At 50.0% G+C, this 56,094-nt stretch carries 57 protein-coding genes, 1 other RNA gene and 1 pseudogene (1 of these 59 only partly in view); 28 read left to right on the top strand and 31 right to left on the bottom strand.

Features of this window, described 5'->3' with window-relative positions:
• From O3661_RS00295 to O3661_RS00285, 3 genes are all read right to left on the bottom strand, one after another.
• Positions 1–734: the 5' portion of an EtfB protein gene (locus O3661_RS00295; RefSeq protein WP_371491884.1), read on the bottom strand. Its footprint begins 16 nt before the window's first position; 734 of the gene's 750 nt are visible here — the first part of the coding sequence; it begins with the start codon at positions 732–734; its stop codon lies beyond the left edge, outside the window.
• 184 nt (positions 735–918) lie between these two features.
• Positions 919–1,887: a lipopolysaccharide heptosyltransferase I gene (waaC, locus tag O3661_RS00290; protein WP_371491882.1), complete on the bottom strand. Its 969-nt coding sequence runs from the start codon at positions 1,885–1,887 to the stop codon at positions 919–921.
• A 46-nt stretch (positions 1,888–1,933) separates the two neighbouring features.
• The gene (locus O3661_RS00285; protein ID WP_371491880.1) at positions 1,934–2,569 is read right to left on the bottom strand and encodes a nicotinamidase; all 636 of its coding nucleotides are present in this window, start codon (positions 2,567–2,569) and stop codon (positions 1,934–1,936) included.
• Between the two features lie 170 nt (positions 2,570–2,739).
• Between O3661_RS00285 and tsaA the strand changes: the two genes are divergently transcribed.
• On the top strand, positions 2,740–3,414 hold the full coding sequence (gene tsaA, locus O3661_RS00280) for a tRNA (N6-threonylcarbamoyladenosine(37)-N6)-methyltransferase TrmO (protein ID WP_371491879.1): 675 nt from the start codon (positions 2,740–2,742) through the stop codon (positions 3,412–3,414).
• A 95-nt stretch (positions 3,415–3,509) separates the two neighbouring features.
• Here tsaA and gap read toward each other — a convergent pair whose 3' ends face one another.
• Entirely contained in the window at positions 3,510–4,514 is a 1,005-nt protein-coding gene (gap, locus tag O3661_RS00275) for a type I glyceraldehyde-3-phosphate dehydrogenase (RefSeq protein WP_049335677.1), read from the bottom strand.
• A 650-nt stretch (positions 4,515–5,164) separates the two neighbouring features.
• Between gap and lpxC the strand changes: the two genes are divergently transcribed.
• Complete coding sequence (gene lpxC, locus O3661_RS00270; RefSeq protein ID WP_308538587.1) at positions 5,165–6,079, top strand: UDP-3-O-acyl-N-acetylglucosamine deacetylase; 915 nt, start codon at positions 5,165–5,167, stop codon at positions 6,077–6,079.
• Between the two features lie 236 nt (positions 6,080–6,315).
• On the opposite strand, the gene ggt is transcribed toward lpxC, so the two are convergent.
• A complete protein-coding gene (gene ggt / locus O3661_RS00265) occupies positions 6,316–8,085 on the bottom strand; it encodes a gamma-glutamyltransferase (RefSeq protein ID WP_371491878.1) in 1,770 nt (589 codons plus the stop codon).
• 482 nt (positions 8,086–8,567) lie between these two features.
• Between ggt and gnd the strand changes: the two genes are divergently transcribed.
• Entirely contained in the window at positions 8,568–10,016 is a 1,449-nt protein-coding gene (gene gnd / locus O3661_RS00260; RefSeq protein WP_371491876.1) for a decarboxylating NADP(+)-dependent phosphogluconate dehydrogenase, read from the top strand.
• 195 nt (positions 10,017–10,211) lie between these two features.
• Here the strand turns inward: gnd and O3661_RS00255 are convergent, their stop codons facing one another.
• Positions 10,212–11,162 carry a D-2-hydroxyacid dehydrogenase gene (locus O3661_RS00255; RefSeq protein ID WP_371491874.1) on the bottom strand — a complete coding sequence of 317 codons (951 nt, stop codon included), beginning with the start codon at positions 11,160–11,162 and terminating at the stop codon, positions 10,212–10,214.
• A gap of 128 nt (positions 11,163–11,290) precedes the next feature.
• Here O3661_RS00255 and O3661_RS00250 point away from each other — a divergent pair, with 128 nt between their 5' ends.
• Positions 11,291–11,509, top strand: coding sequence for a DUF2061 domain-containing protein (locus tag O3661_RS00250; RefSeq protein ID WP_101755657.1), 219 nt, complete (start codon positions 11,291–11,293; stop codon positions 11,507–11,509).
• A gap of 164 nt (positions 11,510–11,673) precedes the next feature.
• Entirely contained in the window at positions 11,674–13,824 is a 2,151-nt protein-coding gene (gene dinG / locus O3661_RS00245) for an ATP-dependent DNA helicase DinG (protein WP_371491873.1), read from the top strand.
• Between the two features lie 69 nt (positions 13,825–13,893).
• Here dinG and O3661_RS00240 read toward each other — a convergent pair whose 3' ends face one another.
• Positions 13,894–14,349 (bottom strand): GNAT family N-acetyltransferase, encoded by a 456-nt coding sequence (locus tag O3661_RS00240; RefSeq protein ID WP_371491872.1) that lies wholly within the window; start codon positions 14,347–14,349, stop codon positions 13,894–13,896.
• Positions 14,350–14,515: 166 nt separating this feature from the next.
• On the opposite strand from O3661_RS00240, the gene O3661_RS00235 reads away from it, so the two are divergent.
• Positions 14,516–14,782, top strand: coding sequence for a DUF3079 domain-containing protein (locus tag O3661_RS00235; protein ID WP_003686685.1), 267 nt, complete (start codon positions 14,516–14,518; stop codon positions 14,780–14,782).
• 82 nt (positions 14,783–14,864) lie between these two features.
• On the opposite strand, the gene O3661_RS00230 is transcribed toward O3661_RS00235, so the two are convergent.
• Positions 14,865–15,347 carry a dihydrofolate reductase gene (locus O3661_RS00230; RefSeq protein ID WP_371491870.1) on the bottom strand — a complete coding sequence of 161 codons (483 nt, stop codon included), beginning with the start codon at positions 15,345–15,347 and terminating at the stop codon, positions 14,865–14,867.
• A 197-nt stretch (positions 15,348–15,544) separates the two neighbouring features.
• On the opposite strand from O3661_RS00230, the gene O3661_RS00225 reads away from it, so the two are divergent.
• Positions 15,545–16,342 (top strand): factor H-binding protein, encoded by a 798-nt coding sequence (locus O3661_RS00225; protein ID WP_371492059.1) that lies wholly within the window; start codon positions 15,545–15,547, stop codon positions 16,340–16,342.
• An 89-nt stretch (positions 16,343–16,431) separates the two neighbouring features.
• On the opposite strand, the gene asd is transcribed toward O3661_RS00225, so the two are convergent.
• Positions 16,432–17,547, bottom strand: coding sequence for an aspartate-semialdehyde dehydrogenase (asd, locus tag O3661_RS00220; RefSeq protein WP_371491868.1), 1,116 nt, complete (start codon positions 17,545–17,547; stop codon positions 16,432–16,434).
• 242 nt (positions 17,548–17,789) lie between these two features.
• Between asd and O3661_RS00215 the strand changes: the two genes are divergently transcribed.
• Entirely contained in the window at positions 17,790–18,377 is a 588-nt protein-coding gene (locus O3661_RS00215; protein WP_107857722.1) for an RDD family protein, read from the top strand.
• 89 nt (positions 18,378–18,466) lie between these two features.
• Positions 18,467–19,789 (top strand): murein transglycosylase A, encoded by a 1,323-nt coding sequence (locus O3661_RS00210; protein ID WP_371492058.1) that lies wholly within the window; start codon positions 18,467–18,469, stop codon positions 19,787–19,789.
• Between the two features lie 107 nt (positions 19,790–19,896).
• On the opposite strand, the gene rnpB is transcribed toward O3661_RS00210, so the two are convergent.
• The 7 genes from rnpB to O3661_RS00175 all read right to left on the bottom strand — a co-directional run bounded on the left by rnpB (position 19,897) and on the right by O3661_RS00175 (position 24,019).
• Positions 19,897–20,258: RNase P RNA component class A (gene rnpB / locus O3661_RS00205), an RNA gene on the bottom strand.
• Positions 20,259–20,311: 53 nt separating this feature from the next.
• Entirely contained in the window at positions 20,312–21,019 is a 708-nt protein-coding gene (locus O3661_RS00200; RefSeq protein WP_371491867.1) for a hypothetical protein, read from the bottom strand.
• 54 nt (positions 21,020–21,073) lie between these two features.
• The gene (locus tag O3661_RS00195) at positions 21,074–21,307 is read right to left on the bottom strand and encodes a methionine-binding protein (RefSeq protein WP_371491866.1); all 234 of its coding nucleotides are present in this window, start codon (positions 21,305–21,307) and stop codon (positions 21,074–21,076) included.
• Positions 21,308–21,322: 15 nt separating this feature from the next.
• Positions 21,323–21,907 carry a Holliday junction branch migration protein RuvA gene (gene ruvA / locus O3661_RS00190; RefSeq protein WP_070749706.1) on the bottom strand — a complete coding sequence of 195 codons (585 nt, stop codon included), beginning with the start codon at positions 21,905–21,907 and terminating at the stop codon, positions 21,323–21,325.
• A 98-nt stretch (positions 21,908–22,005) separates the two neighbouring features.
• Positions 22,006–22,725, bottom strand: a complete 720-nt coding sequence (locus O3661_RS00185) for a septal ring lytic transglycosylase RlpA family protein (protein WP_371491865.1) — start codon at positions 22,723–22,725, stop codon at positions 22,006–22,008.
• Positions 22,726–22,773: 48 nt separating this feature from the next.
• Complete coding sequence (gene trmL / locus O3661_RS00180; RefSeq protein ID WP_049335654.1) at positions 22,774–23,238, bottom strand: tRNA (uridine(34)/cytosine(34)/5-carboxymethylaminomethyluridine(34)-2'-O)-methyltransferase TrmL; 465 nt, start codon at positions 23,236–23,238, stop codon at positions 22,774–22,776.
• 64 nt (positions 23,239–23,302) lie between these two features.
• Positions 23,303–24,019, bottom strand: coding sequence for a ComF family protein (locus O3661_RS00175; protein WP_371491863.1), 717 nt, complete (start codon positions 24,017–24,019; stop codon positions 23,303–23,305).
• On the opposite strand from O3661_RS00175, the gene bioH reads away from it, so the two are divergent.
• The 4 genes from bioH (at position 24,018) to O3661_RS00155 (ending at position 26,476) form a co-directional block, all read left to right on the top strand.
• Positions 24,018–24,764, top strand: coding sequence for a pimeloyl-ACP methyl ester esterase BioH (gene bioH, locus O3661_RS00170; protein ID WP_070624861.1), 747 nt, complete (start codon positions 24,018–24,020; stop codon positions 24,762–24,764). The two genes, O3661_RS00175 and bioH, sit on opposite strands and share 2 nt — an antisense overlap.
• A gap of 60 nt (positions 24,765–24,824) precedes the next feature.
• Positions 24,825–25,619 carry a methyltransferase gene (locus O3661_RS00165; protein WP_371491862.1) on the top strand — a complete coding sequence of 265 codons (795 nt, stop codon included), beginning with the start codon at positions 24,825–24,827 and terminating at the stop codon, positions 25,617–25,619.
• A gap of 115 nt (positions 25,620–25,734) precedes the next feature.
• Entirely contained in the window at positions 25,735–26,061 is a 327-nt protein-coding gene (locus tag O3661_RS00160) for a deaminase (protein WP_150540550.1), read from the top strand.
• A complete protein-coding gene (locus tag O3661_RS00155; protein ID WP_197049997.1) occupies positions 26,051–26,476 on the top strand; it encodes a hypothetical protein in 426 nt (141 codons plus the stop codon). Before O3661_RS00160 ends, O3661_RS00155 begins: the two co-directional genes overlap by 11 nt.
• Before the next feature lie 101 nt (positions 26,477–26,577).
• On the opposite strand, the gene O3661_RS00150 is transcribed toward O3661_RS00155, so the two are convergent.
• From O3661_RS00150 to O3661_RS00135, 4 genes are all read right to left on the bottom strand, one after another.
• Complete coding sequence (locus tag O3661_RS00150; RefSeq protein WP_083324959.1) at positions 26,578–26,757, bottom strand: IS3 family transposase; 180 nt, start codon at positions 26,755–26,757, stop codon at positions 26,578–26,580.
• Entirely contained in the window at positions 26,736–26,984 is a 249-nt protein-coding gene (locus O3661_RS00145) for a BolA family protein (protein WP_003686612.1), read from the bottom strand. The genes O3661_RS00150 and O3661_RS00145 overlap by 22 nt, the downstream gene beginning before the upstream one ends.
• A gap of 126 nt (positions 26,985–27,110) precedes the next feature.
• Complete coding sequence (locus tag O3661_RS00140) at positions 27,111–27,440, bottom strand: FKBP-type peptidyl-prolyl cis-trans isomerase (protein ID WP_371492057.1); 330 nt, start codon at positions 27,438–27,440, stop codon at positions 27,111–27,113.
• 139 nt (positions 27,441–27,579) lie between these two features.
• On the bottom strand, positions 27,580–28,755 hold the full coding sequence (locus O3661_RS00135) for a cytochrome-c peroxidase (RefSeq protein WP_371491859.1): 1,176 nt from the start codon (positions 28,753–28,755) through the stop codon (positions 27,580–27,582).
• Between the two features lie 382 nt (positions 28,756–29,137).
• On the opposite strand from O3661_RS00135, the gene efeU reads away from it, so the two are divergent.
• From efeU to efeB, 3 genes are all read left to right on the top strand, one after another.
• Positions 29,138–29,962 carry an iron uptake transporter permease EfeU gene (gene efeU / locus O3661_RS00130; protein WP_036492490.1) on the top strand — a complete coding sequence of 275 codons (825 nt, stop codon included), beginning with the start codon at positions 29,138–29,140 and terminating at the stop codon, positions 29,960–29,962.
• A gap of 12 nt (positions 29,963–29,974) precedes the next feature.
• Entirely contained in the window at positions 29,975–31,141 is a 1,167-nt protein-coding gene (gene efeO / locus O3661_RS00125) for an iron uptake system protein EfeO (protein ID WP_049333129.1), read from the top strand.
• A 135-nt stretch (positions 31,142–31,276) separates the two neighbouring features.
• Complete coding sequence (gene efeB, locus O3661_RS00120; RefSeq protein WP_371491857.1) at positions 31,277–32,542, top strand: iron uptake transporter deferrochelatase/peroxidase subunit; 1,266 nt, start codon at positions 31,277–31,279, stop codon at positions 32,540–32,542.
• Between the two features lie 72 nt (positions 32,543–32,614).
• Here efeB and O3661_RS00115 read toward each other — a convergent pair whose 3' ends face one another.
• From O3661_RS00115 to O3661_RS00095, 5 genes are all read right to left on the bottom strand, one after another.
• The gene (locus tag O3661_RS00115) at positions 32,615–33,697 is read right to left on the bottom strand and encodes a hypothetical protein (RefSeq protein ID WP_199903868.1); all 1,083 of its coding nucleotides are present in this window, start codon (positions 33,695–33,697) and stop codon (positions 32,615–32,617) included.
• Between the two features lie 33 nt (positions 33,698–33,730).
• Positions 33,731–34,408 (bottom strand): hypothetical protein, encoded by a 678-nt coding sequence (locus tag O3661_RS00110; protein ID WP_107723939.1) that lies wholly within the window; start codon positions 34,406–34,408, stop codon positions 33,731–33,733.
• A gap of 135 nt (positions 34,409–34,543) precedes the next feature.
• Positions 34,544–35,011, bottom strand: a complete 468-nt coding sequence (locus O3661_RS00105) for a CinA family protein (protein WP_003686660.1) — start codon at positions 35,009–35,011, stop codon at positions 34,544–34,546.
• A 76-nt stretch (positions 35,012–35,087) separates the two neighbouring features.
• Positions 35,088–35,933, bottom strand: a complete 846-nt coding sequence (locus tag O3661_RS00100; protein ID WP_371491855.1) for a mechanosensitive ion channel family protein — start codon at positions 35,931–35,933, stop codon at positions 35,088–35,090.
• A 113-nt stretch (positions 35,934–36,046) separates the two neighbouring features.
• The gene (locus tag O3661_RS00095; RefSeq protein ID WP_371491853.1) at positions 36,047–37,048 is read right to left on the bottom strand and encodes a thiamine ABC transporter substrate-binding protein; all 1,002 of its coding nucleotides are present in this window, start codon (positions 37,046–37,048) and stop codon (positions 36,047–36,049) included.
• Positions 37,049–37,112: 64 nt separating this feature from the next.
• Between O3661_RS00095 and O3661_RS00090 the strand changes: the two genes are divergently transcribed.
• The 6 genes from O3661_RS00090 (at position 37,113) to O3661_RS00065 (ending at position 43,896) form a co-directional block, all read left to right on the top strand.
• On the top strand, positions 37,113–37,760 hold the full coding sequence (locus O3661_RS00090; RefSeq protein WP_049333140.1) for a pyrimidine 5'-nucleotidase: 648 nt from the start codon (positions 37,113–37,115) through the stop codon (positions 37,758–37,760).
• 61 nt (positions 37,761–37,821) lie between these two features.
• Entirely contained in the window at positions 37,822–38,106 is a 285-nt protein-coding gene (locus tag O3661_RS00085; protein WP_003686634.1) for a membrane lipoprotein lipid attachment site-containing protein, read from the top strand.
• 98 nt (positions 38,107–38,204) lie between these two features.
• The gene (gene glmU, locus O3661_RS00080; protein WP_371491851.1) at positions 38,205–39,578 is read left to right on the top strand and encodes a bifunctional UDP-N-acetylglucosamine diphosphorylase/glucosamine-1-phosphate N-acetyltransferase GlmU; all 1,374 of its coding nucleotides are present in this window, start codon (positions 38,205–38,207) and stop codon (positions 39,576–39,578) included.
• 161 nt (positions 39,579–39,739) lie between these two features.
• A complete protein-coding gene (gene glmS, locus O3661_RS00075) occupies positions 39,740–41,578 on the top strand; it encodes a glutamine--fructose-6-phosphate transaminase (isomerizing) (protein WP_371491850.1) in 1,839 nt (612 codons plus the stop codon).
• A 73-nt stretch (positions 41,579–41,651) separates the two neighbouring features.
• Complete coding sequence (locus O3661_RS00070; protein WP_371491849.1) at positions 41,652–42,497, top strand: hypothetical protein; 846 nt, start codon at positions 41,652–41,654, stop codon at positions 42,495–42,497.
• A gap of 19 nt (positions 42,498–42,516) precedes the next feature.
• Positions 42,517–43,896, top strand: coding sequence for a calcium-binding protein (locus O3661_RS00065; RefSeq protein ID WP_371491848.1), 1,380 nt, complete (start codon positions 42,517–42,519; stop codon positions 43,894–43,896).
• Between the two features lie 129 nt (positions 43,897–44,025).
• On the opposite strand, the gene O3661_RS00060 is transcribed toward O3661_RS00065, so the two are convergent.
• Both O3661_RS00060 and O3661_RS00055 read right to left on the bottom strand, forming a co-directional pair.
• A complete protein-coding gene (locus tag O3661_RS00060) occupies positions 44,026–45,324 on the bottom strand; it encodes a M16 family metallopeptidase (protein WP_371491847.1) in 1,299 nt (432 codons plus the stop codon).
• Positions 45,325–45,382: 58 nt separating this feature from the next.
• Entirely contained in the window at positions 45,383–46,732 is a 1,350-nt protein-coding gene (locus O3661_RS00055) for a M16 family metallopeptidase (protein WP_371491846.1), read from the bottom strand.
• 15 nt (positions 46,733–46,747) lie between these two features.
• Between O3661_RS00055 and O3661_RS00050 the strand changes: the two genes are divergently transcribed.
• Entirely contained in the window at positions 46,748–46,885 is a 138-nt protein-coding gene (locus O3661_RS00050; RefSeq protein ID WP_159068255.1) for a hypothetical protein, read from the top strand.
• A 41-nt stretch (positions 46,886–46,926) separates the two neighbouring features.
• Complete coding sequence (locus tag O3661_RS00045; protein WP_004519232.1) at positions 46,927–48,105, top strand: phosphoglycerate kinase; 1,179 nt, start codon at positions 46,927–46,929, stop codon at positions 48,103–48,105.
• Between the two features lie 167 nt (positions 48,106–48,272).
• Here the strand turns inward: O3661_RS00045 and yccS are convergent, their stop codons facing one another.
• The 3 genes from yccS to O3661_RS00030 form a co-directional block, all read right to left on the bottom strand.
• Positions 48,273–50,408 (bottom strand): YccS family putative transporter, encoded by a 2,136-nt coding sequence (gene yccS / locus O3661_RS00040; RefSeq protein ID WP_371491845.1) that lies wholly within the window; start codon positions 50,406–50,408, stop codon positions 48,273–48,275.
• 166 nt (positions 50,409–50,574) lie between these two features.
• Complete coding sequence (locus O3661_RS00035) at positions 50,575–51,804, bottom strand: PilT/PilU family type 4a pilus ATPase (protein ID WP_371491843.1); 1,230 nt, start codon at positions 51,802–51,804, stop codon at positions 50,575–50,577.
• 86 nt (positions 51,805–51,890) lie between these two features.
• Positions 51,891–52,937: a type IV pilus twitching motility protein PilT gene (locus tag O3661_RS00030; RefSeq protein ID WP_004519239.1), complete on the bottom strand. Its 1,047-nt coding sequence runs from the start codon at positions 52,935–52,937 to the stop codon at positions 51,891–51,893.
• 117 nt (positions 52,938–53,054) lie between these two features.
• Between O3661_RS00030 and O3661_RS00025 the strand changes: the two genes are divergently transcribed.
• The 4 genes from O3661_RS00025 to dksA all read left to right on the top strand — a co-directional run bounded on the left by O3661_RS00025 (position 53,055) and on the right by dksA (position 55,834).
• On the top strand, positions 53,055–53,750 hold the full coding sequence (locus O3661_RS00025; RefSeq protein ID WP_371491841.1) for a YggS family pyridoxal phosphate-dependent enzyme: 696 nt from the start codon (positions 53,055–53,057) through the stop codon (positions 53,748–53,750).
• 76 nt (positions 53,751–53,826) lie between these two features.
• Entirely contained in the window at positions 53,827–54,624 is a 798-nt protein-coding gene (proC, locus tag O3661_RS00020; RefSeq protein WP_371491839.1) for a pyrroline-5-carboxylate reductase, read from the top strand.
• Positions 54,625–54,626: 2 nt separating this feature from the next.
• Positions 54,627–55,184 carry a YggT family protein gene (locus O3661_RS00015; RefSeq protein WP_070461561.1) on the top strand — a complete coding sequence of 186 codons (558 nt, stop codon included), beginning with the start codon at positions 54,627–54,629 and terminating at the stop codon, positions 55,182–55,184.
• Positions 55,185–55,417: 233 nt separating this feature from the next.
• Positions 55,418–55,834, top strand: coding sequence for an RNA polymerase-binding protein DksA (dksA, locus tag O3661_RS00010; RefSeq protein ID WP_004519243.1), 417 nt, complete (start codon positions 55,418–55,420; stop codon positions 55,832–55,834).
• A 55-nt stretch (positions 55,835–55,889) separates the two neighbouring features.
• Here the strand turns inward: dksA and O3661_RS00005 are convergent.
• Positions 55,890–56,094, bottom strand: a pseudogene (locus O3661_RS00005) (hypothetical protein); the annotation flags it as partial.

Raw genomic sequence — 56,094 nt, 5'->3', positions numbered from 1 at the left:
TCGTTTTTCAGCTTTTCAACCAACTCGGCAACATCAGCCACTTTCACACCGGCTTGACGTGCTTTAGGTTCGGCAAATTTCACGGTATTCAAACGCGGAGAAATATCCACAGCCAAATCGGCAGGACTTAATTTTTCCAAAGGCTTTTTCTTTGCCGCCATGATATTAGGAAGTTTGACAAAGCGTGGTTCGTTCAAACGCAAATCTGCACTGATGACCGCAGGCAGCTTCAATGCAACAGTTTCTTCGCCGCCGTCAATTTCACGGGTTACCAATGCTTCTTCGCCTTCAATTTGCACTTTTGATGCAAAAGTACCTTGAGCCGCATTCAACAACGCAGCCAGCATTTGGGCAACTTGGTTGGCGTCATCGTCAATTGCCTGTTTGCCCAGCAGTAAAATTTGCGGATTTTCTTTATCCGCAACAGCTTTCAGCAATTTCGCAACGGCCAAAGGCTCCAACTTTGCATCAGTCTCAACATGAACTGCACGGTCGGCACCCATCGCCAAAGCAGTACGCAACGTCTCTTCGCATTTTTTCTCGCCAAGAGAAACAGCAATAATCTCGCTTACTTTTCCGGCTTCTTTCAAACGGACAGCTTCTTCTACCGCAATTTCATCAAACGGGTTCATCGACATTTTGACATTACCGATATCCACATCGGAACCATCGGCTTTCACACGAACTTTGACGTTGTAGTCCACTACGCGCTTTACTGCGACCAGTGCTTTCATTCAATTCTCCTAAAAAGAATGTCCATCAAATCAAGCATACTGCTTTTGATACATTCTTTATATAAAATCCAATTCGGTTTTCACCAACATGACAAAACCAAATTTATATAAATCTTGGCAAATAGAGCGGAATTATATCATTTCTAAAGCATTTACTCAGAAAATAAATCCAACTCCCCAGCAATTATTTACTATATGCTGCAACACAATCCATCAAGGTTTGATAAACCTCGTCAACATTGGGAATTTGAGCAATACCACCTAAATTTTTTGCATAAGCCGAAACTTGAACGCCGGTCTCGGCCGGATCTGTATCTGTATAAATTCCTACAACAGGCTTTTCCAACGCATTGGCAAGATGCAGTAGTCCGGTATCTACGCCAATAATACCCTCTGCGTTTTTCAATAAAAATGCAGCCTGTAATAAATTCATTTTGTCGCAAACCGAAGCAAACGGTAAATCGCTTGCAATCTGTTCGGCACGCATTTTTTCGGTTTCATTTCCCCATGGCAGATATACATTGCAGTGTTGTTCTTCATTCAACTTTTTCAATAATGCACGCCAGTGTTCTACCGGCCATAATTTACTGTCGCGACTAGTTGCATGCAAAGCAACGTAATAAGGGAATTGCAAATTTTTCAGACGGCCTGATTCAGGAACCGACAAACCAAATACCTGCGTCTCAGGCATTGTATAACCAAATGCTTGGGCGAATAATTCACGGTTTCGCCAAACCGCATTTTTGCCTTTCGGTACGGCAAATGTTTTACTGTATGCAAGGGCAGCCAAACTTTCACGCGCGCTGTGTTTATCCAAACCGTAAATAGGGGATTTCGCCATTTTGGCAAAGCATGCGCTTTTAATCAGTCCTTGACTATCTAAAACAAAATCAAAAGATTCAGCCTGCAAATCCGTTTTCAGACGGCCTATTTCACGCCACGTTTCAGCCTGAAAAAGGTGTTTGCGCCACTGCCGCCATTTCATTACATGAACTTTTTTGACAAAAGGATGCAAGCAGGCAATATCTGCAAACCCTGCCTCACACAGCCAATGGAGTTCTACCTCAGGACATTGTCGCGCCAAATCTTCAACTGCGGGCAACGTATGAATTAAATCGCCCATACTGGACAAGCGGACAAGTAAAATCTTCATATTTTGGAAAATGTTTCACGTGAAACAATAGAATTTTAAATATAATTTATTGATTATTAATGTATTTTTTTATTTCTTCGGTGTTTTCTAAAATAACTGCCCCCGCAGAATGCATTTCCTGCCATGCTGATTCAACCGTTTCAGGAGCAATGCCGCGGCAAGCAGCCTGATTGACGATGACTTTCCAAGCCCCGCCTTTAAGCAACTGTAAAACCGTTGTCTTCACACAATAATCCGTTGCCAAACCGCCGACAATGACCATATCTGCATTTTGACAGCGCAACCATTCGATCAAACCTGTACTGAGCTTTTCTTCAATATCGTGAAAACATGCGCCGTAAGGATGTAATTCAGGATCAACGCCTTTCCAAACGCAATAATCGTATTCTTTGGCTGAAGGCAGGCCATCCAACAACTCATAGCCATATGTTCCAACCATTGCATGCGACACCCAAGTCAAATCCGCATCGGACAAACCCGTCGGTTTCAACATATCAACAGGATTATCCACAAGCCATTTTGCCGCGGCATGATGCGCATCTTTCGTCATCACGCGTAAATCCGCCAATGCAGCTTGGGCATTGAGTTCATCCGCAATCAGATGACCTTCGGTAACAGGCAATTCTTTCGGACACAAAGGCGTAAACGTTTTTTGTGCATCTACATCGATAGAAACAATCATGGATTAATTTAACCTATTGATTTTATTTTATATTATTCAAATTGAGCATTTATTGCCCATGTACGGGCATTTGGAATAAATACTTTGTATTATAACAAATTACTACTGCAAAATGTGGGAAAACATCTATGATATGATGACAGTTTACACAGAATATTTATCCACAAATTATGTCCTATTCGATTACGCCTATTGCAACCGTTCATTCCCCCTACAAACAAAAATTCGGCATTGCCCGCCAACCCGGTTTGGTTCCTGCGGCAGAAATTTGCATTGAACTCACTCCTGAATTTACCGCAGACAGCGTTCGGGGCTTGGAAGATTTCGACTATGTGTGGATAAGTTTTATTTTCCACGGTGTATTAGATGAAGGTTGGGCACAAATGGTGCGTCCGCCACGGCTCGGAGGCAAACAAAAAATGGGCGTATTTGCCACGCGTAGTCCGCACCGCCCCAATCATCTCGGTTTATCCCTGCTGAAACTCGAACGCATCGAAACAGGCAAACCTGTCCGCATCTATTGCAGCGGTGCAGACCTATTGGACGGTACTCCGGTAGTGGATATCAAACCCTACATCCCGTTTGTCGAATCCAAACCTGACGCATCATCAGGCTTTGTCAGCGGCAAACCTGAAGAATTGAACGTTGTCTGGGCAGAAAGTACGCTTGCAGAACATTTATCCACAGAAGAAAAACATCTCATTGAGCAAAGCATCGCCCAAGATCCTCGCCCTGCCTATCAAGATATTCCCGAACGGATTTATATAATGAATATTGCGGATTATGAAGTGCAATTTAGGATAGAAAACAAATGTGCCACAGTGATTAAACTATCCACAATCTGATTGCAAATTGAATCTATCTACAAACAAAAGGCCGTCTGAAATGTTCAGACGGCCTTTTAATTATCCACAGACTGATTGATTCAGCCCGTTATTTTTTAGATTTTGCTGGCAAAAAATTCCAAGGTACGAACCAATTGGCAAGTATAAGACATTTCATTGTCGTACCAAGCAACGGTTTTCACCAATTGTTTATCGCCAACTGTCATCACGCGGGTTTGAGTCGCATCGAAGAGTGAGCCGTACTCGATACCGATAACGTCGGAAGAAACGATTTGATCTTCAGTGTAGCCTAAAGCATCGTTGGCGGCAGCTTTCATGGCTGCATTGATTTCTTCTTTGGTAACAGGACGTTCGAGAACAGAAACCAGTTCGGTCAAAGAGCCTGTAGCAACAGGAACGCGTTGGGCAGAACCATCAAGTTTGCCGTTTAATTCAGGGATAACCAAGCCGATGGCTTTAGCGGCACCGGTGCTGTTCGGTACGATATTCAAGGCAGCGGCACGGGCGCGGCGGAAGTCGCCTTTGCGGTGTGGCGCGTCAAGGGTGTTTTGGTCGCCGGTATAAGCGTGGATAGTGGTCATCAGGCCTTCAACAATACCGAATTCTTTTTGCAATACCGCAGCCATAGGAGCCAGACAGTTAGTCGTACAAGAAGCGGCCGAGATAACAGTTTCGCTGCCATCCAAAATATCTTGGTTTACGCCGTATACAACGGTTTTCACATCATTGCCGCCAGGTGCAGAAATCACAACTTTGCGCGCACCGGCACGGATATGGGCCTCCGCTTTGGTTTTATTGGTAAAGAAACCGGTACATTCGAGGACGACGTCCACACCCAGTTCGCCCCAAGGCAATTCTTCAGGATTAGGATTGGCAAATACTTTGATTTCTTTGCCGTTCACAACAATCGCATCATCTTTCAATTCGGCAGAGCCTTCAAAGCGGCCTTGAGTACTGTCGTATTTAAAGAGGTGCAACAGCATGTCTGCAGGAGTCAAGTCGTTAACAGCAACGACTTCGATACCTTGGGCTTTTTCAATTTGACGCAATGCCAGACGACCGATACGGCCAAAACCATTAATCGCTACTTTAATACTCATTTTGCTACTCCTAATTAGATGGAATGGGAAAAATTTCTCAGTGAGGCCATTGTATCCTGAAATAAAATTACTTTCTAGGATTTCAGATGATTACTTTTAAGTTGTTTGATTTAAATAAAGAAAACATGAAATTCTTGTTTGTAGGAAAATATCAGGTAAATCGAATCAGACTTAGCTTTTGATATTTTATTTCATAAAAACCATTTTCCAATCTTAAAAATTTCATAAGTTTATGATTTTCATAAATTTAGTTCTATTTCTCCATATTTTGCCATTTTTGTGTTGATCATTCAGTGTTTTCTTCAAATCATAGTATTTTAATTCTTAAAATGATGATTTTGATGAAGAACCAAACTATCTGTGGATAACGGAATAACTTTCTTTAAAACCAATTTGATAGTTACTTTTTATCTTTGAGACAAACCCCAACTGAATACCGGAATAAAAAAGGATAGAATCTTAGTTCTTCTATTTTTCTGTGGATAAAACCCAAATTACCCACTTCAATTTCACATACTATTGTGGATAATTTAAATCTAGAGGTTTCTCTCGCAAAACATCCATATTGGCAAATACTATTAAAAATGATGGCTTGTTTTTTCCTTTTTAACGTATCATTTGCCCATCAGACTTTTTAAAAGGAAGCAATTATGTTGCAACGGACTTTAGCCAAATCAGTAAGCGTTACCGGCGTCGGCCTGCATTCGGGCGAAAGGGTCGCTCTGACTTTGCATCCTGCCGAAGAAAACAGCGGTATTTCGTTCCGCCGTACTGATTTAAGTGGGGAAATGGGCGAAGTAATCAAATTGAATCCTTATTTGATTAACGATACCCGCCTCTCTTCAACCATCGTTACCGATAAAGGCGTGCGCATCGGCACGATTGAACACATTATGTCGGCTCTGTCTGCCTATGGCATCGATAATGCCTTGATTGAATTGAACGCGCCTGAAATTCCGATTATGGACGGCTCCAGCCTACCGTTTATTTATCTTTTGCAAGATGCGGGCGTTGTCGATCAAAAAGCCCAAAAACGTTTTTTAAAAATCCTCAAACCCGTTGAAATCAAAGAAACCGGAAAATGGGTGCGCTTTACGCCTTATGACGGCTTTAAAGTTACTTTAACCATCGAATTTGATCATCCCGTATTCAACCGTAGCGCACCTACTTTCGAGATTGATTTTGCAGGAAAATCCTATATCGATGAGATTGCCCGCGCCCGTACCTTCGGCTTTATGCACGAAGTGGAAATGATGCGCGCCCATAATCTCGGACTGGGCGGCAATTTGAACAACGCCATCGTGATTGACGACATGGATGTTTTGAATCCGGAAGGTTTGCGTTATCCCGATGAATTTGTTCGCCACAAAATCCTGGATGCGATTGGCGATTTGTACATTGTCGGCCATCCGATTATCGGTGCATTTGAAGGTTACAAATCAGGTCATGCCATCAATAATGCACTGTTGCGTGCCGTTTTGGCAGATGAAAGCGCTTACGAATGGGTTGAGTTTGCCAATGACGAAGACTTGCCCAGCGCTTTTCACGAGCTGCCGGCAGCCTGATAGAAAATAGATAAAGCAGTCCAATGAAAAGGCCATCTGAACCTTTCAGACGGCCTAAATCATGTTGTTTTCCACAAGTAATTATCCACATATTCATCCCTTTTATCTTATTGAAAAATAGAAATATTAAATTTTAACGTTATTCTTATACACATCTTATCCATATATTTTCCCAAACTAAAAAGGCCGTCTGACAACTAGGTTTCAGATGGCCTTTTTCATGTCAACCGACAAAATCAATCGCCCATGACTTTGCCTTCGCGGCGCGGGTCGGCGCCTCCGAGCAAACCGTCTTTGCCGATCACAATGCCTTGTACGCCGGAATTCAAATCACGGATTTGGACTTTGTAGCCTAGTTTTTCTAACGCATCCGCTTTATCCACTGCAGCGGTTTTTTCCTCGATCTCATACTGGCTGCCGCGATTAAGCATATTCGGCAGTGAAATTGCCGTCTGAATGTCCATACCCCAGTCGATATGTGCCACCAACGTTTTAGCAACGAAACCGATAATGCGGCTGCCGCCCGGCGAACCGACCGCCATATAAGGTTTTCCGTCTTTCATCACAATGGTCGGCGCCATTGAAGAACGCGGACGTTTTCCACCGGCAACGCTGTTGGCCACCATTTTACCGCCCTCTCCGACAGGGTTGAAGGCGAAATCGGTCAATTCGTTGTTAAGCAGATAGCCGTTTGCCATCAGCCCCGAACCGAACGCATTTTCAATCGAAGTCGTCATCGACACGACGTTTCCGTCTTTATCCACAACCACCAAATGGCTGGTGGACGGCAGCTCGACCGCCATGCCCTGCGCGTATTCCTTGCCAAACTTGCCTGCCTGAATAGTTTCCAAAGCCTTATCGGATTGACGGATTTCTTCGGCACGCGGTTTCAAATAAGCTTGAGAAATCATGGCTCGGGTCGGAACATTCACAAACGCAGGATCGCCGACATAATAATCACGGTCGGCAAACGCAATCCGCGACGCATCGCCTATCCAGCGCCAACTGTGGATATTTTCCGCGCCCAACGCCTTCATATCCTGATTTTGCAATACGCCCAAAATCTGCCCCAAAGCGATTGCGCCAGAACTTGGCGCGCCCATGCCGCAAACTTCATATTCACGATACGGCGCGCAAACTGGTTGACGCTCGATAACTTGATAGTTTTTCAAATCCGCCATGCTGATTTTGCCAGGATTATCCACAGCACCGGTAACGGCACGGACAATATTTTGCGCCTGCATTCCCTGATAAAACGGCGCACTGCCTTTTTCCGCCAACAGGCGCACAGAACGCGCAAATTCAGGATTTTTCAAAACCGTTCCTGCAGCCAAAGGTTTGCCGTCAGGCAGGAAGTAAGCGGCGGTTTGCGGATAACGTTGCAAGGGTTCCAAATTTTGCTCGATGGATTTCGCCATACGCGGAGAAACGGCAAAACCTTGTTCCGCCAAAGTAATCGGTTTCTCAAACAAACTTGCCCACGGTAATTTGCCGTAACGCTTGTGGACATCTTCCAGCAGCTTCGGAATCCCCGGCACACCGACCGAACGGCCGCCGACCACCGCTTTCATAAAGCCCATCGGTTTGCCGTTTTCATCCAAGAAAAGTTCTGGCGTTGCCGCTTTCGGCGCCGTTTCGCGGGCATCAAACGTCGTCAGCTTTTTCGCCTTATTGTCCCAATACACCAAAAACGCACCGCCGCCCAATCCGGAAGACTGTGGCTCAACCAGTCCCAAAGTTGTCTGCATGGCAATCATCGCATCTATCGCACTGCCGCCGCGCTTCAAAATTTCATAACCAGCTTCAGTTGCCAGCGGATTGGCAGACGCCGCCATATAATGTTTGGCGCGGATTAATTTCTGCTCCGTCAGCCCTGTTCCTTGCTCCGGCGCATGGTTATCCACAGATACAGAAGGCAGGGAAACCTGAGGTTTTTGAACCGGCTGTTGCGCACAAGCGGCCAAAATCAAAACGGATAACAGGTTAATACTAAAGGAAAACTTCATATACACACCCTTATTGAAATATTTTCAGACGGCCTTTTTCCAACTTAAACAAAAGGAAATATGAAAATAGATTGAAATAAAAAACCATTTGACTATTTCTCCAGTCAATCAGTTCCAATTGAAGAAGTATAAAACAAGCTAAGATTGTGCACAGGCAAAAAGTTACCCACAGAATGGAGCAGCAGGAAAATTTTATCCACATCTGCAAACAAGGCCGACCTTACTTTATCCTCATCAAAAAATATCAGCTAAGTATTTGAAAATTTTTTGTAATCAAAGTTATCAACAATCTGTAGCAGCACTCAATATCATCTTCTATTTATTATTTAAAATCTAATTTATAGTTTATTTTCCCAAAGGCAAAGGCCATCTGAAACGTAAAGGCATCTTTTCAAAAAATTAAAAAGTTAAGGATTGTTAAAAAGTTGTAAATCAGCTAGAGTTACGTTTGATAAATTTAATCAATAATGGAGTTTCACCAAATGAAAGGCGACATTGGCGTTATCGGCCTTGCCGTGATGGGGCAAAACCTGATTCTCAACATGAACGACAATGGTTTTAAAGTTGTTGCATTCAACCGTACGACCAGCAAAGTAGATGATTTTTTAAACGGCGCAGCAAAAAATACCAATATTATCGGCGCATATTCACTGCAAGATCTGGTTGATAAATTAGAGAAACCACGCAAAATCATGATGATGGTTCGCGCTGGTTCTGTTGTTGACGATTTTATCGAGCAACTCGTTCCGCTTTTGGACGAAGGCGACATCATTATTGACGGCGGCAATGCCAATTATCCTGATTCCACCCGCCGTACACACGAGCTGGCCGCAAAAGGCATCCGTTTTATCGGTGCCGGCGTATCCGGCGGCGAAGAAGGCGCACGTCACGGCCCGTCTATCATGCCTGGCGGCGATGAAGCCGCATGGCCTGCTGTTAAACCGATTTTCCAAGCTATCTCCGCCAAAACGCTTCAAGGCGAGCCTTGCTGCGACTGGGTCGGCCGCGACGGTGCGGGCCACTTCGTCAAAATGGTGCACAACGGCATCGAATACGGCGATATGCAGTTGATTTGCGAAGCCTACCAATTCATGAAAGACGGTTTGGGCCTGTCTTATGACGAAATGCACCAAATCTTCAACGAGTGGAACAAAACCGAACTGGATTCTTATCTGGTCGAAATTACCGCCGCGATTTTGGGCTACAGAGATGAAAACGGCGAACCTTTGGTCGAAAAAATCCTCGATACCGCAGGTCAAAAAGGTACAGGTAAATGGACCGGCATCAATGCCCTCGATTTGGGTATCCCGTTGACCCTGATTTCCGAAGCCGTATTTGCACGTTGCGTGTCCGCGTTTAAAGACCAACGCACCCAAGCAAACAGCCTGTTTGGCAAAACCATTACCCCGATTGAAGGCGACAAAGCCGCATGGGTGGATGCTTTGCGCCAAGCCTTGTTGGCATCCAAAATCATTTCTTATGCACAAGGCTTTATGCTGATCCGCGAAGCCAGCGAAAACAACGATTGGGCATTGAATTACGGCAATACTGCCCTCTTGTGGCGCGAAGGCTGCATCATCCGCAGCGCCTTCTTGGGCAATATCCGCGACGCATACGAAGCCAATCCTGATTTGGTATTCTTGGGTTCCGATCCTTATTTCAAAGGCGTATTGGAAACCTGTCTGCCTGCATGGCGCAAAGTGGTGGCCAAAGCGATTGAGTGCGGTATTCCGATGCCTTGCATGGCTTCCGCCATTACCTTCCTTGACGGCTACACTTCCGAGCGCCTGCCCGCCAACCTGCTGCAAGCCCAACGCGACTACTTCGGCGCGCACACTTACGAGCGTACCGACAAACCGCGCGGCGAGTTCTTCCATACCAACTGGACAGGCAAGGGCGGCGATACCGCTTCAACCACATACGATATTTAATTTGCCTGAGCAAACAAAAGGCCGTCTGAGTATTTCAGACGGCCTTTTTATAGGGTTATCCACAATGAAGAATGAAACGATTTAGCCTATTTGATAGATAACCTTATGAAATAAATAAAGATTAATAAAGGCCGTCTGAATATTTCAGACGGCCTTTAAAATTGTTCACAACCTTATCAACAGGTTTTCCATAGATTAAACCAGATTTTGCGGATTGCCGGCCACAAAGCAGTTGATGTTGTCCAAAAGGATGTCAAACAGGCGGTTGGCAGCCTCTTGGCTTGCCCATGCAATATGTGGTGTGACGATGAGGTTGGGCAGTCGAGCTTTCAGCAGAGGGTTGCCGTCGCGTGGCGGCTCTTGTGTCAACACGTCAAAACCTGCCCCGCCGATTTGGCCGTATTTCAACGCCGCAACCAAAGCGGCTTCATCGACCAAGCCGCCGCGCCCGCAGTTGATGAGGATGGCGCCGGATTTCATTTGCTGCAATTCGGCTTCGCCTATCATGTTTGCCGTTTGCGGCGTAAGCGGGCAATTAAGCGACACGACATCGGCGGAGCGGATGGCTTCGTCAAAGGAAACATAACCGTCGCGGACGCTTTGAGCATTTTTATGTTCGGCGAACACGACATTCATTTTGAAAGCCTGAGCATAAGTTGCCAGCGTTTTACCGATATTGCCGCGACCGAAAATCGCCAGCGTTTTACCGTTTAAATCGCGCATCGGGGCGCCGAGATGGCAGAAAAACGGCGAGTTTTCCCATAAGCCTGCCGCAACGTCGCGCTGGTAGGCAGGCAGGTTGCGCATCAGGGTAATCATCATCATAAACGCGTGTTCCGCCACAGATTCATTGCCGTAAGCGCGGATATTGCACACTGCCGTGCCGTTTTGTTTGGCGGCCTCAACGTCCACATTGTTGACGCCTGTCGCGGTAACGGCAACCAGCTTGAGTTGTGGATTTTCGGCAAATGCTTGGGCGGAAATCACGACTTTGTTGGTAATCACAATGTCCGCTCCGCAGATGCGCTTTAAGGTTTCGTGCGCTTCGGTTGTGCCGTAGCTGCTCAATGTATGTGGAAAATCAAAATCAAACGGGCGGTTGACGAGGGTATCGCGGTCGAGGACGACAATATGGAGCGGGTTCATAAAATTCCTATCAAAAATAAAATATCGATTTATAAAATCTAAATTAGGATAAAGGATTTAAAATATACGCGTTAGTTGATAATAATTATTATGTAGCAATTAAAATATCAATGTATCAGGAAAACAGTATGATTAAAACCATTACATTTGCTATTTTGCATTTCAGCGTCGCATTTAGTGTCGCCTATATTCTGACCGGCAGTATCGGCGTTTCCAGCGTGGTCGCTTTGGTCGAACCCATCGTCAATACCGTCGTCTTTTATTTTCATGAAAAAGCGTGGAACCGCTACGAGAAAAACAAATCCGAAAAGCAAAAATTGTGGGTACCTCTGCATCAGTGCGGCTAAAGTTTCAGACGGCCTTTTGCTTGATTAAAACCGGTTATGCCTTTGTGGTTCTCCCATAGCTATAAAAATGCCAAACCCTAAAATAGAGTAAGACTTTACGAAGGCTTCATGAAGGTAAAAATGCTAAAATACGCTATTCTTGCAAACCCATTCAGACGGCCTCAATGCTCACCGATTTAGAAAAAAACGCCATCCGCGACCATTACCAAAACATCGGCAAAAACCTGCCCGGTTTCCGTCCGCGTGCTTCGCAGCGGGAAATGATTGCAGCGATTGCCAACGCTTTTTCGCGGACGTTGACGCGTGAAGAAGGCGAAGAAGCGCCCAAACGTGAGGGCGAGAGCATTGCCGTGATCGAAGGGCCGACCGGCGTGGGTAAATCGTTGGCCTATCTTTTGGCCGGCGGCATCATGGCGCAAACGCGCGGCAAACGACTGATTGTCAGCAGCGCGACGGTGGCCTTGCAGGAGCAGTTGGTTGACCGCGATTTACCGTTTCTGGTCGAAAAAAGCGGTTTGGAGCTGACCTTTGCGCTTGCCAAGGGGCGCGGCCGTTATCTTTGCCCTTACAAACTCTATCAACTGACGCAAAACAACGCCCAGCAAAACCTGCTTGGCTTTGAAGCGCCGGAAGTGTTGTGGGACAGCAAACCCAAGCTGGAAGAACTGGACCTGCTGCGCGACATTGCCGATGAATTTTCCGCCCGCCGCTTTAATGGCGACCGCGACACTTGGCCGGAAAAAATCGATGACGCGATTTGGCTTAAAGTGACCAACGACCGCCACGGCTGCCTGAAATCCGCCTGTCCCAACCGTCCGGAATGCCCGTTTTACCTGGCACGCGATGTCTTGGAAACCGTCGATGTCGTCGTTGCCAACCACGATCTTCTGCTTGCCGACATCAGCATGGGCGGTGGCGTGATTCTGCCTGCGCCCGAAAACAGTTTCTATTGCATAGACGAAGCGCACCACCTGCCCAAAAAAGCCCTCAGCCGCTTTGCCGCCGAACATTCATGGAATATTGCCGTTTGGACGCTGGAAAAACTGCCGCAGCTGACCGGCAAAATTGCCGCGCTTACCGATAAAGCCGAACTTGCCAACCTTGCCGACGAAGCTGCCACATCCTTACTCGACAGCCTGCATGAATGGCAGTTTCACTTAGCGGAAGAGCCGTCTTTAAGTCTGGGGTCGTCTGAAAACGACAGGCGGAAACACAACGAACCGACTTGGCTGTGGGAAGACGGCAAAATCCCCGAAGGCCTGGAAACCACAGTTTCCAATACGGCCATTGCTGCGCGCAGCCTGCTCAAACACGTTATCGGCCTGAACGATGCGCTTTCCGCCGCGCGCCGCGAAAAAGAGCAGGACGGCGCGCTCCTCGACCGTCTGACCAGCGAGTTCGGCCTTTTTATCGCCCGTATCGAACAAATCAGCGCGGTTTGGGATTTGCTTTCCACCGTTCCCATTGAAGGCGAAGAGCCGTTGGCGAAATGGATAACCCGCCGTGCCGACGACAAAAACGACTACATTTTCAACGCCAGCCCCATCAGCAGCGCATCCCACCTTGCCAACAGCCTGTGGCGGCGCGCAGCAGGCGCGGTGCTGACTTCGGCCACCCTGCAATCGCTCGGCAGCTTCAACCTGATTTTGCGCCAAACCGGCCTGCTGTGGCTGCCTGAAACCACCACGCTTGCATTGGAAAGCCCGTTTAATTTCGATACGCAAGGCGAGCTGTATATTCCGCCGGTTCATGCCAGCCCCAAAGACCCTGATGCACACACGGCCGCCATTGTCGAATGGTTGCCGAAGCTGGTTTCGCCGGTTGAAGCCATCGGCACGCTGGTGTTATTTTCCTCGCGCAAGCAAATGCAGGATGTCGCCTTACGACTGCCTGACGAATACTTGCCGCTTCTGCTTGTACAGGGCGAGTTGCCCAAGGCCGTTCTTTTACAAAGGCATCATCAAGCCATTGCCGAAGGTAAAGCCAGCATCATTTTCGGCCTCGACAGTTTTGCCGAAGGCCTCGACCTGCCCGGCACGGCCTGCGTGCAAGTCATTATTGCCAAGCTGCCGTTTGCGATGCCGGACAACCCCATCGAGAAAACCCAAAACCGTTGGATTGAACAACGCGGCGGCAATCCTTTTATCGAAATTACGGTACCTGAAGCCAGCATCAAACTGATCCAAGCTGTTGGCCGCCTTATCCGTACCGAACAGGATTACGGCCGCGTGACCATCCTCGACAACCGCGTCAAAACGCAACGCTACGGCCAACAATTATTGTCCTGTTTGCCGCCGTTTAAGCGGATAGGGTAGTTGTGGATTGTTCAAAAGGTAAAGGCCGTCTGAAACCAAATGTTCAGACGGCCTTTTATTCTTTTCAAACTATAAATCCAATTTCATGACGGATACGGTTTCCCCGTTGTGCCAAGTCTGCGTGATTTCTTTCCAGCCGAACTTTTCATACACAGCCTGCACATCCGGCGTATAGAGAAACAGATGCGGCAAACCCAGTTCGCGTGCTTTATCCAGACAAAACGAAACCAGCTGCCTGCTCACGCCCAAACCGCGAAATTGCGGCAAAACGAACACATCGCCCAGCCAATATTCGTGTTCGGGAAAACACGCCATATCAAACCGTTTTAATGCCGCCGAACCCATCAGCCGCCCTTCGTTATCGACAGCCGCAAACGCCAGCGGCAAGTCATCCCCATTAAGGCACTGTGCGTAATACGCACGGATTTTGTCCAGAGACGACCACGGCGCAAAATCGTGCCATTCCTCAAACAGCGCTAGGGCTAAAGGCTCGACAAACTCAGGCTTCAGACGGCATATGTTCATATTTGGTCCTCTTGTTGTACCGCATAGGGATAGTTTTACAGTATAGGCCGTCTGAAAGGTTAACACATCTTAAAAAATCAGCGTAAAACACGATAAACCCGCCGCCAGCCTCATTCAAATCACTTATAATTCTGTCCATACCGCACACAAACAAAAGAAGAACATCATGGCCAAGAAATTTCCCATTTTCCCGAAAAATCCCGAGCGTATCTGCTGGGGTTGCGACAAATACTGCAAAGAAGATGATCTGCAATGCGGCAACGGTTGCGAGCGCATCCAACACCCCATCGAGTTGGACGGCCGCGACTGGTATAAAAAAGGCGACTGGAGCAATTTGTTGAGCGAAGAGCAGCAAATCGAACTTGGATTGAAAGAAGCGCCCAAGCCGGCCAAACCGCATATCAAGCTGCCTTTGAAAAACAAAACGGCTTAAACGGTATGCCGTAAACAAACGAAATAAAAAGGCCGTCTGAAACCCTGTTTTTCAGGTTTCAGACGGCCTTTGCATTGTCGGATTATGCCTTCACATAATGCACAAACGCGTATTCGATGCCTTTGGCGGAAACATGGTTTTCCCGAGAGGCTTCTTGCCATGTTTCTGTGGAAAACTTAGGAAAAAACGCATCGCCGTCCACATCCAAACCAACTTCGGTCAAACGCAAATCGGTGGCAATCGGCAGGGCTTGTGCATAAATTTGCGCGCCGCCCATGATGATGACTTCTTCAACCTCCTGACACAAAGCCAGCGCATCTTCCAAAGAGGCTGCCGTTTGCGCACCTTCGGCCTGATAATCTTGGCGGGTGATGACAATATTTTGACGGCCGGGCAGCGGCTTGCGCGGCAGTGATTCCCATGTTTTGCGGCCCATAATGACGGGTTTGCCGGTGGTGTAGGATTTGAAAAAGGCAAAATCCTCGGGCAAATGCCAAGGCATGGTGTTGTTGATGCCGATACAGCGGCGGGCGGCGTAGGCAGCGATAAGGGTGATTTTCGGCATGATGAAATCCGTTTGCAAAATAAAATGATTATAGCGGAAGGGAGGCGGGAAGGACTGAATGCCCGATATTCTAAAAATGTTTCAATATTTATAAAATCAATATTCAAAATACTTAATTTTGACAAAAATCATTTATTGTTCATTTTTTTAGGTATATGATAAATATCATATCAAATAAAAAAGGAAAGGAAAAAATGATGAGAACCCTCCGCATTTCTGCTTTGACTGCTTCCCTGTCTTTGATGCTGGCTGCCTGCGGCGGCGCAACAAGCGGCTTGTCGAATGCCGTGACCGAGCCGCTCAATCCGCATCCGAAAGGCGTGTTGTCCGTTGAATTGAACGAATCCGTCCCTGAAAACGGTACGTTGGAGCTGACGGCTAACGATAAAACGCAAACCCTGCAAAAAGGCGGCAAACTCGATACCGGCTTTTTGAAAACCGATAAAGTATCCTCTTACGACTACGCCCAAAAAATCAAGGTAAACGGTCAAGTCATCACTTTGGAAACGGGCGATTTCCAAGTGTATAAACAAAATTATTCCACTGTTGCCGCGCGTTACGCCAAACAAAAAGCCGATGACGCAGGCAAGCTGCAAAACCTCGATACATACACATTCACCGTCGGCGAAGTCCAAGGCGATGAAACAGCGTATCGCAATTTGCCCAAACAAGGCAGCTATCAGTATTCGGGTATCGCGTTTAACGGCGACGACCGCAGCGGCCGTCTGAAATACACCGTCGATTTCGATAAAAAACAAGGTTACGGCAAAATCAGCAGCATGGCTTCTCACAATAATGTCGACCTGCTTGCCGCAGGTATTGCCAATAACAATGGCAAAGCCGCCATCAGCGGGAAAACCAGTTTGAATGGCGTGGAAAACGGCCGTTATGATTTGAAACTCTTCGGTCCGCAGGCTGAAGAAATTGCCGGTAAGGCGCAAATCAAAGTTGGCGATTCCACCAAAGAAATCGGTTTGGCCGGTAAGAAAGAATAGGAAAAAGGCCGTCTGAAAGGTTCAGACGGCCTTGTTGTTATCCAAAAAAGCAACGGCTCAAACCGTTGCTTTTTTCATGCCAACCTAAATTACAGGCTGCCCAAGATAATGCGCAATACGCGGCGCAACGGCTCGGCCGCGCCCCACAAGAGTTGGTCGCCGACAGTGAATGCGCTGATGTATTCGCCGCCCATCTCCAGTTTGCGGATACGGCCGACAGGAACAGACAGCGTGCCGGTAACTTTGGCAGGAGTCAGCTCGTGCATGCTGGCTTCTTTTTCATTAGGGATAACTTTCACCCAGTCGTTCGCGCCTGCCAAAATCGCTTCGATTTCGGAAACGGGCAGGTCTTTTTTCAGCTTCAGGGTAATGGCTTGGCTGTGGCAGCGCATAGAGCCGATGCGTACACACAAGCCGTCGATTACGGTCGGATTGTCGCTGCGGCCGAGGATTTTGTTGGTTTCCACGCCGCCCTTCCATTCTTCTTTAGACTGGCCGTTGCCCAAATCCACGTCAATCCACGGAATCAGGCTGCCGGCGAGCGGTACGCCGAAGTTGGCTTTCGGATAGTCTTCGCTGCGCAAGAAATCGGATACTTTGCGGTCGATGTCGAGAATTGCGCTGGAAGGATCGGCAAGCTCGTCTGCCACTTTGGCGTAAATCGCGCCCATGCCGCTGATGAGTTCGCGCATGTTTTTCGCACCTGCGCCGGAAGCGGCTTGGTAGGTCATGCTGGTTGCCCATTCGACCAAATCATTTTGGAACAAACCACCCAAAGCCATCAACATCAGGGAAACAGTACAGTTGCCGCCGATGTAGTTTTTCACGCCGTTTTTGAGGCCGTTGTCGATGACGTTGCGGTTGACAGGGTCGAGGACGATAATCGCGTCGTCTTTCATGCGCAGGGAAGAAGCCGCATCAACCCAGTAACCGTTCCAGCCGCTGTCGCGCAGGGGTTGGAAGACGGATTTGGTGTAATCGCCACCCTGACAGGTAACGATGATGTCCATTTTTGCCAATTCGGCAACATCGTTGGCATCCAACAATGTTTTGGCTGCCTGACCGAAATCAGGGGCAGCGCCGCCGACGTTGGAAGTGGTAAAGAAAAACGCTTCGGGAATGTGGGCGAAGTCGTTTTCTTCTTTCATACGCTGCATCAAAACAGAGCCGACCATACCGCGCCAGCCGACGAAACCTACTTTCATGTGTTACTCCTTACAAAGAAAATCCGGATAAGTTTTATAGTGCATTAACAAAAATCGGAACGGCATCGCCTGCCACTTTGTTCAGACTTTTGTTAACCCACTATAAAAAAGGGGAGAACAAACGTTTTAACGCCGTCTGCGGAAAATGTAAAGGTTTTTATCGAAATTTTTTAGAATGATGGAAAAATAGGTTAAGATGGCAATGAAATTGCATCTCATTAAATAGCACAGAGGAAGATTAAATGAGCGAAATCAATTTGTCGGATTTGCCTAAAACAGAAATAGTAGATGTCCATATTGCTTCAGTATGGTCACGGGTCGCGGCATATTTGTTGAATTATTTATTTAATGTAATTATTTTTTTACCCTATTATTATATTTTATATACAGAGACAGCAGCAATTGCCAAGCAGAAAAATATTGCTTTTACACAAGAGCTTATAATAAGTGTCAGCGAGCGAGCCGATATGACACAGATGCTAGGATTGACCTCTATCGTATATTTAATTGTCGGTATTGTTCAGCTTTATTACATGAGCCGCTATGGTCAATCCTTGGGTAAAAAGATCATGCGTATTCGAGTATTGAAAAGCAATGGCAGCAATCCGGGTTTTCTTGGTACGGTATTGGTACGAGAAGTTGCATGGGGCTTAATTGTACTTGCCATTGTGTTTGCTGCATACTTTGTATTAAAAGGAAACATTTTAATTTATTCACTACTGATTACACTGATCAACTTCATCATGCTCTTCTCCGTCAAACGCGACCGCCGTACGCTCTACGATATGCTGGCTGATACGGTTGTCGTCAAATTGCCGCCGCGCCGATAAATGGCTTTTTTGTGTTAAAATCAGCACTTTCCAACATAGGCCGTCTGAAAAGTCGCTTTCAGACGGCCTATCGACACGTTATTGATTCCATGAAAAAACATTTGTACCGCATCACGCTGGTCAGTATTGCCGCAGCCATTCTTGCCGCCTGTCCGAGCAAAAGCATTAAAAACCTTCCCGAAACCGACACCAGCATTATCAAAGGCCCTGACCGTCCCACAGGTACGCCCGATCCCGTCGGTACGACAGTGAGCGGAGGAAGAGCAAACTACACCGTAGTTTCCTACAACGAATTGCCGCACTGGGACCTCCAACACTTTACCAAAAGCCTGCAGTCTTTCCGGTTAGGCTGTGAAAAACTTAAAAACCGCCAAGGCTGGCAGGACGTTTGTATCCAAGCCATGCAAACACCGGTGCACCATTCCCAAGCCAAACACTTCTTTGAACGCTATTTCACCGCATGGCGCGTCGATAACGGCGGCAATCCTGCCGGCACCATTACCGGCTATTACGAACCGGTCCTGCACGGCGACGACAAATCTACAAGCCAATCCCGTTTCCCTATTTACGGCATTCCGAACGATTTCGTTTCCGTTCCGTTGGCTGCAAACTTGAGGGGCAGCAAAGCCACCGTCCGCATCCGCCAAACCGGCCCAAACAGCGGCGTCATCGACAACAGCGGCACATACACGGCCGACTTGTCCAGATTCCCGATTACAGCACGCAGCACTGCGCTGAAAGGCCGTTTTGAAGGCAGCCGTTTTGTTCCTTACCACACCCGCAGCCAAATCAACGGCGGCGCGCTTAACGGCAAAGCGCCGATTTTGGGTTATGCAGATGATCCGGTCGAACTTTTCTTTATGCACATTCAAGGTTCAGGCCGTCTGAAAACACCGTCCGGAAAATACATCCGCGTCGGATTTGCCGATAAAAACGAACATCCGTATGTTTCCATCGGCCGCTATATGGCGGACAAAGGCTATCTGCCGCTGGGTCAGACCAGCATGCAGGGCATCAAGGCTTATATGAAGCAAAACCCTGGCCGCCTTGCCGAAGTTTTGGGACAAAACCCAAGCTACGTCTTCTTCCGCGAGCTGACCGGTGGCAGTGATTCCGGCCCGGTGGGTGCATTGGGTACGCCGTTGATGGGCGAATATGCCGGTGCCATTGACCGCCACTACATCACGCTTGGCGCACCATTATTTGTCGCCACTGCTCATCCGATTACCAAAAAAGCCCTCAACCGCCTGATTATGGCGCAAGACACCGGCAGCGCGATCAAAGGTGCGGTCCGTGTGGATTATTTCTGGGGTTATGGTGATGAAGCAGGCGAAGTGGCCGGTAAAATGAAAACCACCGGCTATGTATGGCAGCTCCTGCCCAACGGCATGAAACCGGAATACCGTCCATAAACAGCGGTTTAAAAAAAGGCCGTCTGAAACCAAGATTCAGGTTTCAGACGGCCTTTTTATTTCGATAAAAATGCGGCAGGTTTTTAAAACCTGCCGCGGTATGGGGACATACAGCTCGGACGGTAAGCCGGGTTCTGTCGCGGACAGTCATTCCTCTAGGCACATCATTGCTGGTGTGCTCAAGCAACCTACCCGAACGCTCGGCGAGCAGCGTCATCGCGTTCTGTTTGGTCTTGCTCCGAATGGGGTTTAGCCTGCTGCGCTTTGTTACCAAATGCACGGTGCGCTCTTACCGCACCTTTTCACCCTTACCTGTTTTGCCCGAAGGCAATCATCGGCGGTATTGCTTTCTGTTCCACTTTCCGTCGCGTTGCCGCGCCCGGCCGTTAGCCGGCATTCTGCTCTGTGGAGCCCGGACTTTCCTCCCCGTATGCCTTACGCGATACGCGGCGACTGTCTGTCCGACCTGTATGAGGTGCGGATTATAACACAGCCGCCATAGGGTTCAGACGGCCTAAATATTTATTTTTTCTTTTTAAATGCTATTTCGGTCAAACCCAATTCCTGTGCTTTTTTGCGGACTGCGGATTCGGGCATTTCGCGTGCCAGGCGGCTGGTGCAGTATTCGGTCATGGTGGTGGCACAGGCTTTGAAGTTGCCGGTAAAGTCGCTGGCGGCACTTAAAAACGGGATGAGGCGGCCGGCCATGATTTCTTCGGCCGGTGCGTCTGTTTGGGCGGATACGCGTCCGGACTCGACCGCCGAGAAGATTTGTTCGGTAAAGCGTCGGGCGAAGTTTTCTTCTGTTTGGCAGTCTTGGAATGCGGTGTTTTCGTGTTGGCAGACAAGGGTAACTTCGCCTTGAGCTTCTTGCAGCGGTTCGGCCAAATCGAGTTTGAGGGTTTGCTTGTCGGTTTGCAGCCAGGCGGTGCGGCCTTGGGTTTTGATGATTTTGCCGTAAACGCCGATGGCATCGTTTTTGGGGATGTTTTTCTGTTCGGCAAGTTGCTGGGCCGAGAATAAGGGGGCTTGTTCGGCAAATGCGCCGCCGGTTTCGTGTTTGAAGTAGGCGGCGAGGTCTTGTTTGATGAGGGCTTGGGTCAGTAGTTTTTCACCTTCGGTCAGGCGGTGTGCAAAGCCGTATGTTTTGGGGGCGGATGCGGCATCCGTGGTCTTGGTGTCCGGTGTGCAGGCGCTCAGGAGTAAAAGCAGGGGAAGGATGTATTTCATGGTCGGTCTCTCAACAGGCCGTCTGAACCTATGGTTTCAAACGGTCAGCGTTGTTTATCGATAATGATAAACCCGGCGGGGATAAACGGGATAGGCCGGGTAATTGCGGACGGGTTCGCTGTCTTGATAGATGCCGGTCGTCCCGGGCGGGGCGTTGATGGTCACGGTTTTGTTGACGGTGGTTTGCGAGTGGACGGGCAGGTCCAAGACGGCGGTGCGCCCATATGGAGTCTCGGTATAGACGCACGCGCTGAGAAAGAGGGTGATGCTTAGGGCCAATGCCTTCATGTTTCAGACGGCCTCTTATTTGAGCAGGTTTTTCAAGGCCAGGCGCACGCCTTCGCCGACTTCCGTACCTTTGGGAATGCCTTTGGTAGCGGCTTTGGCTTCGCGTTCGTTGTAGCCGAGGGCAAGCAGGGTGTTGATGATGTCTTGGCTTTCGTCGGCAACGGCAACAGGGGCAAACAGGCCGTCTGAAACGGTATGGGACACGAGTTTGCCGCGCAGTTCCAATACCATGCGTTCAGCGGTTTTCTTGCCGATGCCGGGGGCGGAGGAGAGACGTTTGACGTCTTCTTCGGCGATGGCTTGCGCCAGCTCGTCGGCATTCATGGCAGACAAAATGCCCAATGCGGTTTTGGCACCGATGCCGCTGACTTTGACCAGTTGGCGGAAGGTGGCGCGTTCCTCGGCTGAGGCGAAACCAAACAGCAAATGCGCGTCTTCGCGGACGACAAGCTGGGTGTAGAGATGGACGGTTTCGCCAACGGAGGGCAGGTTGTAGAAAGTCTGCATGGAAACGTCGGCTTCATAACCGACGCCGTTGACGTCGATAACGACCTGCGGCGGATTTTTCTCAATCAATTTGCCTGTGAGCCTGCTGATCATGGTGTTCCCCTGTGATTAAAAAAGGCCGTCTGAAACCTTGCAATCGGGTTTCAGACGGCCTTGTATTGTATCAAACTTCAGCGGTAACGCGGACGAAATCAGATGGCGGATGCCAGGTTCAGATGACGGGCGCGTTCGCCTGCTTCGGCAGCACGTTCTTGGCTGCTGAACGGACCCATTTTGACAACGTATTCGTAGTTGCGTTTTTCAAGCATGATTTTGCTGTCTGACGGCAGGCTTTGTGCGGCTTGGTTCAAATAAGCCTGTGCTTCGCGTTGGGTACCGAAGGATTTCAAATCAACAAAAAATTCTTTGTTGTTTGGGGAAATAATGGTTTGAGCGGCGGTTTGGCCGGGGATGATTTGCTCAACTTTGACGTTGGCCGTGCCTTGGTTGATGAAACCCAATTGTTGGGCGGCGGCGCGGGAAACATCGATGACGCGGTTGCCGTGGAAAGGGCCGCGGTCGTTGACACGGACGATGACGCTTTTGCCGTTTTGCATATTGGTCACGCGTGCGTAGCTGGGAATAGGGAGGGTTTTGTGGGCGGCGGAGAGGGCGTTCATATTGTAACGCTCGCCGCTGGAAGTTTTACGGCCGTGGAATTGGTTGCCGTACCATGAGGCTTTGCCGGTTTGGCTGAAAGAGGAAACTTGAGTCAGCGGCGTGTAGCGTTTGCCGGCAACTTTGTAACTGCGGTTGGCAGAAGGATGCAGTTTTTCGACTCGGACCACGCTGTCGGCGACGGCGGCATTGATGGAAAGGACGCCGATGGTGGCGGCGGCTAAGGAAAGGAGGGTTTTTTTGGTAAAAGTCAAAACGGGTTCCGTTCTTGAGTTGATAACGCAGCGGTTTCAGACGGCCTGTTATACGCCGCCGGCAAAACCGTTTTGCCGCCATGCTTCAAACAGAATAACGGCGACAGTATTGGAAAGATTCATGCTCCTGCTGCCGGGCATCATCGGCAGGCGGATTTTTTGTCCGGCAGGCAGGCTGTCGAGAACTTCGGCAGGCAGGCCGCGTGTTTCGGGACCAAACAGCAACACGTCGCCTTCGCGGAAGGAAACTTCGTCGGGGCGGGTAGAGCCTTTGGTGGTCAGCGCGAAAATGCGGCGGCCTTCAAGTGCCTTGAGGCAGTCTTCGAAATTCTCATGTACCGTCAGTTTGGCAAACTCGTGATAATCCAAGCCCGCGCGTTTCATTTTGGACGAATCCAGAGGAAAACCAAGCGGCTTGACCAAGTGCAGATCAGCACCGGTATTGGCGCACAGGCGGATGATATTGCCCGTATTAGGCGGGATTTCGGGTTGGTACAAAACTATGGTAAACATATAAATCAATCACTTATAGAGTGGCATAATGCCGAAATGTTCCATGGGTGTCAAAAACTTTAAGCTATTTTTTCATTGGTGGACGCGCCAAACTCCAGCAAAAAATCTTACCTGCGCCTGATTTTTTCAGCGTTTTCGCCAATTCGTCCAAAGTCGAGCCGGTGGTAAAGACATCGTCAATTAACAGAATATTACACGCCTTCGGCAATTCGGTTTTGATTTTAAATGCATTCTTGATATTTCGCCGACGTTCGTCGCTTTTCAGCGTACTTTGCGGCTCGCCATGCCGTCTGAAAACCGCGTGACGCGGCAGCAGCGTCCAGCCGTAGCGTTTTGCCAAAATATCCGTCAACGCCTCGCTTTGGTTGAATCCGCGTTTGAGCCGCCGCTCTTTGCTCAAAGGCATGGGCAGGACGAAATCGAAGTGTTCCGTCGCCAGCCAGTCCGGTGAGTTTTGGCACATCAAATCCGCCAACGGACGGCTCATGCCCAAGTCGGCCAAGTGTTTCAGCTCGCGTATCATGCTGCTGACGGGCGGTTCGTAATACAGCGAGGCCCACATTCTATCAAATGCGGGCGGCTTTTTCTGACAACTGCCGCACACCGCCCCGCCCGCGACATGGCGGAAACACAAAGGACAGCTTTGTGCCGCGTCGATAAAATATTCCGTCAAATCGTTTGCGCAGCCTCGGCAAAGGCCGTCTGAAACGGAATCGTGGCATAATACGCAACGTCGCGCATTGAGCCGTTTCAAATTGCGCCACCAAGAAAGAACATTCATGCCACACTCCGCCAAAAAAGTTTATCTGATACACGGTTGGGCGGCGAACCGCCATGTATTCGACGATTTGATACCGCGCCTGCCTGCCGGTTGGGACGTCCGCGCACTTGATTTGCCCGGACACGGCGATGCACCTTTTACCGAACCGTTTGATATTGCCGCCGTTGCCGAAGCCTTCGCCGGACAAATCGATACGCCGGCACACATTCTCGGCTGGTCGCTGGGCGGACTGGTTGCCCTGTATCTGACCGCGCTTTATCCCGACAAAATCCAATCGCTCTGCCTGACGGCAAGTTTTGCCCGATTGACTGCCGACACGGATTATCCCGAAGGCTTGGCACAACCTGCCTTGGGCAAGATGGTCGGCGCATTCCAGCAGGATTATGCCAAACATATTAAACAGTTTCTACAACTGCAACTGCTGCACACGCCGCATTCCGGTGAAATCTTAAACCGAGTGCTGCCCGATTTGGCGCGCTGCGGCACGCCTTCCGCCCTGCAGGCTGCGCTTGAAGCGGTCAACCATGCCGATGCGCGTCCGTTGTTGCCGCTGATTCAAACGCCGTCATTGCTGGTGTTTGGACAGAAAGACGCCATTACGCCGCCACGCATGGGCGAATATTTACACCGCCATTTGAGCAACAGTGAGCTGGTCCTTATCGACAAAGCCGCACACGCGCCCTTTTTAAGCCATGCCGACGAATTTGCCGAAACCTACCGCAATTTTGTCGAAAAGGCCGTCTGAAACAGACTTCAACCATAAAAACAGAATATTGTCGGGCAAAGCCCGCTGACACGACCCACCATGACCGAACAAGACAAACGCTGGCAAATTCACCGCCATCTCGCCCAAGACACCGACGAGCGCCTGCAGCTGGTCCGCAATGCACCCAAACGCATCATGCTGATTGGTGCCGATGCCGACATCAGCCGCAGCCTGCTGGCCGCGCGTTATCCCGACGCCGTGTTTGAAGAATACGATCCGAATGCCGACTTTTTGAAAACCGCCGCCGCCGCGCGCAAAGGCGGTTTCTGGCAGAAGCTGACCGGCAAAACCATTCCGCAACATTGCCAAGCCCTGACCGCGCCGCTGCCTGAAGCCACCGCCGATATGCTGTGGGCCAACCTCAGCCTCAGCCGCGCCGACGATATTTTGCCGGTATTGAAAAACTGGGCCGCTGCCTTGAAAACCGACGGATTATTGTTTTTCACGCACTTTGGCCGCGACAGCCTGACCGAGCTGACAGGCCGTCTGAACCATGAAGGCATCGAATGCGAAGCGCCCACGCTGATTGATATGCACGACTTGGGTGATATGCTCGCCGACAACGGCTTTTACGATCCGGTAACCGACACGGCCAAGCTTGAGTTGAGTTATAAAAAAGCCGGGACGTTTTGGCAGGACATGGAAACCTTGGGATTGTGGAATGCGTTGAAGTTCAGCAATCTGCAGGCGGCCAAGGAAGCTGTGGATAAGATTTTTGCCAACGAAGGCCGTCTGAACATCACGCTTGAAACCGTGTACGGCCATGCCGTGAAGAAATTGGTGTTGCCGCAAGGGGAGAACGTGGTGCAGTTTTTCCCGAAACGGCAGGGCTAGTTTGGCGGTTGTGCCGGTAGGGTTGACACCGCGATTGCGTGTTGTCGAATGCGGTTTGGCGTTTATATCGATTGCCTGCGCTGTTTAAGGGGATAGATTTTCAGACCCTAATAAATTGACTTTAATTGCAGAGAATGTGGCAAATAAAAAACCTCAAAAGAACGGTTCACCTTATCCAAATGCTAATATGCGAGATGCACATGCTGAAATAGGTGCAATTCAACAAGCTTATGAAAAAGGTGTGACTAAAGGAAAAAATATGGTGATCCATGTCCAAGGGCGTGATGTATGTACGCATTGTCGTCAAGACATTGCATCAGCAGCAGAAAAAGCAGGATTAAAATCGGTCACTGTTCATGCTGTTGATGATAAGAACAAACTGAGAACTTATACTTGGATTCAAGGGCAAACATCAATAAAGGAAAATAAGAATGGAAAATAGCTTATTATTTTTTTCATGTGCATATAAATCAGAAGAGGGTGAATGGATAACTTTGGCAGATAGGGATATGGCATCTAAGATTGGTAAAGATAAAATATTATCTATGCTTAACAGCACAAAGAATCATAGATCTGACGTTAGATTAGAAGTTATACCTGAACCAGAAGTAGGCTTATCTGAATTAAGGATGGAATCAGATGGTGAGAGATATTTATTTACTCTACTTGAATACGGGGATAACGGGGAGTTTTTGATTAGGTCTAAGTCCGATTTTACTGGAGTTCCAAGATTGGTTGATTTTATGGGAGAACCTTTTCCAGCAAGTGAAGTTATAACAGATTTTGATTTTATTAAAAGAGTATTTGTTGAGTTGCTAGAAACAGGAAATGTTTCTTATGAGTTAATGGATATATAATTTAAAACATCTATATAAAGTGCGGTCAATTTTTAAAGCGTTTTAAAAGCTCTCAAAACTGACCGCACTTTGATCTGCCCCCCAAAAGTTGGACAGGTTAGTTAACTTAAATATTGAGCTCGGTATTGCACTGGGCTCAATCCTTTTAAACCAAGTTTAATTCGTTTTTGGTTGTAATACACTAAATATTCTTCAATTTCAGTATGTATGAAAAAGGCCGTCTGAAAAGTTTTCAGACGGCTTTTTGTTTGATTCCAAATTAAGCCTGTTTGGCCGCCCATTCGGCCGGAGTGGCGGCAACGGAAATAGACAGCGCGTGCAATTCGTTGCTTTCGAGTTGCGGCTTGAGGCCGTCTTTAATCAGGCGGTGGCGGGCGAGGCGGGCTTTGCCTTCAAATGAGGAGGAAACGATTACGGCGAAGAAGTGATGGCCGTCGCCTTCGACTTCGACGTGTTCGCAAGGGGTAACGCCTTCAATCAGGGTTTTGACTTGTTCGGGTAAAAGCATGGGGGTTCCTTGGGAAATGGTTTACTTGTAAAAGAGGGCATTATACCGAATCTTGATAAAAACAGGCCGTCTGAAAAACCAAACTTCGGGTTTCAGACGGCCTCGGCCTTTGGAAGCGTCAAATGCTTATTCGTACACTTTCAGCAGCTCGACTTCAAAAATCAAAGTCGCGTGCGGAGGAATCACGCCGCCGGCACCGTGTGCGCCGTAGCCCATTTCGGAAGGAATGGTCAGCTTGCGTTTGCCGCCTTCTTTCATGCCGCCGAAGCCTTCGTCCCAACCTTTAATTACTTGGCCGACGCCCAGAGTGATGGTCAGCGGTTGACGGCGGTCGAGGCTGGAGTCGAATTTGGTACCGTCTTCCAACCAGCCGATGTAATGTACGGTGATTTCTTTGCCTTTGACGGCTTCTTTGCCGTGGCCTTCTTGCAAGTCTTTAATAATCAGGCTCATGATGTTCCTTTCGGATGTATGGTGAAAATCGGCTCAAGATTACCATATTGTGTGGAATCGTGAAACAAATGCGCCCATATGGCCGGCAACAAAAAGGCCGTCTGAAACGGATTTTCAGACGGCCTTTGTTTTGTGCTAAACCTTATTTGTTATCAGGTTGGGATTTGACATCGGTGGATACAGGCAGCTCAGGCATGGTTCGGGCAGACTCTGGAACATTGCCGGAGAGGGCTTTCAAGAAGGCAACGATGTTTTCAGTGTCTTCCGGAGCCAGGGTTTTACCCAATTGAGCTTTCGCCATGATGTTGACGGCTTTATCCAGTTCCCAAACGCTGCCGTTGTGGAAGTATGGGTAGGTGCGTTCGACGTTTCTCAAGCCGGGAACGCGGAAGAAGAATTCGTCTTCGGCTTTTTTGGTTACGTCCGCACGGCCTTTGTCGTGTTTAGGATCGTCGATGTGTTTCCAGTAAGGACCGTCCACCAAACCGAATTTTTGGAACATGGTACCACCCAAGTTGACGCCGTTGTGACAAGCGATACAGCCGTTGTCCATAAATGCGCGTACGCCTTTGCGTTCTTGTTCGCTCAGGGCGGATACGTTGCCTTTCAGGTAGTCGTCCCAACGGGTCGGGGTCAGCAGGGTACGTTCAAACGCGCCCAATGCGGTGGTGATGTTTTTGAAGGAAACCGCGCCGTCTTCAGGGAATGCGGCTTTGAATTTTTCTTGGTATTCAGGAATACCGGCGATTTTTGCGGCGGCATCGGCTTCGGTCGCGTTGGCCATTTCAACAGGGTTGAGCAATGGGCCGCCGGCTTGTTCTTCCACATCGGCTGCACGGCCGTCCCAGAATTGGCTGCCCAACAAGGCGGCATTCAGGGCAGTCGGGGGGTTACGGGCGCCGAATTGGCTTTTGTGGCCCGCGCTGGTCGGCATGTTGTCTACGCCAGCAGTTGCCAAGTTGTGGCAGGAGTTACAGCTGACGGTGTTGCCTTTGGACAGGCGGGTTTCGTACCAAAGTTGTTGGCCGAGTTTGACCTGCTCTTCGGTAAACGGACGGATTTTTTGCATTTCGGCCGCATCAGGCAAAGGTTTGAACACGGTTTGCGCGCGTTCCAACAGGGCTTTGTCTTCGGCAGAAACATCGGCGGAATTTTGAGGGGCCGAAACAGCGGCGGTGCTTGCGGCAGCATCGGCAGCGCTCGCGGCAGAAGCCGCTTGAGGGGTTTCGGTTGTTTGAGCCGTTTTCTCGCCGCAGGCGGTCAACGCGGCAGAAACGGCCAAAGCCAAAGCGATTTGGTGGAGTTTTAAACGTGGCATAGGAGGGTTCCTTTGTTATGCGTTTGTTATGTAATGGATTGCTGATTGCACCAGCAATATGCCAACTATAAAAGATAAGGCGGTTTTAATTTTTGTTGTAAATCAACCTTTTAAATTTGATAAATTTTGAAAATATCACTGATAGGGAAATTTATACTATGGAACTTTTTTATTATTTATTTACAATTGCTTAGATAAATTAAGGCCGTCTGAAAAAATAAAATTCAGACGGCCTTTTAGTTTTTATTGATTACGTCCGTTATTCTATTTTAAAAAATCTTAATAAATATGGGGTTATTAAAAAATAAAAATAATTTGCGTTATTAAGCATAAAGCGTTATAAATGCGTTAATAAATGAACGTTTCACTTTAGAGTTTTTTTATGCTGATTGCTTTATTGATTATGTTACGCGAGGGCATCGAAGCCGCCCTGATCGTCGGTATTGTTGCCAGTTTTTTGAAACAGTCGGGACACAGCGAGCTGATGCCGAAGGTTTGGCTGGGCGTGTTTTTGGCTTCGGTCATGTGTTTGGGTATCGGTTACGGCATCCATTCCGCTACGGGCGAGATTCCGCAAAAAGAACAGGAATTGGTGGTCGGCGCCATCGGCCTGGTGGCTGTGGCGATGCTGACGTACATGATTTTGTGGATGAAGAAGGCCGCACGTTCGATGAAACAGCATCTTCAGGATTCTGTTCAGTCGGCCTTGAACCGCGGCAGCGGCCAGGGTTGGGCCTTGGTCGGCATGGCGTTTTTGGCTGTGGCGCGCGAAGGGTTGGAGAGCGTGTTTTTCCTGCTGGCCGTGTTCCAGCAAAGCCCGACATGGTCTATGCCGATAGGCGCGGTGTTGGGGCTGTTGGTGGCGGTTGTCATCGGTACGCTGATTTATCAGGGCGGTATGCGCCTGAACTTGGCGAAGTTTTTCCGTTGGACGGGCGCGTTTTTGATTGTGGTGGCGGCCGGTCTGCTGGCCGGTTCGTTTCGCGCGCTGCATGAGGCCGGCGTATGGAATGTGATGCAGGATATTGCTTTCGATACATCGAAATATTTGCATGAAGACAGCCCTTTAGGCGTGCTGCTCGGCGGTTTCTTCGGCTATACCGACCACCCGACCGAAGGCGAAGTCCTGATTTGGCTGCTGTATCTGGTTCCCGTCATGATTTGGTTTTTGCGCGGCAGTGCGCCGGCAAAAACGTTAACTAAATAAAAAGGAATGAAAATGAAAAAATTCAATCTAACTGCTTTGTCCGTAATGTTGGCTCTGGGTTTGACCGCGTGTCAGCCGCCTGAAGCCGAAAAAGCCGCGCCTGCCGCTTCAGGCGCATCCGCTGCCGCCAATGCCGACGGTTCGGTCAATATCGGTGTGAACGATACTGCCTGCGAACCGATGGAATTGACCGTCCCCAGCGGCCAAGTCGTGTTCAACATTAAAAACGACAGCGGCCGCAAGCTGGAATGGGAAATCCTGAAAGGCGTGATGGTGGTGGACGAGCGTGAAAACATCGCCCCGGGTTTATCCGACAAAATGACCGTTACCCTACTGCCGGGCGAATACGAAATGACTTGCGGCCTGTTGACAAATCCGCGCGGTAAGCTGATTGTTACCGACAGCGGCTTCAAAGACACTGCCAACGAAGCGGATTTGGAAAAACTGTCCCAACCGCTCGCCGACTATAAAGCTTACGTTCAAGGCGAGGTTAAAGAGCTGGTGGCGAAAACCAAAACCTTTACCGAAGCCGTTAAAGCCGGCGACATTGAAAAGGCCAAATCCCTGTTTGCCGCCACCCGCGTCCATTACGAACGTATCGAACCGATTGCCGAGCTTTTCAGCGAACTCGACCCCGTCATCGATGCGCGTGAAGACGACTTCAAAGACGGTGCGAAAGATGCCGGATTTACCGGCTTCCACCGTATCGAACACGCCCTTTGGGTAGAAAAAGACGTATCCGGCGTGAAGGAAATTGCAGCCAAACTGATGACCGATGTCGAAGCACTGCAAAAAGAAATCGACGCATTGGCGTTTCCTCCGGGTAAGGTGGTCGGCGGCGCGTCCGAACTGATTGAAGAAGTGGCCGGCAGCAAAATCAGCGGCGAAGAAGACCGTTACAGCCATACCGACTTGAGCGACTTCCAAGCCAATGTGGAAGGCTCCAAAAAAATCGTTGATTTGTTCCGTCCACTGATCGAAGCCAAAGACAAAGCGTTGTTGGAAAAAACCGATGCCAACTTCAAACAGGTTGAAGACATTTTGGCGAAATACAAAAAACAAGACGGCTTCGAGCTGTACGACAAACTGAGCGAAGAAGACCGCAAAGCCCTGCAGGCGCCGATTAATGCCTTGGCAGAAGATTTGGCCAAACTGCGCGGCATTTTGGGTTTGAAATAAGATAACGCGTTTTCAGACGGCCTTTGGATATTGAAAGGCCGTCTGAATCTTATTGTTGCCCACACAAAATATGCTTGAAAACCGACCTTACTTCATACGATTGCAATCTTTCCGTTCCCTGCCAAGGAGCAAATAATGAGCCAAAACAAACAACCGGCACAACCCGAAAAACGAACCCTTTTCAAAACTGCCCTTGCCGCCGGCGCCATCGGCGTTGCCGGTTATTTTGCCGGTAAAAAACAAGGCGAAACCGCCGCTGAGACCCAAAACAACCAACATTCCGAGCTGGCCTATCCGTGTTATGGCGAGCATCAGGCAGGCATCGTCACGCCACACCAGCTCTTTGGCATCATGTGTGCCTTTGATGTTACCGCCAAAGACGCCAAACAACTTGAAAACCTGTTCCGCGCCCTGACCGCCCGCATCGAATTCCTCACACAAGGCGGCGAATACCAAGACGGCGATGACAAGCTCCCGCCTGCGGGCAGCGGCATCCTCGGCAAACAATTCCGCCCCGATGGGCTGACGGTTACCGTCGGCGTCGGCAGCAGCCTCTTTGACGACCGCTTCGGCCTCAAAGACAAAAAGCCGAAACACCTGCAGGAAATGCGCGACTTTCCTAACGACAAACTCCAAAAATCTTGGTGCGACGGCGACCTCAGCCTGCAAATTTGCGCATTCTCCCCCGAAACCTGCCAAGCCGCCCTGCGCGACATCATCAAAAACACCGCCCAGTTTGCCGTCATCCGCTGGAGCATAGACGGTTGGCTCCCTAAAGCCGAACCCGGCGCCATTGCCGCGCGCAACCTTTTAGGTTTCCGCGACGGCTCCGGCAATCCTAAAGTCGAAGATCCCAAAGTCGCCGATCAAGTCCTGTGGACGGGCATTGCCGCCAACAGCTTGGACGAACCGGCATGGACGAAAAACGGCAGCTATCAGGCCGTCCGCCTCATCCGCCACTTTGTCGAATTTTGGGACCGCACCCCGATGCAGGAACAAACCGATATTTTCGGCCGGCGCAAATACAGCGGCGCGCCCATGGACGGTAAAAAAGAGGGCGACACCGCCGATTTCGCCAAAGACCCCGACGGCAAAATCACGCCCAAAGACAGCCATATGCGCCTTGCCAATCCGCGCGATCCGGAGTTCATGAAAAAACACCTGCTCTACCGCCGCGCCTTCAACTACTCGCGCGGCCTCGCCGCCAACGGCCAGCTCGATGTCGGCCTGATTTTCATCTGCTATCAGGCCAACCTTGCCGACGGCTTCATCTTCGTGCAAAACCTGCTCAACGGCGAGCCGCTGGAGGAATACATCAGCCCGTTTGGCGGCGGCTATTTCTTCGTCCTGCCGGGTGTCGAAAAAGGCAGCTTCCTCGGCAAAGAGCTTTTGGGCGTATAAATCCGCCGATGGTTTGAATAGATAAAAAGGCCGTCTGAAACCTGATTTCCAGATTTCAGACGGCCTTTTTAGTTAAGAAAGCATCATTCCACGTGATTGGGATTGCACGATTTGTTTTTGTTGCTCCTCATATTCAATTCGTTGTGCCGTTTGCTGAATTTGGCTCAGGCTTTCCTCTACCGGCGTCTTAGCCGCTTCCCACATATCTACAGAAGCCATTATTAATCCGGGGGCTCTGTGTCCGACCGAGACTTTCCCATTATCGTTAATATTGAATAAAGACACGTCCTGCATATTGTTTGGATAGTATGCGGAGGTTAATGACATAGCAATTTTATCTACATCATTTTTATCATAGGCAATATTTTTCTTATCACAGAAGTCAGTAAAAGCCTGTTTACACTGATGGAAGATGGCCTGGGCAGTTTTAGGCATATCGTTGATTTTTAGAATATCCCCATCGATGCTAACCTGTGCGTATTGATGCCCTTGTTCGCGTTGATTTTCAGTTAAAATGTATCGTTGGGTAAAAGTTCTCTCAGGCATTAGCTTGTGTACATTTTCCATTAACTCATCGATATTTTTTCCTGCAGGATAACGGGAAATGGTATTCGGGATCTTTTCAAATTCGGGAATATTGCCCAATACTTTGGTTGCCGCTTTTTTGGAAGTATTAATCGTACCGATTTTCTGGCCGTTCCTGTATAAATCTTTGCTGTGAGTGGAATAAACGTTGCTGGCATTTAATGCGGCATAGACGAAATCGATGCAGCTTCGGCTGTTCCAGTTGTAGATATCTGAATTAAAACCATATTTTTTTGGGGTTTCTCCAAAATCTTTAAGTTTGTCATATTGTGCCTGTGTGATGGCTATCGTTTTCCGATACACCTGCTGACTGTAAACTTTATGTTCGTCCTCTTGAACTTTGCCCGGTTTGTCGGGAGAGTACCAATCGAATTTTGCAGAACCGTGCGGCGGTGCAAAACCGTAGGCCTTGATCGTTCGACCACCATCTTCACTAATACCGTAGAAAACATGACCTGGATCGGAGGTTAGTTGCTTGCCATTCTCCATCCAAGGTTTTCCGTCTTTCTCCAGAGGCGTACCTGCGCCTGCCACATAAATTGTCAGGGTGTATTTCTTTTGATTGTTCATAATTTTTCCTTTGGTCAGAATTTCAGGGTTAAATTATTTGTAATACGGTTGGGTATTAACGGACACAGATAGACGGAGTTTAGGATAATTGGGGAAATCTTGAAGCGGTCTAATTTTCAGCCTGTAATAGCCCCCTTTTTCCTGTATCAGAAACCAAGCCATCGCGTTTTCTCGGATACTAAATTCTTCTCCATTAAATGTGTGAGACGAGTGAGCAATAGATTCATCGGCAACAAATTGAGTTTGGTTATTCTTGAATCTAATAGCATTCTCATAATTATTATTAATTTTTGGCAATTCGGCATAATGAATAAAATTATTACTCAAACTTATTTGAGTTTCTTTCTTCCCTTTGTCAAAATGCACTAGAGAAGTTTCAAATTTCAACAACTTGTTTTCAATCAAATAATCATTCATATCCACTCTCTTTTCAACGTCGTAATACTTTTTATCTTCAAGCGGATACATTGCCATAATATAGACCGCATAGTTCGTTTCGAGGGCTTTTGGCTTTTTTTTCAATTTGAAATAAAACACCTGTTCCTTCTTCGGGTCGATAATCAAAGGCTGTTCGAACGGCACCTCGTATACAGGATGTCCGTTAATTTCTTTCGGTACGTCTTTATATGGATCGCCATATTGGGAACAGGCACTTAAAAAAGTTGCAAAAAAGCCTAAAAGAGCTAGTGTATATTTTTTTGTTTTGTTCATTATTTTTCCTTTATATTTTCGGTTGATAGTAAAAAATATGATTAAGTATATACCATTAAAGCTTTAAATATCTTAATTTGTGAAAGGCCGTCTGAAACCTGATTTCCAGATTTCAGACGGCCTGAGTTTTTGCTATCAAACCAAATGTTCCGCCAAGAAAGCCAATGCGTATTCGACGGCTTGCGCCCTTACTGCTTCGCGGTCGCCTGTGAATAGCGCGGTTTGCTCAAACGAACCCTCGGGCGTGGCCAGGCCGAACCAGACTGTGCCGACCGGTTTGGCCGCGCTGCCGCCGCTAGGGCCGGCGATGCCGGAAATACTCAAGGCGTAATCTGCCTGCGCCACGGCTTTTGCGCCGCGTGCCATTTCATAGACGGTCTCGCGGCTGACCGCGCCGTGTTTCAGCAAGGTGTCGGGCATGACGCCGAGACGCTCCTGTTTGGCTTGGTTGCTGTATGTGACGAAGCTTTGATGAAACCATTGCGAGCTGCCAGAGAGGGAAGTCAGCGCACCTGCAAGCAGGCCGCCGGTGCAGGACTCGGCGCAGGTAACGGTTTGGCGGCGGCTGGTCAGGTGTTCGGCGATGGTTTGCAGGTGGGACATGGCGGCTCCTTAGGGAAAAGGGTAAAACCGGGCAGGTGCTTGGCCCGCCGGGTTTCAGACGGCCTGAAAGCTGAAATCAGGCTTTCGGCTGGATGAGGTGGACATCACATTGTGGGAATGGGATGTTGATGTTGGCTTCGCGCAGATTTTCGACGATCTGCTCGTTCAGGGCGAATCGGAATGGGCCGAGATTTTCTTCTTGCGTCCACGCCCAAAGGGTGATTTCGATGGCGCTGTCGCCAAGGTTGGTAATGTATACGACGGCAGGTCGTTCTTCGGTTTGAACACACAATGGATGGTCGGTTGCCGCTCTCAATACGGCGGCTTTGGCGGCTTTCAAGTCGCAGGCGTAATCGACGCCGACAACGACTTGGGCGCGGCACAGGGGCAGGGAGGAGCGGTTGGTGATGCTGTTGGTCATGACCACGCTGTTGGGTAGGACGACTTCTTCGTTGTCCGGCGTGCTTAAAGAGGTCTGCACCATTTTGATTTCTCGGACGATGCCTTCAAAACCGTTGACGCGGATAAAGTCACCGACTTTAAACGGGCGGAACAGGATAATCAGCACGCCGGCGGCGAAGTTGGACAGTTGGTCTTTCAAAGACAAAGCCACGGCCAAGCCTGCGCCACCGATCAAGGCGGTCACGGAAGTGGTCGGAATGCCGAGTTTACCCAGTGCGGCGATGATGATGAGGATCAGCAGGCCGATGTTGGCGACGTTGCCGAGGAAGCTGACCAGCGTTTTATCGACTTTGGCACGTGTCAGCGCGGCTTTCATCAGTGTTACCAAGCGCGTGGCGACCCAGCGGCCGATAAAGAAGATGGCTAAGGCGGCCAGCAGGTTGGTACCGAAAGACATGCCGGTTTGGGCGAGTTGTTCCCAACCGGAGAAGGGGGAGAGGGATTGAAGATCGAAATTCATAATTGTGTATGCGTGTGAAGTTGTTTAAAAGGTCATTGTAAAACAAGGCCGTCTGAAAAACTAATGATTTGGTTTTTCAGACGGCCTTTAATCTTTCTTAAATCTTTTTCAGCTTAACGTAAAACGGTTTTGCTCCAACGGCTCACCCATTGTTTTTGTTTGGTGTTGATGTCGGCACGGTTGGGAGAGTCGCTGTGTTTCGGGGTTTGGGCAAACTCGAATACTTTGGGCAGCGGCGTGTTTTTGACTGCCGGATAGACCCACATTTCGGCAGGCAGGGTTTTTTGAACTTCGCCGCTTTGCAGCCAGCTCACCAGTTTGGCCGCCAGCTCGGGTTGTTTCGCGCCTTTCAAAACGGCCGCGCCTTCAACTTGGCGGAATGTGCCGCCTTTGAGGAAGAGGTTGCCGGTGGGCGGGGTGCTGTATTTGCCTTTGGAGTAGTGGACTTCGGCCGCCGGGCTGGTGGCATAGCTGACCACGAGGGGATAGGCGCCGCCGTTTTGGGTGAAGTCGGTATAGTAGGCTTCGCTCCAGCCTTTGGCAACTTTCACACCGTTTTGGCGCATTTGCGCCCACCATTTGAACGCGCCTTCTTCACTCATGCCGCCGATGTTGGCCAAGAGGAAGGAGAGGCCAGGCGAGGATGTGGCGGGAGACGGAGTCACCAGAAGGTTTTTATATTCCGGTTTGGTCAGGTCTTGCAGGGTTTGCGGCAGGGGCAGTTTTTTCTGTTCAAACCATTTTTTGTCGTAGTTGATGGCGACATAGGCGTAATCGACGGCCAGCGCATCGGGCAGGGAAGCGGTTACGGGCGCGGATTTGGGTTGGTTGGCGGCGAGGATGCCTGCGGATTTGGCTTTGCCGATGTTGGCGTTGTCCAAACCGTAAACCGCATCGGCAATCGGGTTGGCCTTGCTCAAAATCAGCTTGTTGAGCATTTCGTTGCCGCTGCCTGCCTTGATGACGGACACTTTGGCATCGTTGGCTTTTTCAAATTGCGCGATGACGGATTGGGGTAGGCTGAAGGATTTGTGCACGGCCAGACGTACTTCGGTTTGGGCGTACAGGTTTGCCGAGGCCAGTAATAGAGCCACTGCGGACAATTTCAGTTTCATTCTCTTTCCTTTGTGCGGGTAAAATACGAAATATCATAACAAAATCTGCATATCAAGGCACGATATGAATCATTCCCCCGTTTGGCTGTTTGACCTCGACAACACTTTGCACAATGCCGAAGCCGGCATTTTCTACATCATCAACCGTGCCATGACCGAATACATGGCAGGCCGTCTGAAACTTTCCGAAGAAGCCGCCTCCCACCTGCGCCAAGATTATTGGCACCGATACGGCGCGACGCTTGCCGGTTTGCAAATCCACCATCCCGAAGTCGATATCGATGAATTTTTGCGTGAAAGTCACCCGCTTAAGCAAATTTTGGCAAAGGTGGAGGGTATGGATGGAACTGATGACGTTTTAGGCCGTCTGAAAGGGCGAAAAGCCGTATTTTCCAACGGGCCTTCGTTTTATGTCCGCGCATTGGTTGAAGCGTTGGGCTTGGAAGCGCATTTTGACGGCTTGTTCGGCACGGACGACTTCGGCCTGCTCTATAAACCCAATCCGCAAGCCTATCTCAACGTCTGCCGCCTATTGGGCGTCAAACCCGAACAGTGCATTATGGTGGACGACAGCGCCGACAATCTGCACCAAGCCAAAGCCTTGGGCATGAAGACTGTTTGGTACGGCGAAAAAGCCCATCCGTTGCCATTTGCCGACGGCATAGCGAAAGATATGCAGGGTTTGCTTGAATTTTGCACAAAACTGCCGTGAAGTTTTGAAAAAACAAGTACAATACACGGTATTGCCGACATTTAAAAACAAGGACAACATCATGCGTAAACTCGCTTTAATTCTGACTGCCGCCGCCGTTTTGGCCGGTTGCTCTTGGGAAACCTACACCAACGAATCCGGCCGTACCGCCGTACGCCAAAAATATGCTACCGGCACGCCTATCGTTTATCAGGACGGTACTTATTCTAAAAACATGAATTACAACCAGTTCCGCCCAGAGCGTCGCGCCGTCCAATCCAATCAAGCGGATCATGCTGAACACGGCGAACGCGGCCAACATTGGCAAAAACCGCAATTTGCCAACCAACAGCCAGCAACCGAATAACAATATCCCCAAGGCCGTCTGAAACGGAGTGAAAAACAATCAACATTTGTTGCCCCACTTTTCAGACGGCCTCAAACAACGACAACGGAAACCGTATCATGGCTCAGACAGCTTTAAATATCGTCATCCTCGCTGCCGGCAAAGGCACACGCATGTACTCCAAAATGCCCAAAGTGCTGCACCGCATTGGCGGCCTTCCCATGGTTGAGCGCGTTATCGACACCGCCTCCTCCCTGAATCCCCAAAACATCTGCGTCGTCATCGGCCATGGCAAAGAGCAAGTCTTGGATACCGTCAAACGCGATGTCGTTTGGGTTGAACAAACCGAACAGCTCGGTACCGGCCACGCCGTCAAAACCGCCCTGCCGCACCTTTCCGCCGAAGGCCGCACGCTGGTGTTGTACGGCGACGTTCCCCTGATTGACACAGCCACCCTTGAAACCCTGCTCGAAGCCGCAGGTGACGAAGTCGGCCTGTTGACCGACGTGCCTAACGACCCGACAGGTTTGGGCCGTATCATCCGCGACAGCAACGGCAGCGTAACCGCCATTGTCGAAGAAAAAGACGCTGATGCCACCCAAAAAGCCGTGAAAGAAATCAATACCGGCATTTTGGTTTTGCCCAACGCCAAACTCGAAGCTTGGTTGAACAGCCTTTCCAGCAACAATGCCCAAGGCGAATACTACCTGACCGACCTCATCGCCAAAGCCGTTGCCGACGGTATTAAAGTTCATCCCGTCCAAGTCCGCGCCTCCCATCTGGCCGCCGGCGTGAACAACAAACTCCAACTGGCCGAACTCGAGCGCATTTTCCAAACCGAACAGGCGCAAGAATTGCTCAAAGCAGGCGTAACCCTGCGCGATCCGGCACGTTTCGATTTACGAGGCCGTCTGAAACACGGACAAGATGTCGTGATTGACGTCAACGTCGTCATCGAAGGCGAAGTCGAACTCGGCGACAACGTTGAAATCGGTGCCAACTGCGTGATTAAAAACGCCAAAATCGGTGCCAACACCAAAATCGCCCCATTCTCCCATTTTGAAGGTTGCGAAGTCGGCGAAAACAACCAAATCGGCCCATACGCCCGCCTGCGTCCACAAGCCAAACTGGCCGACGACGTACACATCGGCAACTTCGTCGAAGTTAAAAACGCCACCATCGGCAACGGCACCAAAGCCAACCACCTCACCTACATCGGTGATGCCGAAATCGGCAGCAAAACCAACTTCGGCGCCGGCACGATTATTGCCAACTACGACGGCGTGAACAAACACAAAACCGTCATCGGCGACGAAGTGCGCATCGGTTCAAACTGCGTACTGGTTGCCCCCGTTACCCTAGGCAACAAAGTAACGACAGGCGCGGGCAGCGCGATTACCCGCAACTGCGAAGACGGCAAACTCGTTCTCGCCCGTTCGCGCCAAACCGTCATCGAAGGCTGGGTGCGTCCGGAAAAAGGTGATAAGAAGTAAGGCTGGTCTTTTATTTACTTTCAGACGGCCTTGAGAAACAACAGGCCGTCTGAAATCCAGATTTACCGTTTCAATGAATATAAAACGGCGTTTTCCGACTGCCGCTTTCGGGAGCCGGAGCAGCAGTCATTTTCTCAAACTTTTGATACTAAGGAACTTATATGTGCGGTATCGTAGGTGCTATTCGCGCCAATCACAATGTAGTCGATTTTCTGACCGACGGTCTCAAACGCCTTGAATACCGAGGCTATGATTCGTCGGGTATTGCCGTAAACATGGACGGCAAAATCAAACGCGTCCGCCGTGTCGGCCGTGTGCAGCTGATGGAAGATGCGGCACGCGAAAAAGGCGTGTTCGGCCATATCGGCATCGGCCATACCCGTTGGGCAACCCACGGCGGTGTAACCGAGCCTAACGCCCACCCCCACATTTCCGGCGGCATGATCGCGGTTGTCCACAACGGCATCATCGAAAACTTTGAAGCCGAACGCGAACGCCTGAAAGCGTTGGGTTACACCTTCGAATCGCAAACCGATACCGAAGTCATCGCCCACAGCGTCAACCACGAATACACGCAAAACGGCGGCAAACTGTTTGAAGCCGTCCAAGCTGCGACTGCCCGTTTCCACGGCGCATACGCTATTGCCGTTATCGCACAAGACAACCCTGAACAAATGGTTGTTGCGCGCATGGGCTGCCCACTGTTGGTGGCCTTGGGCGACCAAGAAACCTTTATCGCTTCCGACGTATCCGCCGTGATCGCCTTTACCCGCCGCATCGCTTACTTGGAAGACGGCGACATCGCCCTGCTGAACGCAAACGGCATCGAAAAACTGCTCGACAAAACCGGTGCGCAAACCGAGCGCGCGATTAAAGTGTCCGAATTGTCTTTGGCTTCTTTGGAGTTGGGCCCATACAGTCACTTCATGCAAAAAGAAATCCACGAACAACCCCGCGCCATCGCCGATACTGCCGAAGTCTTCTTAGATGGCGGTTTCGAACCTGAAAACTTCGGTGCGAATGCACGCGAAGTGTTCGACGATATCCACAGCATCAAAATCCTTGCCTGCGGTACGTCCTACTATGCCGCGCTGACTGCTAAATATTGGCTTGAATCCATCGCTAAAGTGCCGACCGACGTCGAAATCGCCAGCGAATACCGCTACCGCGACGTGATTGCCGATCCGAAACAACTGGTCATCACCATTTCCCAATCCGGCGAAACTTTGGACACCATGGAAGCCCTGAAATACGCGCAATCCTTAGGACACAAACACAGCCTGTCTATTTGTAACGTGATGGAATCTGCCTTGCCGCGTGAAAGCGAATTGGTACTGTACACACGCGCCGGTGCAGAAATTGGCGTTGCCTCTACCAAAGCGTTCACGACCCAACTGGTAGTCCTGTTCGGTCTGGCCGTTACCTTGGGCAAACAGCGCGGTCTGGTTTCCGACGAACAAGCGCGTGAATACGTCGAAGAATTGCGCCAACTGCCGGGCAGCGTTCAGCACGTTCTCAACCTTGAACCGCAAATCGCCGCTTGGGCGCAAAAATTTGCCAAGAAAACCAGCGCACTCTTCTTGGGTCGCGGTATCCACTTCCCAATCGCCCTTGAAGGTGCATTGAAGCTGAAAGAGATTACCTATATCCACGCCGAAGCTTATCCTGCGGGTGAGTTGAAACACGGCCCGTTGGCCTTGGTGGACGAGAACATGCCTGTTGTCGTGATTGCCCCGAACGACAGTCTGTTGGACAAAGTGAAAGCCAACATGCAGGAAGTCGGCGCACGCGGCGGCGAACTCTTCGTCTTTGCCGACCTCGACAGCAACTTCAACGCTACCGAAGGCGTGCACGTTATCCGTGCACCACGCCACGTCGGCGTACTCTCGCCGATTGTGCACACCATCCCCGTGCAACTCCTGTCTTACCACGCCGCCCTCGCACGCGGTACAGACGTGGACAAACCGCGCAACTTGGCTAAATCGGTAACGGTTGAGTAAAGCCTAGCTTGAACGATAAAAGGTCGTCTGAAAAGTTTCAGACGACCTTAATTATTAATTGAAGGCAAGCATAATGAATAAAGTCTACAAATACCTACTGGCAATCGCTGCTTTGGCGGCAGCAGGCTTCGGTATATATGAATATACCGCGCCCGACAAATACCAATACTGGAAAGAACTGATTGCCAAAGATCCCAAGCCTGAAGGGGTTTCGGAACAGGAATACAGGGAAAAACTCAGGGCAGGCTATTGCTGGCGGGACAGGAATTTTTACACCCCAGAGGAATTACACAGGAAAGCAATGGTCAGCTTCACAGAAAGAATGCTAGGAGTAGCAATTATTCTACAGAATAGTTCTATTACTACTTTAGCAGGAAATTCTTATGTTGATTGCCAAAAAAACGTAAACTCTTGCAGTGTTTGGCTTATTCCGAAAAATTATACTAACAGACAGTGGGATAACTTATTTTTATCGGCAAAAAAATCCACAGATTATGTTTTATTAGAGGAATACCCTAAAAAACAAATTAAACAATCTATTGATTTAGAGAAGTATTTTATACAATACGGTAATAAGGGATTTACCTTGGTGGCCACAGGTGCAGAAGGGGGAGAATCAGTTTATGGTTCGGACTGTTGTAAGGTTTTAAGTAGAAAGGACGTAGAACCTATAATTAAAAACAGACATTTAATTACTTTTGCAGAAGTTTTTCCTGAGAAATATATCCCAAGCAGTATTGAGATCGAAAATTATGGAATAGGAAATTTTTATTTCAATTCTAGGGAAGTAATTCCAAGTTTGTCCTATTCAAATAAGGAGGGAAAAGTTTCTCATCAGGCAGATTATTCAGAACTTCTCTTAATGAACAATTGTGGTGATGTTCTGTGGAAACCATATTATCATTTATCTTTGTATTGATTATAAAAGGATGTAGGAAATGCCAAATTTAAGCATTCAAAAATCTCTATCGGTTTCTGAGGTAACTATTGATAACGTTTTATCACGATACTTATGGAATAGTCCTACACCACCTAAACGAGAAGATATGGAATTATCGGTAACTCATGAGAAGCGTTTTCCCATCAGAATTAATGCTGTGGATTATATGAAAAATGGTGCAGGGAAATATGCCTCGGCAACAGATTTCAAAATGTTTGAAAATTTTTTTAAGGCTGGGAATTTACCTGCTAGAGAAAAACCTTATTCTTTTGATGAGATTGGAAATAAACTTTATACAGATTTTACAGAACGACAAAGAGTTATGTTTGGTCCTAAAGGAAACGGTTTTACTGTTGCAGTTTCCCAATACGGTATAGACACATCATCCTCCGATTATGTCGAACGCGCCTTTATCTTCGGATCAACGCAGGTAACAGTTACCAAAGCTGACATCGATAAACTCCAATTCTTCGTCCGTCCGGACGGCAGCCGCGAAATTCGCAACCTCAGAATCACGCCCAAAGACGACAACTTCGATTTTATCGGCGGTTCATCTTCCCAAGACGCTTCGGGCAGGATGTTAAAAATGATGGTAGATACGGCAAACGCCGGGTTCAAGAAAGTTATTGATCCGAAAGGTATAGGCAGGTCTGTGCCCCTTGTCTATACCGATACCGACAAGCTGCCGTTTGTCACTATTACGGATAAGGACTTCAAAAAACTCCAGTCAGAGAAATTGAATCGGAAAATATCCGATGCTTTGATAGAAGAAACAGGTATTCCTCTGCTTCGTCAAGGAGGAGGGTTATTTAATAAGCTGAAAAAATCACCAGCCTTATATGATAAAAGCCTGCTGGGGCGTTGGCGAGACATTGAGCAGAATGCCAACGAAAAGTACCAAAAAACCCGTGACCTTATCGAAAAAGATCCGAATATGATGTCTTTGGATGAAAGGGATGAACGCGATCAATACGCGGCGGATATTGATAAACCAACGGCTTTAACTATTGAGGATATGCCGCAAAACGCCCAAAAAATCTATTATCAAGGGAAACAGATTTTTGCTGATTTTTGTGCCCAGAAAAACATCGCTTACGATGCAAATAATTTGGACAATATTGCGATGTCGTTAGCTTCAGTGGCTTATAAAAACAAGATGAGTGGTGTGTCTTTAATCAATATTAAAGGTAATGGGGAAGTCTTGATCGGACACAAAGCCCCTGGATTAATAATGGCTTCTGTAGATATATGGGAAGCGGCTAAGACGCCGGTAGAGGAAAGCCTGAGCCAAATTCAGCAAACGGCACAACGAATTGAATATGAGGAGCAACAAAAACAAATCGTGCAATCCCAATCACATGGAGCGAGGCTTTCTTAAGCAGAATCAAAAGAAAATGTAAAAAGAGGACTTAAATTCTACCAATTATCTACAAATGGTTTGATTGATTTTAAACAAAGTTAAAGGCCGTCTGAAAATCTTTCAGACGGCCTGTTGTTTTAAAGCGTTTTATTCTGCACCGACAACGACGGTGTTGAGGTCTTTGAATTTGACGCGGCGTTGCCATGCGTCGCGGACTTGTTCGACGGTCAGGCTGTTGATGGCTTTTGGGTAGGCTTCCAAGTAGTCGTTAGGCAGGTCGTAGAGGCCGATCAGGCTCAGGTAGTTGAGCAGTTTGTCGTTGGAGTCGTAGCGCAGGGGAAAGCCGCCGACGATGTTGGCTTTGGCCTGTTTCAGTTCGGCTTCGGTCGGGCCTTCGGCGATAAACTGTTCGATGACGGCTTGGGTATCGGCCAGTGAGGCTTTGGTGTTTTTCTTTTGGGTGGAGTAGGAAACGGCAAACGTGCCTTCTTCTGTCGCCGGAGCGAGGCTGCTGTATACGCCGTAGGTGTAGCCATGTTGGTCGCGCAAAACTTTCATGAGGCGGCTGTCGAAACCGCCGCCGCCGAGGATATAGTTGCCGGCAACGAGGGCATAGTAGTCAGGGTCGTGGCGTTTGATGAGGGAGGTGCCGAGCAGGACTTGTGCCTGTGTGCCGGCAAAGGGGATGTCGCGGCGTTGGGCGGTTTGTTTGGGAACGGGTGGGATGGCATGGGTTGCGGTGGCTTTGGCCGGCAGGTCTTTGAGGACGCGTTCGACCAGTTGCTCTGCCTGTTTGCGGTTGAGGTCGCCGACGATGGCGACGATGGCATTGTCTTTGCCGTAGTGGGTGCGGTGGAAGGCGCGGATGTCGTCCAGACTAACTTGTTTGAGGCTGTCAACGGTTATGTTTGCGCCGCTGCCGTAGGGGTGGTTCGGATAGATGAGCTTGGTCAGTTCGCGCGTGGCGGTGTAGTCGGGGGTGGTTTCTTGTTGTTGCAAGCCGGTAATGGATTGGATTTGACGGCGGCGGAAAACGGCTTCGTCAAAGCGCGGACGGGTCAGCGAGTGGTTGAGCAAGTTGGCGGCTTTGTCGCGGATGGCGGCTTTGCTGAGGCTGCGGAAGCCTGCAGATGCGCTTTCGGCATTGCTGTCGCTGCTGATTTGTGCGCCGATGTTGTCGGCTTCGGCATTGAAGGCTTCTTCGTCCAGCTCTTGGGTGCCGTCGGTCAGAAGGGCGGCGGTAAATTCGGCAACTTGGCTTTTACCATCCGGATTGGCGACGCTGCCTGCGCCCTTGAAGCTGACTTCAAGGTCGATGATGGGGTTTTCGTGGCGTTCGACAAGGAGGATTTGGGTGCCGTCGCGGTTGCGCCAGCGTTGGATGTCGGTGGCGGCTTGGACGCTTAAGGGCAGGAGTAGGGCAAGGGCGAGCAGGGTGGGTTTCATGTTGTGGCTTTCTGTTAAGGCCGTCTGAAAGGGTATGTGCTTTCAGACGGCCTGATGTTTATCGGCGTTTGGCAGCTTTTTTGCTTGGCGCGGCGGCAGGTTTTTGCGGCTCGATGATGACGGTACTCATGCGCTCGTCGGTCAACATCCGGGCGGCGGCCTGTACTTCTTGCGCGCTGACTGCCTGTAAGCGGCGGTGGATTTCTTGTTCGTCGGTATATTGGAAACCGCGTGCTTCGAGGCGGCCCATCATGGAGGCTTGGGAAGACATGGAGTCTTTGGCGTAGATTTCGTTGACCGCTGCCTGGGTTTTGACGCGCTGCAATTCTTCTTCGGAAACGCCGTTGTCGGCAATGTCTTTGATTTCTTGGCGCAGCTGGGTAATCAGAGTATCGGTTTTCACGCCTTCGGCAGGCATGGCTATTACGCTGAACAGCGGCATTTCGCGGCTGATGATGTCGTAATGCGTTCCTGCGCTCAATGCGGTTTGTTTGCCGCGCACGAGGTTTTTATCAAAACGGCTGGATGCGTTGCCTGCCAAAATATCGGAGAGGATGTCGAGGGCGAAAGGCATCGTGTCATCGAGTTTTTGGAGTTTCGGTACACGGAAGTTGATGGCAATCAGCGGCTGGTGTGTAACCGGAGAAGTGGCTTTGACCGTAACAGGCTTGCGCAAATAGGGTTCGGTATTCAGTTTGTTGCGCGGCGGCTGGGCTTTGGCCGGAATATCGCCAAAGAGTTTGGCGGCCGTCTGAAGCGTTTGTTTGGCATCGATATCGCCGACAATGACCAATACGGCATTGTTGGGCGCGTAATATTGTTTGTACCACGCGCGCAAGTCGCCGGCTTTTAGGGTGTGCAAATCTTTCATGTAGCCGATGACGGAGGCGCGCATGGACGGTTGGGTAAAGGCGGCAAGATAGGCTTGTTCCCACATTTTGCCGTCGGCCGTGTCTTCCGTGCGCTGGCGGCGTTCTTCGCGGATGACGTTCATCTCGTTAAGGAATTCTTTGTCACTGAAGTTGAGGTTGTGCATGCGGTCGGCTTCGAGTTTCAGAATCTCGGGCAGGTTGGCGGCGGCGACGTTTTCGTAATACACCGTTTCATTTCGGTTGGTGTAGGCGTTGTTTTGCCCGCCCAGCTCGGACACGCGGCGGTTGAATTCACCGGAGGGAACGTCTTTCGTGCCTTTAAACATCATGTGTTCCAAAGCGTGGCTCAGGCCGCTTTTGCCCGGTTTTTCATCCACGCTGCCGATTTTGTACCAAATCTGCGAAACGGCCACAGGCGCGCGGTGGTCTTCTTTGACGATGATTTTCAGACCGTTGGGCAGGGTTTCAGAAAGCGTCTGCGCCCATGAAGCGGCAGGCAGCGCGAAGGCAAGCATTAAAGCAATTCGGCGTAACATGGTTCAATCCGTAAAATGAAAATCAATCGCCAAAGTATAGCGGAAAATCTGAAAGATTGGCCGAATGTTTCAGACGGCCTGCGGCTTTATCTGCTGATTCACATCAAGCGCGGCCGTTGCCAATCTTTACCGTCGCGCCTCATTCGCGGATAATCCCAAACATTCCCGTTTCCAACCATCACAAAGGAATCATCATGGCATTTTTGAAACTGACCGAACAAAATGTTCAAGGCAAAACCGTTCTGATCCGCGCCGATATGAACGTACCGTTCAAAGACGGCAACATCAGCGACGACACCCGTATCCGCGCTTCGCTCGCATCCATCAAATACTGCTTGGACAATGGCGCGTCTGTGATCGTGATGACCCACCTCGGCCGTCCGACCGAAGGCGAATTTCATCCTGAAGACGATGTGGCACCTGTTGCTGCGCATTTGGGCAAACTGTTGGGCAAAGACGTGAAAGTATTGAACGACTGGCGTGAAAACAAACCGACTTTAAACGCCGGTGATGTCGTGATGCTGCAAAACGTGCGCATCAATAAAGGTGAGAAGAAAAACGACTTGGAGCTGGGCAAAGCCTACGCTTCTTTGTGCGACGTGTTCGTCAACGACGCATTCGGTACCGCCCACCGCGCCCAAGCTTCGACTGAAGCCGTTGCCCAAGCCGCACCGGTTGCCTGCGCCGGCGTGTTGATGGCGGGTGAACTCGACGCTTTGGGTAAAGCCCTGAAACAACCGGCTCATCCGATGGTTGCCATCGTTGCCGGCAGCAAAGTGTCTACCAAACTGACCATCCTCGAATCTTTGGCCGACAAAGTCGACCAACTCATCGTCGGCGGCGGCATTGCCAATACCTTCCTGTTGGCAGAAGGCAAAGCCATCGGCAAATCTTTGGCCGAACACGATTTGGTGGAAGAATCCAAAAAAATCATGGCGAAAATGGCGGCTAAAGGCGGCTCTGTTCCGCTGCCGACCGATGTGGTTGTCGCTAAAGCCTTTGCCGCCGATGCGGAAGCTGTGGTGAAAGACATTGCCGACGTTGCCGAAGACGACATGATTTTGGACATCGGCCCTAAATCCGCTGCTGCTTTGGCCGATTTGCTCAAAGCTGCCGGTACGGTCGTATGGAACGGCCCGGTCGGCGTGTTTGAGTTTGACCAATTTGCCGGCGGTACCAAAGTATTGGCCGAAGCGATTGCCCAAAGCGATGCGTTCTCGATTGCCGGCGGCGGCGACACTTTGGCGGCAATTGCCAAATTCGGCGTAACCGATCAAATCAGCTACATCTCTACCGGCGGCGGCGCGTTCCTTGAGTTCTTGGAAGGCAAAGAGTTGCCTGCCGTTGCTGCTTTGGAAAAACGCGGCGCATAATCGGTTTTAATATCGATTGTTAAAAATAAAGGCCGTCTGAAATCTGGAAATCAGGTTTCAGACGGCCTTTTGTTTTTTGGTTTTTATTTGAGGAAGTGTTTAGCTGGATTCAACGCCGATGGTTGGCAGACTTGTTGCTAAACAGTCTGGAAAGCGTCCGGCTCTTTTCAGACGGCCTCTACGTCGGCCTGTCGGTGCAATGCCTGATAGCACGGGGTAAGCTGGCGGATGATCAGGTCGAGCTGGTGTTTGAGGATGTGGTCTTGCTGCGCTTGTGTGTTTTGTTCAAGCTCGGCAAATTCCTGACGGATTTGGGTCATGGCCGTTTCAAAAGCCTCGGGGTCGGTTTGGGGCATTTGGGTCAGCAACTCGGCGATGTGGTGGGTCAGCTTGGCATAGGGCGCAAAGCCGTCGTTGCCGTCGATTCGGACTTGGTCGCGGTATGCGCCGAGCGCGGAAATGTGGCCGGTCAGCGCATAGCTGGTTTTGAGCAGGGTAAAACCGTCTTGCAGGCGGTCTTGGTATTTTTTCGGGTTGCTGCTCATGTCGGACAGGGTGCTGCTGAGGGCGGCGGTGCTTTCGTGTGCTTGGCGGCGGGTGAGGCGGTAGTCGAAATCGTCGCGGCTGCCGTTTTGCAGCTGGTCGAGGATGGCGTCGAGATAGCGGCCGTTGGCAGTGATGGTTTGGGCGGCAGTATGGCTGAGGGTCAGGTAACGCCAATCGGGCCAGAGGTAGGTGGCGGCGGCCCATGCGATAACGGAACCGACGATGGTGTCGATGATGCGGATGGGCATGGCGTGGTACACGTCCAAACCGGCAAGCGAGAGGCTGGTCAGGGCTTGGATGGTGATGAAGAAGGTGGAGAAGCTGTATTTGTAGCTTCGGGTCATGAAAAACAGGGTGGTGCTGGCGATGACAATCCAGAGTTTGGTTTCAACGGACGGGGTGAAGTAGGGGACGAGCGAACCGACAATTACGCCGAGAATCGTGCCTGCGATACGTTGGTACACGCGGCTTTTGGTGGCGGTGTAGTTGGGCTGGCAGACGAAAAGGGCGGTCAGCAGAATCCAGTAGCCGAGGTTGAGATGGAGGATTTCGACAATGATGCAGGCCGCGGCCACGACGATGGAGAGGCGGGTGGCATGGCGGAAGACGCCGGATTCGAAATTGAGCTGGCTGAGGACGGTTTCGCCGATATTGCGGAACTTGGTGTTTTCAAGGGCGGCGATGCGGGTGTCGGCATTGTCGTTTTCGGCAAGGGACGCATCGTTTTGCAATTGCCGCAGTTGGTAATCGACGCTGCTGAGGTTGTCGAGCAGACGGCGGATATTGTGGAGGTTGGCATTGTCGGCATGGGTTTCGGCAAAATGGCCGAGGGATTGGCGGCAGCCTTCCATGGCGCGGCCGAGGCGTTTGCTGTATGCGTAGGGTTTGTTGTTGCGCAGGGAGGAGGCAACGTTGCGGCACGCCTGGCCTTGCATTTCGAGCAGGCGGCGGATGCGGAAGATGAGGTCGGTGTTTTTGAGCTGCTCGGCCATTTCGCTGTAATCGACGTGGGCGGAGCTGATGCGTTCGTGCATGTCTTGCGCGCAGAGGTAGTAGCGCAGCATTTTGGCGGTACGCGGATGGCGGTGTTGGCCGCGCAACCGGTAGAAAAGTGCGCCGCGGCATTGGTTGAAGGCGGTAATCACGCCGGTGTTGCTCATGGCCAAGTCGATTTGACGGTTGCCCAACCAAGCGGCTTCGTCGGGATCGAAAAAGTCGGCTTTGGCATCGAAGTAGTTGCTGAGTGCGTCGTAGGCGTTGGCAACGGTTTCTTGGACGGGGCGGTGGGGCAGGATGATTTGGAAGATCAGGGTATTGACGCTGTATAGGACAGTGCCCAACAGAATCATGACGGGGTTGGTCAGCCAGTAGGTTTCTGGTGTGTAGGTCAGCGTGGTGTAGGTGGCGACGGCGAGCGCACCAAAAGCGAAGGTGCGGTATTTGAGGCCGATGGTGCCGAGGATGGTGAAGCCGAAAGTCATCAGGGTCATGGCCAAGATGAAGGGAACGCCTGTGCCGATGGTGCTTTGGGCAAGCAGTGAGGAGAGGGTAAACAGGGCAACGGTGATGACGATGTTTTTCAGACGGCCTGTGAGGCGGTTGTCCAAATCGACCAAACCGCCGGCAATAATGCCGAGTACGAAGGGCATTACCAGTTTGGGCGTGTTGAAGTGCCAAACGAGGGTGGCGGCGATGAACACGCTGGCGAAGACGGGCAGGGAGGCAATGATCAGAGGTTTGAGCGGCGGAGTGTTCATGATGGTGTTGTTTATTATTCGTTATGAGGTGAATGATTGGATTTTAGCAGGATTTTCAGTTGGTTTCAGAATGCTTTAAATGAGATAAGGCCGTCTGAACGGATACGGGGAAATACTTGATTTCGTTTCCACACCTGTTCAGACGGCCTTTTTTTGGCTTGCGCCATTAGGTCATCAGGTTGAGGTCGCTGATGCGGTCGTAGAGGCGTTCGGTATTGTTGCCCTCGTCGTGCATTTGAATGCGCAGGCGCAAATCGTTGGCGGATACTGCTTGGCGCAGGGCTTCGCTGAGTTCGATTTGGCCTTGTGCGTAGAGGTTGAAGAGGTTTTGGTCGAACGTCTGCATGCCGTTGCTGCCGGAGCGTGCCATTAGGTCGCGAATTTCTAGCAATTCACCTTTGAAAATCAAGTCCTGCATGGCCGGCGTGTTGAGCAGGAGGTCGGTAACGGCCGTGCGTTGGCGGTTTTTCTTGATGGTGAGGCGTTGGCCGATGATGCCGACGAGGTTTAACGCCAAATCCATCAAAACCTGTTGGCGGCGGTCTTCCGGATAGAAATTGATGATGCGCTCGATGGTTTGGGAGGCCGTGCTGGCATGGATGGTGAAAACGCACAGATGACCGGTTTGAGCCAGTTGGAGGGCGTATTCCATGCTTTCTTCGCTGCGGACTTCGCCGATACAGACGACGTCAGGCGCTTGACGCATGGCGCTTTGAACGGCGGTTTTCCAGTCGTCGGTATCGATGCCGATTTCGCGCTGGGTGAAGATGCTGCGGCAAGGTTTGTAGATAAACTCGATGGGGTCTTCGATGGTAACGATATGGCCGGGCAGCTTTTGGTTGCGGTAGTTGAGCATGGAGGCCATGGTGGTGGACTTACCCGAACCGGTCGGGCCGGCGAGGATCAGCAGGCCGCGCGGCGCGAGTGCAAGCTCTTGGAGTTTTTCGGGCAAACCGAGGGTCTTCATTTCGGGAATGTCTTGGCTGACGCGGCGCAATACCATGCCGACGCGGCCTTGCTCGTGGTAGGCGTTGACGCGGTAGCGCGTGTTGCTGCGCGATTGGACGGAATAGTTGATTTCCCAGTCGCGGTTGAAGGCTTCGAGCTGGTCGGGGTTCATGGTGGATTCGGCGATGGCGGCGGTGTCCGCGCCGGTCAGCGCTTTGTGGGGCATGGGCGTGAGGGTGCCGCCGACTTTGATGGCAGGGGGAAAGCCTGCGCTGATGAAGATGTCGGACGCGTTGCGTTTTTCGGCCTCTTCACACATACGGTCGAGCAGGGGGTGAAGATGCGTGCCGATTTCGGCCGGGGTGGGGATGTGCGGTGCTTGGTTTTTTTGTGAGTAGGCTTGCACCATTTCGCTTAACAGGTCGTGCAGAGGGGCGAGGTCGCTCATGATGATTCTCTTTAAAACGGGTATTCGGTCAGGCTGAAAGGCCGTCTGAAAACGGGATGATGGGGTTCAGACGGCCTGAGTATGGTTTAGAAAACAGAGAGGTTTTCGATGTTTTGCGCCTTACTGCGTGCCAGCTCGGGGCTGATGGTGCCTTGGCGGACAAGGGTTTGCAGGGCTTGATCGAGGGTTTGCATACCGTGGGCCTGACCGGTTTGGAGGGCGGCGTTGATTTGGGCGATTTTGTTTTCGCGGATGAGGTTGCGCACGGCCGGTGTGGAAATCAGGATTTCGTGCGCGGCGACGCGGCCATTGCCGTCGCGGGTTTTCAGCAGGGTTTGGGAAATGATGGCGCGCAAGGATTCAGACAACATGGAGCGCACGATTTCTTTTTCGCCTGCAGGGAATACGTCGACAATACGGTCGATGGTTTTGGCGGCGCCGGTCGTGTGCAGCGTACCGAAAACCAAGTGGCCGGTTTCGGCGGCGGTCAGGGCGAGGGAGATGGTTTCAGGGTCGCGCATCTCACCGATCAAAATCACGTCTGGGTCTTCGCGCAGTGCGGAACGCAGTGCGTTGGTGAAGCTGTGGGTGTGCTGATGCAGCTCGCGCTGGTTGATGAGCGCCTTTTTGCTTTGGTGGACGAACTCAATCGGGTCTTCGATGGTCAGAATGTGGGCCGGTTGGGTTTCGTTGATGTAGTTGACCATCGCCGCCAGCGTGGTGGATTTACCCGAACCGGTTGGGCCGGTTACCAAGACCAAACCGCGCGGATTTTCGGCAATTTTTTGGAAAATGCGCGGCGCACGCAATTCTTCCAGCGTCAGGACGGTGCTCGGAATGGTACGGAATACGGCGGCCGGGCCGCGTTCGGTCATAAAGGCGTTGACGCGGAAACGGGCAACATTAGGCAGCTCAAATGAGAAATCGACTTCAAAATCCTGTTGATAGAGCTTGCGCTGGTGGTCGTTCATGACCGAGGTAATCATGGTACCGACTTCTTCCGAGCTCATCTCGGGCAGGTTGATGCGGCGGATGTCGCCGTGTACGCGTATCATGGGGGAAATGCCCGAACTCAAATGGAGGTCGGAGGCTTTGTTTTTCACGCCGAACGCGAGTAAGTCGGTAATCTGCATAATGTGGCCTTGTTTTGGTTTAGAATAATAAAATCGCTTTATTTTAAATAGATAAATCCGTTCGACCAAGTAAAATTTTCAAAATGCCGAGTGATGAACGGGTTAAAGGAGAAAACCATGTCGGTATTGCAACAAAACTATCAGGACGTATGCCGGGCGGTTGAACAGGCGGCTGAGGCTGCAGGACGGCCTGCGGATGCGGTGAAGCTGGTAGCGGTCAGCAAGACGTTTCCGGTAGACGATATCCGCGAAGTGTATGCGGCCGGTCAGCGCGATTTTGGCGAGAACTATATTCAGGAATGGTTTGAAAAAACGGAAACGCTGGTCGATTTGCCGGATATTGTTTGGCACGTTATCGGCGATGTGCAGTCTAATAAAACCAAATTTGTGGCCGAGCGCGCACATTGGGTGCATACGATAGGCCGTCTGAAAACGGCGCGGCGCTTGAGCGAACAAAGGCCGTCTGAAATGCCGCCGTTGCAGGTGTGTATTGAAGTAAACATTGCCGCGGAAGAGGCAAAACACGGCGTGGCGCCCGATGAAGCAGTCGAGCTGGCCCTTGAAGTGGCCAAGTTGCCGAATATTAAAGTGCGCGGATTGATGTGTGTGGCCAAGGCCGACAGCAGCGACGATGAGTTACGCGGCCAGTTTCACACCATGCAACGGCTGTTGGCTGAGCTGAACGCGGCAGGCGTTGAAGTAGATGTTTTGTCTATGGGTATGTCCGGAGATATGCCAATCGCGGTAGAATGCGGCGCAACCCATGTCCGCATCGGCAGCGCGATTTTCGGCAAGCGGCATTATCCTCAATAAAAGTAATAGGCCGTCTGAACAGGGCAGACAGCAGTTTCAGACGGCCTGATCGATATCACAAAGGAGTGACATATATATGAATATCTATTTTCTTGGCGGCGGCAATATGGCGACTGCCATTGCAGGCGGTTTGGTCAAACAAGACGGCTATCGTGTCCACATTGTCGAACGCGGCGCCGAAAGACGGGCGCAACTGGTGCAAGAATTGGGCGTAGCCACTTCTGAAAACCTACCCGAATTGAGCGCGGACGACGTCCTCATCCTCGCCGTCAAACCGCAAGATATGCAGGCAGCTTGTCAAAACATTCGTTTGAATGGTGCGCTGGTGTTGTCCGTAGCGGCAGGTTTGTCCATCGATACCCTCAGCCATTATCTAGGCGGCACACGCCGTATCGTGCGCATTATGCCCAATACGCCGGCCAAAATCGGGTTGGGCGTATCCGGTATGTTTGCTGATGCAGGCGTTTCAGAAGCCGACCGCACAGCCGCTGACGGTATCATGCGCTCTGTCGGTACAACCGTTTGGCTGAACGAGGAAGAGCAACTCCACAATATTACCGGCATCAGCGGCAGCGGCCCCGCCTATGTTTTCTATCTGTTGGGCGCGCTCCAAAATGCGGCTTTGGCACAAGGTTTCAACGAACAAGACGCACGCGAACTGAGCCTCGCCACATTTAAAGGCGCCGTGGCTTTGGCCGAACAAACCGGCGAAGCATTTGCACAATTACAGCAAAACGTAACTTCCAAAGGCGGCACGACACACGAAGCCATCGAAACCTTCAAAGCCCGTCACGTTGCCGAAGCCATCGAACAGGGCGTAGAAGCCTGCGTCAAACGTTCGCAAGAAATGGCGCAACAATACAAGGCCGTCTGAACATGCGCGGCGACTTGCTCCTATTATTGGCAGACGCTATTGCCATCCTGTGTATCACGCGCTTTTTGCTCCGATATGCAGGATTGGCAGCAGAACACCCCCTGCTCAAATTCAGCATACAGGCAACAGGCTGGCTGACCAAACCTTGGCAAAAAGCATTTCCATCCGGCGAGAAAACCGATTGGTACTGCCTGCCAGCAGGTTTTCTGGTGTACTACCTTGCCTGTACTGCCATTATTTTCATCTCGCCGGCGCTGTCTATCAGCAATAAGCTGATTTTGGCAAACTTCTGGTTTGCCGCACTCCATATGCTGAAAGCCGCGGCCTATACATTACTTATCGGTCTGATTATTAGAATGGTGTCCAGCATACAGGGCCGCTATTCGCCGTTGACCTATGCCATCGAACGAATCCTGCAACCATTGCTCAAACCGTTTTCCTTTTTGCGCGTAGGGCGATACGATTTTTCAGGTAGTTTGTTGGCACTCTTATTATGGTTGTGGCTGGCTCGATGGTTTCCCCAACTTATCCAGCAAACCAACCTATGGTTGCTTCAATAGGCCACCTGAAAGCGCAGCAGGTATTAACGACCAAAAATACAACGTCCTAAAAAGCGCTTTAATACATTTAGGTGTAAGGTAGTGCAAAAAAGTGCAAATCGAAATATAAAGAACAAATGAATAGGTAAAACATGATATGATTCGCCCAATTTCCAAAACGGAAATTCAAGAAAACCCAATAAAAGCAAACCCGTAGCATCCAAATCATTAACAACAAACCGAAAGCAGACACCATGGCAAAGCTGACAGAACAAGATATTTTAAACTGGGATGGTCCTGAAGAGGACTACATGAACAGCGACCAATTGGCCTTCTTCCGCGAACTACTGGTTAAAATGCAAGAAGAACTGATTGAAAATGCAAACACCACTACCGGCCATCTTCAAGAGCACGAATCCGCCCCCGATCCTGCTGACCGAGCTACTCAAGAAGAAGAGTACGCTTTAGAACTGCGTACCCGCGATCGCGAGCGTAAACTTCTCAATAAAGTGCAAGCGACTCTCCGCAGCATTGACGAAGGCGATTACGGTTTCTGTGCTGATACCGGCGAACCCATCGGCCTCAAACGCCTGCTGGCACGTCCGACCGCGACATTGTCCGTAGAAGCGCAAGAGCGACGCGAACGAATGAAAAAACAGTTCGCCGACTAAAATATAGACATAAAACCTCAAAAAGGCCGTCTGAGACCAAAATTTCAGACGGCCTTTAGTTTGTATTTTTTTGTATGTATGGATAGTGTAGGAAGTTTGCTAGAGTTTTTTTATCAAATAAAAACCCTGTTAAAACAGGGTGGTGGTTAAATTTCAGAAAATAATTTTGCGGAAGGTGTTGACTGGTTTTGTTGGTAGGCGTATAGTTCGGTTCTTCGCTGCTGACGCGGTGAAGAAAACGAAGCAGACAGTATAACACA

The organism is Neisseria sp. 20925_1_37, assembly GCF_041433255.1.
Classification (GTDB): domain Bacteria; phylum Pseudomonadota; class Gammaproteobacteria; order Burkholderiales; family Neisseriaceae; genus Neisseria; species Neisseria flavescens_D.
Note: the sequence above shows the minus strand (reverse complement) of the source record. Positions and strands in the feature narration are given on the sequence as shown.

Excerpts from the sequence above, each read along its gene's own strand:
- O3661_RS00035 (WP_371491843.1), bottom strand. The coding sequence starts at position 51,804 with ATGAGCGACCTCGCCCCTCTGCACGACCTGTTAAGCGAAATGGTGCAA.
- O3661_RS00055 (WP_371491846.1), bottom strand. The coding sequence starts at position 46,732 with ATGTTACGCCGAATTGCTTTAATGCTTGCCTTCGCGCTGCCTGCCGCT.
- O3661_RS00015 (WP_070461561.1), top strand. The coding sequence starts at position 54,627 with ATGCGCGGCGACTTGCTCCTATTATTGGCAGACGCTATTGCCATCCTG.
- O3661_RS00150 (WP_083324959.1), bottom strand. The coding sequence starts at position 26,757 with ATGGGCGGCCAAACAGGCTTAATTTGGAATCAAACAAAAAGCCGTCTG.
- O3661_RS00030 (WP_004519239.1), bottom strand. The coding sequence starts at position 52,937 with ATGCAGATTACCGACTTACTCGCGTTCGGCGTGAAAAACAAAGCCTCC.
- O3661_RS00045 (WP_004519232.1), top strand. The coding sequence starts at position 46,927 with ATGGCATTTTTGAAACTGACCGAACAAAATGTTCAAGGCAAAACCGTT.
- yccS (WP_371491845.1), bottom strand. The coding sequence starts at position 50,408 with ATGAACACTCCGCCGCTCAAACCTCTGATCATTGCCTCCCTGCCCGTC.
- O3661_RS00210 (WP_371492058.1), top strand. The coding sequence starts at position 18,467 with ATGAAAAAACATTTGTACCGCATCACGCTGGTCAGTATTGCCGCAGCC.
- O3661_RS00195 (WP_371491866.1), bottom strand. The coding sequence starts at position 21,307 with ATGAAGGCATTGGCCCTAAGCATCACCCTCTTTCTCAGCGCGTGCGTC.
- O3661_RS00225 (WP_371492059.1), top strand. The coding sequence starts at position 15,545 with ATGAGAACCCTCCGCATTTCTGCTTTGACTGCTTCCCTGTCTTTGATG.
- O3661_RS00090 (WP_049333140.1), top strand. The coding sequence starts at position 37,113 with ATGAATCATTCCCCCGTTTGGCTGTTTGACCTCGACAACACTTTGCAC.
- O3661_RS00135 (WP_371491859.1), bottom strand. The coding sequence starts at position 28,755 with ATGCCACGTTTAAAACTCCACCAAATCGCTTTGGCTTTGGCCGTTTCT.
- O3661_RS00250 (WP_101755657.1), top strand. The coding sequence starts at position 11,291 with ATGATTAAAACCATTACATTTGCTATTTTGCATTTCAGCGTCGCATTT.
- ruvA (WP_070749706.1), bottom strand. The coding sequence starts at position 21,907 with ATGATCAGCAGGCTCACAGGCAAATTGATTGAGAAAAATCCGCCGCAG.
- gnd (WP_371491876.1), top strand. The coding sequence starts at position 8,568 with ATGAAAGGCGACATTGGCGTTATCGGCCTTGCCGTGATGGGGCAAAAC.
- O3661_RS00105 (WP_003686660.1), bottom strand. The coding sequence starts at position 35,011 with ATGTCCCACCTGCAAACCATCGCCGAACACCTGACCAGCCGCCGCCAA.
- O3661_RS00215 (WP_107857722.1), top strand. The coding sequence starts at position 17,790 with ATGAGCGAAATCAATTTGTCGGATTTGCCTAAAACAGAAATAGTAGAT.
- O3661_RS00230 (WP_371491870.1), bottom strand. The coding sequence starts at position 15,347 with ATGCCGAAAATCACCCTTATCGCTGCCTACGCCGCCCGCCGCTGTATC.
- efeO (WP_049333129.1), top strand. The coding sequence starts at position 29,975 with ATGAAAAAATTCAATCTAACTGCTTTGTCCGTAATGTTGGCTCTGGGT.
- O3661_RS00200 (WP_371491867.1), bottom strand. The coding sequence starts at position 21,019 with ATGAAATACATCCTTCCCCTGCTTTTACTCCTGAGCGCCTGCACACCG.
- O3661_RS00255 (WP_371491874.1), bottom strand. The coding sequence starts at position 11,162 with ATGAACCCGCTCCATATTGTCGTCCTCGACCGCGATACCCTCGTCAAC.
- O3661_RS00095 (WP_371491853.1), bottom strand. The coding sequence starts at position 37,048 with ATGAAACTGAAATTGTCCGCAGTGGCTCTATTACTGGCCTCGGCAAAC.
- O3661_RS00240 (WP_371491872.1), bottom strand. The coding sequence starts at position 14,349 with ATGAACATATGCCGTCTGAAGCCTGAGTTTGTCGAGCCTTTAGCCCTA.
- waaC (WP_371491882.1), bottom strand. The coding sequence starts at position 1,887 with ATGAAGATTTTACTTGTCCGCTTGTCCAGTATGGGCGATTTAATTCAT.
- O3661_RS00050 (WP_159068255.1), top strand. The coding sequence starts at position 46,748 with ATGAAAATCAATCGCCAAAGTATAGCGGAAAATCTGAAAGATTGGCCG.
- O3661_RS00070 (WP_371491849.1), top strand. The coding sequence starts at position 41,652 with ATGAATAAAGTCTACAAATACCTACTGGCAATCGCTGCTTTGGCGGCA.
- O3661_RS00285 (WP_371491880.1), bottom strand. The coding sequence starts at position 2,569 with ATGATTGTTTCTATCGATGTAGATGCACAAAAAACGTTTACGCCTTTG.
- glmS (WP_371491850.1), top strand. The coding sequence starts at position 39,740 with ATGTGCGGTATCGTAGGTGCTATTCGCGCCAATCACAATGTAGTCGAT.
- O3661_RS00115 (WP_199903868.1), bottom strand. The coding sequence starts at position 33,697 with ATGAACAATCAAAAGAAATACACCCTGACAATTTATGTGGCAGGCGCA.
- ggt (WP_371491878.1), bottom strand. The coding sequence starts at position 8,085 with ATGAAGTTTTCCTTTAGTATTAACCTGTTATCCGTTTTGATTTTGGCC.
- dksA (WP_004519243.1), top strand. The coding sequence starts at position 55,418 with ATGGCAAAGCTGACAGAACAAGATATTTTAAACTGGGATGGTCCTGAA.
- O3661_RS00085 (WP_003686634.1), top strand. The coding sequence starts at position 37,822 with ATGCGTAAACTCGCTTTAATTCTGACTGCCGCCGCCGTTTTGGCCGGT.
- gap (WP_049335677.1), bottom strand. The coding sequence starts at position 4,514 with ATGAGTATTAAAGTAGCGATTAATGGTTTTGGCCGTATCGGTCGTCTG.
- proC (WP_371491839.1), top strand. The coding sequence starts at position 53,827 with ATGAATATCTATTTTCTTGGCGGCGGCAATATGGCGACTGCCATTGCA.
- O3661_RS00175 (WP_371491863.1), bottom strand. The coding sequence starts at position 24,019 with ATGAATGTTCTTTCTTGGTGGCGCAATTTGAAACGGCTCAATGCGCGA.
- O3661_RS00235 (WP_003686685.1), top strand. The coding sequence starts at position 14,516 with ATGGCCAAGAAATTTCCCATTTTCCCGAAAAATCCCGAGCGTATCTGC.
- efeB (WP_371491857.1), top strand. The coding sequence starts at position 31,277 with ATGAGCCAAAACAAACAACCGGCACAACCCGAAAAACGAACCCTTTTC.
- O3661_RS00100 (WP_371491855.1), bottom strand. The coding sequence starts at position 35,933 with ATGAATTTCGATCTTCAATCCCTCTCCCCCTTCTCCGGTTGGGAACAA.
- tsaA (WP_371491879.1), top strand. The coding sequence starts at position 2,740 with ATGTCCTATTCGATTACGCCTATTGCAACCGTTCATTCCCCCTACAAA.
- O3661_RS00060 (WP_371491847.1), bottom strand. The coding sequence starts at position 45,324 with ATGAAACCCACCCTGCTCGCCCTTGCCCTACTCCTGCCCTTAAGCGTC.
- O3661_RS00110 (WP_107723939.1), bottom strand. The coding sequence starts at position 34,408 with ATGAACAAAACAAAAAAATATACACTAGCTCTTTTAGGCTTTTTTGCA.
- O3661_RS00145 (WP_003686612.1), bottom strand. The coding sequence starts at position 26,984 with ATGCTTTTACCCGAACAAGTCAAAACCCTGATTGAAGGCGTTACCCCT.
- O3661_RS00025 (WP_371491841.1), top strand. The coding sequence starts at position 53,055 with ATGTCGGTATTGCAACAAAACTATCAGGACGTATGCCGGGCGGTTGAA.
- glmU (WP_371491851.1), top strand. The coding sequence starts at position 38,205 with ATGGCTCAGACAGCTTTAAATATCGTCATCCTCGCTGCCGGCAAAGGC.
- efeU (WP_036492490.1), top strand. The coding sequence starts at position 29,138 with ATGCTGATTGCTTTATTGATTATGTTACGCGAGGGCATCGAAGCCGCC.
- dinG (WP_371491873.1), top strand. The coding sequence starts at position 11,674 with ATGCTCACCGATTTAGAAAAAAACGCCATCCGCGACCATTACCAAAAC.
- lpxC (WP_308538587.1), top strand. The coding sequence starts at position 5,165 with ATGTTGCAACGGACTTTAGCCAAATCAGTAAGCGTTACCGGCGTCGGC.
- O3661_RS00165 (WP_371491862.1), top strand. The coding sequence starts at position 24,825 with ATGACCGAACAAGACAAACGCTGGCAAATTCACCGCCATCTCGCCCAA.
- bioH (WP_070624861.1), top strand. The coding sequence starts at position 24,018 with ATGCCACACTCCGCCAAAAAAGTTTATCTGATACACGGTTGGGCGGCG.
- asd (WP_371491868.1), bottom strand. The coding sequence starts at position 17,547 with ATGAAAGTAGGTTTCGTCGGCTGGCGCGGTATGGTCGGCTCTGTTTTG.
- O3661_RS00065 (WP_371491848.1), top strand. The coding sequence starts at position 42,517 with ATGCCAAATTTAAGCATTCAAAAATCTCTATCGGTTTCTGAGGTAACT.
- O3661_RS00155 (WP_197049997.1), top strand. The coding sequence starts at position 26,051 with ATGGAAAATAGCTTATTATTTTTTTCATGTGCATATAAATCAGAAGAG.
- trmL (WP_049335654.1), bottom strand. The coding sequence starts at position 23,238 with ATGTTTACCATAGTTTTGTACCAACCCGAAATCCCGCCTAATACGGGC.